General features: G+C 71.2%; 52 protein-coding genes and 1 tRNA gene (2 of these 53 cut by a window edge). 20 read left to right on the forward strand and 33 right to left on the reverse strand.

Going from position 1 to position 55,751, the window contains the following annotated elements; all coding sequences use genetic code 11:
* Positions 1 to 411, forward strand: the 3' portion of a protein-coding gene (locus K311_RS0108610; protein WP_026816974.1) for an electron transfer flavoprotein subunit beta/FixA family protein. The gene continues 336 nt to the left of window position 1, outside the view; only the last 411 of its 747 coding nucleotides appear in the window; its start codon lies beyond the left edge, outside the window; the stop codon is at positions 409 to 411.
* A gap of 13 nt (positions 412 to 424) precedes the next feature.
* Positions 425 to 1,363 carry an electron transfer flavoprotein subunit alpha/FixB family protein gene (locus tag K311_RS0108615; RefSeq protein WP_026816975.1) on the forward strand — a complete coding sequence of 313 codons (939 nt, stop codon included), beginning with the start codon at positions 425 to 427 and terminating at the stop codon, positions 1,361 to 1,363.
* Positions 1,364 to 1,526: 163 nt separating this feature from the next.
* On the opposite strand, the gene K311_RS16140 is transcribed toward K311_RS0108615, so the two are convergent.
* The 10 genes from K311_RS16140 to K311_RS16155 all read right to left on the reverse strand — a co-directional run bounded on the left by K311_RS16140 (position 1,527) and on the right by K311_RS16155 (position 12,554).
* Positions 1,527 to 2,564, reverse strand: coding sequence for a M48 family metallopeptidase (locus K311_RS16140; RefSeq protein WP_051239783.1), 1,038 nt, complete (start codon positions 2,562 to 2,564; stop codon positions 1,527 to 1,529).
* On the reverse strand, positions 2,561 to 3,730 hold the full coding sequence (locus tag K311_RS0108625; RefSeq protein WP_051239785.1) for a YjgN family protein: 1,170 nt from the start codon (positions 3,728 to 3,730) through the stop codon (positions 2,561 to 2,563). The genes K311_RS16140 and K311_RS0108625 overlap by 4 nt, the downstream gene beginning before the upstream one ends.
* Before the next feature lie 39 nt (positions 3,731 to 3,769).
* Complete coding sequence (locus K311_RS0108630; protein WP_026816977.1) at positions 3,770 to 4,399, reverse strand: CoA transferase subunit B; 630 nt, start codon at positions 4,397 to 4,399, stop codon at positions 3,770 to 3,772.
* Positions 4,399 to 5,130, reverse strand: coding sequence for a CoA transferase subunit A (locus K311_RS0108635; protein ID WP_026816978.1), 732 nt, complete (start codon positions 5,128 to 5,130; stop codon positions 4,399 to 4,401). Before K311_RS0108635 ends, K311_RS0108630 begins: the two co-directional genes overlap by 1 nt.
* Positions 5,131 to 5,206: 76 nt before the next feature.
* Positions 5,207 to 8,017 carry a class I SAM-dependent methyltransferase gene (locus K311_RS17685; RefSeq protein WP_051239787.1) on the reverse strand — a complete coding sequence of 937 codons (2,811 nt, stop codon included), beginning with the start codon at positions 8,015 to 8,017 and terminating at the stop codon, positions 5,207 to 5,209.
* 68 nt (positions 8,018 to 8,085) lie between these two features.
* Complete coding sequence (locus tag K311_RS0108645; RefSeq protein WP_026816979.1) at positions 8,086 to 9,249, reverse strand: cystathionine gamma-synthase; 1,164 nt, start codon at positions 9,247 to 9,249, stop codon at positions 8,086 to 8,088.
* Between the two features lie 19 nt (positions 9,250 to 9,268).
* The gene (locus tag K311_RS0108650) at positions 9,269 to 10,636 is read right to left on the reverse strand and encodes a pyridoxal-phosphate dependent enzyme (protein WP_026816980.1); all 1,368 of its coding nucleotides are present in this window, start codon (positions 10,634 to 10,636) and stop codon (positions 9,269 to 9,271) included.
* Between the two features lie 107 nt (positions 10,637 to 10,743).
* Positions 10,744 to 10,962 carry an HP1242/YdcH family protein gene (locus K311_RS0108655; protein WP_026816981.1) on the reverse strand — a complete coding sequence of 73 codons (219 nt, stop codon included), beginning with the start codon at positions 10,960 to 10,962 and terminating at the stop codon, positions 10,744 to 10,746.
* Positions 10,963 to 11,226: 264 nt separating this feature from the next.
* Positions 11,227 to 12,177: an OmpA family protein gene (locus K311_RS16150; RefSeq protein WP_211223641.1), complete on the reverse strand. Its 951-nt coding sequence runs from the start codon at positions 12,175 to 12,177 to the stop codon at positions 11,227 to 11,229.
* Between the two features lie 8 nt (positions 12,178 to 12,185).
* Positions 12,186 to 12,554, reverse strand: a complete 369-nt coding sequence (locus tag K311_RS16155; RefSeq protein WP_161627307.1) for a hypothetical protein — start codon at positions 12,552 to 12,554, stop codon at positions 12,186 to 12,188.
* An 85-nt stretch (positions 12,555 to 12,639) separates the two neighbouring features.
* On the opposite strand from K311_RS16155, the gene K311_RS0108675 reads away from it, so the two are divergent.
* The gene (locus K311_RS0108675; RefSeq protein WP_026816982.1) at positions 12,640 to 13,767 is read left to right on the forward strand and encodes a PilT/PilU family type 4a pilus ATPase; all 1,128 of its coding nucleotides are present in this window, start codon (positions 12,640 to 12,642) and stop codon (positions 13,765 to 13,767) included.
* Between the two features lie 132 nt (positions 13,768 to 13,899).
* Here K311_RS0108675 and maiA read toward each other — a convergent pair whose 3' ends face one another.
* From maiA to hppD, 5 genes are all read right to left on the reverse strand, one after another.
* Positions 13,900 to 14,565, reverse strand: coding sequence for a maleylacetoacetate isomerase (gene maiA / locus K311_RS0108680; RefSeq protein ID WP_043797430.1), 666 nt, complete (start codon positions 14,563 to 14,565; stop codon positions 13,900 to 13,902).
* A 91-nt stretch (positions 14,566 to 14,656) separates the two neighbouring features.
* Positions 14,657 to 15,652: a fumarylacetoacetate hydrolase family protein gene (locus tag K311_RS0108685; RefSeq protein ID WP_026816984.1), complete on the reverse strand. Its 996-nt coding sequence runs from the start codon at positions 15,650 to 15,652 to the stop codon at positions 14,657 to 14,659.
* Positions 15,653 to 15,700: 48 nt separating this feature from the next.
* Complete coding sequence (locus tag K311_RS16160) at positions 15,701 to 16,312, reverse strand: hypothetical protein (RefSeq protein ID WP_051239791.1); 612 nt, start codon at positions 16,310 to 16,312, stop codon at positions 15,701 to 15,703.
* A complete protein-coding gene (gene hmgA / locus K311_RS0108695) occupies positions 16,312 to 17,607 on the reverse strand; it encodes a homogentisate 1,2-dioxygenase (protein ID WP_026816985.1) in 1,296 nt (431 codons plus the stop codon). Before hmgA ends, K311_RS16160 begins: the two co-directional genes overlap by 1 nt.
* 115 nt (positions 17,608 to 17,722) lie before the next feature.
* A complete protein-coding gene (gene hppD, locus K311_RS0108700; RefSeq protein WP_026816986.1) occupies positions 17,723 to 18,817 on the reverse strand; it encodes a 4-hydroxyphenylpyruvate dioxygenase in 1,095 nt (364 codons plus the stop codon).
* A gap of 108 nt (positions 18,818 to 18,925) precedes the next feature.
* Here hppD and K311_RS0108705 point away from each other — a divergent pair, with 108 nt between their 5' ends.
* Positions 18,926 to 19,384: a MarR family winged helix-turn-helix transcriptional regulator gene (locus tag K311_RS0108705; RefSeq protein ID WP_026816987.1), complete on the forward strand. Its 459-nt coding sequence runs from the start codon at positions 18,926 to 18,928 to the stop codon at positions 19,382 to 19,384.
* Here K311_RS0108705 and K311_RS0108710 read toward each other — a convergent pair whose 3' ends face one another.
* From K311_RS0108710 to K311_RS0108725, 4 genes are all read right to left on the reverse strand, one after another.
* Positions 19,385 to 20,713 carry an MFS transporter gene (locus K311_RS0108710; RefSeq protein WP_026816988.1) on the reverse strand — a complete coding sequence of 443 codons (1,329 nt, stop codon included), beginning with the start codon at positions 20,711 to 20,713 and terminating at the stop codon, positions 19,385 to 19,387.
* Positions 20,714 to 20,835: 122 nt separating this feature from the next.
* Entirely contained in the window at positions 20,836 to 22,335 is a 1,500-nt protein-coding gene (locus tag K311_RS0108715; protein ID WP_026816989.1) for a peptide MFS transporter, read from the reverse strand.
* 135 nt (positions 22,336 to 22,470) lie between these two features.
* Positions 22,471 to 23,697, reverse strand: coding sequence for a DUF819 family protein (locus K311_RS0108720; protein WP_026816990.1), 1,227 nt, complete (start codon positions 23,695 to 23,697; stop codon positions 22,471 to 22,473).
* Complete coding sequence (locus K311_RS0108725; protein WP_026816991.1) at positions 23,694 to 24,536, reverse strand: tryptophan 2,3-dioxygenase; 843 nt, start codon at positions 24,534 to 24,536, stop codon at positions 23,694 to 23,696. The genes K311_RS0108720 and K311_RS0108725 overlap by 4 nt, the downstream gene beginning before the upstream one ends.
* 187 nt (positions 24,537 to 24,723) lie before the next feature.
* Here K311_RS0108725 and K311_RS0108730 point away from each other — a divergent pair, with 187 nt between their 5' ends.
* The 5 genes from K311_RS0108730 (at position 24,724) to K311_RS0108750 (ending at position 31,846) form a co-directional block, all read left to right on the forward strand.
* Positions 24,724 to 27,804 (forward strand): lamin tail domain-containing protein, encoded by a 3,081-nt coding sequence (locus K311_RS0108730; RefSeq protein WP_026816992.1) that lies wholly within the window; start codon positions 24,724 to 24,726, stop codon positions 27,802 to 27,804.
* A gap of 104 nt (positions 27,805 to 27,908) precedes the next feature.
* A complete protein-coding gene (gene pdhA, locus K311_RS0108735) occupies positions 27,909 to 28,982 on the forward strand; it encodes a pyruvate dehydrogenase (acetyl-transferring) E1 component subunit alpha (protein ID WP_026816993.1) in 1,074 nt (357 codons plus the stop codon).
* 1 nt (position 28,983) lies between these two features.
* Positions 28,984 to 29,964 carry an alpha-ketoacid dehydrogenase subunit beta gene (locus K311_RS0108740; protein ID WP_026816994.1) on the forward strand — a complete coding sequence of 327 codons (981 nt, stop codon included), beginning with the start codon at positions 28,984 to 28,986 and terminating at the stop codon, positions 29,962 to 29,964.
* Positions 29,965 to 29,985: 21 nt separating this feature from the next.
* The gene (locus K311_RS0108745) at positions 29,986 to 31,452 is read left to right on the forward strand and encodes a dihydrolipoamide acetyltransferase family protein (protein ID WP_026816995.1); all 1,467 of its coding nucleotides are present in this window, start codon (positions 29,986 to 29,988) and stop codon (positions 31,450 to 31,452) included.
* A 4-nt stretch (positions 31,453 to 31,456) separates the two neighbouring features.
* The gene (locus K311_RS0108750) at positions 31,457 to 31,846 is read left to right on the forward strand and encodes a VOC family protein (RefSeq protein ID WP_026816996.1); all 390 of its coding nucleotides are present in this window, start codon (positions 31,457 to 31,459) and stop codon (positions 31,844 to 31,846) included.
* Positions 31,847 to 32,017: 171 nt separating this feature from the next.
* Here K311_RS0108750 and K311_RS0108755 read toward each other — a convergent pair whose 3' ends face one another.
* On the reverse strand, positions 32,018 to 33,304 hold the full coding sequence (locus K311_RS0108755; protein ID WP_026816997.1) for a tryptophan--tRNA ligase: 1,287 nt from the start codon (positions 33,302 to 33,304) through the stop codon (positions 32,018 to 32,020).
* A 102-nt stretch (positions 33,305 to 33,406) separates the two neighbouring features.
* Between K311_RS0108755 and K311_RS0108760 the strand changes: the two genes are divergently transcribed.
* Positions 33,407 to 34,264: a hypothetical protein gene (locus K311_RS0108760; protein WP_051239793.1), complete on the forward strand. Its 858-nt coding sequence runs from the start codon at positions 33,407 to 33,409 to the stop codon at positions 34,262 to 34,264.
* Positions 34,265 to 34,389: 125 nt separating this feature from the next.
* The gene (locus K311_RS18140) at positions 34,390 to 34,524 is read left to right on the forward strand and encodes an entericidin A/B family lipoprotein (RefSeq protein ID WP_081683366.1); all 135 of its coding nucleotides are present in this window, start codon (positions 34,390 to 34,392) and stop codon (positions 34,522 to 34,524) included.
* A 149-nt stretch (positions 34,525 to 34,673) separates the two neighbouring features.
* Here the strand turns inward: K311_RS18140 and rocF are convergent, their stop codons facing one another.
* The 7 genes from rocF to K311_RS16165 form a co-directional block, all read right to left on the reverse strand.
* A complete protein-coding gene (gene rocF, locus K311_RS0108770; RefSeq protein ID WP_026816999.1) occupies positions 34,674 to 35,597 on the reverse strand; it encodes an arginase in 924 nt (307 codons plus the stop codon).
* A gap of 16 nt (positions 35,598 to 35,613) precedes the next feature.
* Positions 35,614 to 35,689: transfer RNA gene (locus tag K311_RS0108775), tRNA-Thr, on the reverse strand.
* A 31-nt stretch (positions 35,690 to 35,720) separates the two neighbouring features.
* Positions 35,721 to 36,377 carry an SPOR domain-containing protein gene (locus K311_RS0108780; protein ID WP_026817000.1) on the reverse strand — a complete coding sequence of 219 codons (657 nt, stop codon included), beginning with the start codon at positions 36,375 to 36,377 and terminating at the stop codon, positions 35,721 to 35,723.
* A complete protein-coding gene (locus K311_RS0108785; protein ID WP_026817001.1) occupies positions 36,374 to 37,129 on the reverse strand; it encodes a type III pantothenate kinase in 756 nt (251 codons plus the stop codon). The genes K311_RS0108780 and K311_RS0108785 overlap by 4 nt, the downstream gene beginning before the upstream one ends.
* Entirely contained in the window at positions 37,126 to 38,091 is a 966-nt protein-coding gene (birA, locus tag K311_RS0108790) for a bifunctional biotin--[acetyl-CoA-carboxylase] ligase/biotin operon repressor BirA (RefSeq protein WP_026817002.1), read from the reverse strand. Before birA ends, K311_RS0108785 begins: the two co-directional genes overlap by 4 nt.
* The gene (gene plsY / locus K311_RS0108795) at positions 38,088 to 38,705 is read right to left on the reverse strand and encodes a glycerol-3-phosphate 1-O-acyltransferase PlsY (RefSeq protein WP_026817003.1); all 618 of its coding nucleotides are present in this window, start codon (positions 38,703 to 38,705) and stop codon (positions 38,088 to 38,090) included. Before plsY ends, birA begins: the two co-directional genes overlap by 4 nt.
* A 141-nt stretch (positions 38,706 to 38,846) precedes the next feature.
* Entirely contained in the window at positions 38,847 to 40,658 is a 1,812-nt protein-coding gene (locus K311_RS16165; RefSeq protein WP_043797432.1) for a DegV family protein, read from the reverse strand.
* A gap of 137 nt (positions 40,659 to 40,795) precedes the next feature.
* Here K311_RS16165 and K311_RS18710 point away from each other — a divergent pair, with 137 nt between their 5' ends.
* Both K311_RS18710 and K311_RS0108805 read left to right on the forward strand, forming a co-directional pair.
* The gene (locus K311_RS18710; RefSeq protein WP_169515865.1) at positions 40,796 to 41,047 is read left to right on the forward strand and encodes a hypothetical protein; all 252 of its coding nucleotides are present in this window, start codon (positions 40,796 to 40,798) and stop codon (positions 41,045 to 41,047) included.
* Positions 41,014 to 41,790, forward strand: coding sequence for a M90 family metallopeptidase (locus K311_RS0108805; RefSeq protein ID WP_081683387.1), 777 nt, complete (start codon positions 41,014 to 41,016; stop codon positions 41,788 to 41,790). The genes K311_RS18710 and K311_RS0108805 overlap by 34 nt, the downstream gene beginning before the upstream one ends.
* A 108-nt stretch (positions 41,791 to 41,898) precedes the next feature.
* Here K311_RS0108805 and K311_RS0108810 read toward each other — a convergent pair whose 3' ends face one another.
* The 3 genes from K311_RS0108810 to K311_RS16170 are packed head-to-tail and all read right to left on the reverse strand — an operon-like array spanning position 41,899 to position 44,465.
* A complete protein-coding gene (locus tag K311_RS0108810; protein WP_026817005.1) occupies positions 41,899 to 43,281 on the reverse strand; it encodes an ATP-binding protein in 1,383 nt (460 codons plus the stop codon).
* A 6-nt stretch (positions 43,282 to 43,287) separates the two neighbouring features.
* Positions 43,288 to 43,968, reverse strand: coding sequence for a response regulator transcription factor (locus K311_RS0108815; protein WP_026817006.1), 681 nt, complete (start codon positions 43,966 to 43,968; stop codon positions 43,288 to 43,290).
* Between the two features lie 50 nt (positions 43,969 to 44,018).
* Positions 44,019 to 44,465 (reverse strand): PepSY domain-containing protein, encoded by a 447-nt coding sequence (locus K311_RS16170; protein WP_154659497.1) that lies wholly within the window; start codon positions 44,463 to 44,465, stop codon positions 44,019 to 44,021.
* A gap of 214 nt (positions 44,466 to 44,679) precedes the next feature.
* On the opposite strand from K311_RS16170, the gene dusA reads away from it, so the two are divergent.
* The 6 genes from dusA (at position 44,680) to K311_RS0108850 (ending at position 52,438) form a co-directional block, all read left to right on the forward strand.
* Complete coding sequence (gene dusA, locus K311_RS0108825) at positions 44,680 to 45,684, forward strand: tRNA dihydrouridine(20/20a) synthase DusA (RefSeq protein ID WP_026817007.1); 1,005 nt, start codon at positions 44,680 to 44,682, stop codon at positions 45,682 to 45,684.
* Positions 45,685 to 45,729: 45 nt separating this feature from the next.
* Positions 45,730 to 46,638: an arginine deiminase-related protein gene (locus K311_RS0108830; protein WP_026817008.1), complete on the forward strand. Its 909-nt coding sequence runs from the start codon at positions 45,730 to 45,732 to the stop codon at positions 46,636 to 46,638.
* Positions 46,639 to 46,854: 216 nt separating this feature from the next.
* Positions 46,855 to 50,292 carry a response regulator gene (locus K311_RS0108835; protein ID WP_043797434.1) on the forward strand — a complete coding sequence of 1,146 codons (3,438 nt, stop codon included), beginning with the start codon at positions 46,855 to 46,857 and terminating at the stop codon, positions 50,290 to 50,292.
* A complete protein-coding gene (locus tag K311_RS0108840) occupies positions 50,289 to 51,110 on the forward strand; it encodes a CheR family methyltransferase (RefSeq protein ID WP_026817010.1) in 822 nt (273 codons plus the stop codon). The genes K311_RS0108835 and K311_RS0108840 overlap by 4 nt, the downstream gene beginning before the upstream one ends.
* Positions 51,107 to 51,682, forward strand: a complete 576-nt coding sequence (locus K311_RS0108845) for a chemotaxis protein CheB (protein ID WP_026817011.1) — start codon at positions 51,107 to 51,109, stop codon at positions 51,680 to 51,682. Before K311_RS0108840 ends, K311_RS0108845 begins: the two co-directional genes overlap by 4 nt.
* 90 nt (positions 51,683 to 51,772) lie before the next feature.
* A complete protein-coding gene (locus tag K311_RS0108850) occupies positions 51,773 to 52,438 on the forward strand; it encodes an energy transducer TonB (RefSeq protein ID WP_026817012.1) in 666 nt (221 codons plus the stop codon).
* A 50-nt stretch (positions 52,439 to 52,488) separates the two neighbouring features.
* On the opposite strand, the gene K311_RS17690 is transcribed toward K311_RS0108850, so the two are convergent.
* Genes K311_RS17690 through K311_RS0108865 form a run of 3 tightly spaced genes read right to left on the reverse strand, consistent with a single transcriptional unit; the run spans position 52,489 to position 55,402 of the window.
* The gene (locus K311_RS17690; protein ID WP_051239797.1) at positions 52,489 to 53,874 is read right to left on the reverse strand and encodes a GGDEF domain-containing protein; all 1,386 of its coding nucleotides are present in this window, start codon (positions 53,872 to 53,874) and stop codon (positions 52,489 to 52,491) included.
* Positions 53,871 to 54,593, reverse strand: a complete 723-nt coding sequence (locus tag K311_RS0108860; RefSeq protein ID WP_026817013.1) for an HAD family hydrolase — start codon at positions 54,591 to 54,593, stop codon at positions 53,871 to 53,873. The genes K311_RS17690 and K311_RS0108860 overlap by 4 nt, the downstream gene beginning before the upstream one ends.
* Positions 54,590 to 55,402 (reverse strand): energy transducer TonB, encoded by an 813-nt coding sequence (locus tag K311_RS0108865; RefSeq protein ID WP_026817014.1) that lies wholly within the window; start codon positions 55,400 to 55,402, stop codon positions 54,590 to 54,592. Before K311_RS0108865 ends, K311_RS0108860 begins: the two co-directional genes overlap by 4 nt.
* An 88-nt stretch (positions 55,403 to 55,490) precedes the next feature.
* On the opposite strand from K311_RS0108865, the gene K311_RS0108870 reads away from it, so the two are divergent.
* Positions 55,491 to 55,751: the 5' end (the start) of a YceH family protein gene (locus K311_RS0108870; protein WP_043797436.1), read on the forward strand. It continues 414 nt past the right edge of the window; the window shows 261 of its 675 coding nt (coding positions 1-261); the start codon lies at positions 55,491 to 55,493; the stop codon falls past the right edge of the window.

The raw sequence follows: 55,751 nt of genomic DNA on the forward strand, positions 1-55,751 counted from the left end.
GTCCTGCTCGGCAAGCAGGCGATCGACGACGACGCCAACCAGACCGGGCAGATGCTGGCCACCCTGTGGGGCCGCCCGCAGGCGACCTTCGCCAGCAAGCTCGAGGTCGCCGGCGACAAGGCCACCGTGACCCGCGAGGTCGACGCCGGTCTGGAGACCCTCGAGGTCGATCTGCCGGCCGTGGTCACCACCGACCTGCGCCTCAACGAACCGCGCTTCATCAAGCTGCCGGACATCATGAAGGCCAAGAGCAAGCCGCTGGAGACGATCCCGTTCGCCGACCTCGCGGTCGAGAGCGGCGACCACCTCACGACCGGCAGGCACGCGCCGCCGCCGAAGCGCAGCAAGGGCGTGATGGTGAAGGACGTCGCCGAGCTGGTCTCGGCGCTGCGCGCCAAGGGCCTGGTGTAAGGAGCCGATGACAATGACCAAGATCCTGATCGTCGCCGAACACCTCGACGGCAAGCTCAATTCCGCCACCGCCCGCTGCGTGGCCTGCGCGCAGGCGATCGCCGGCGCCGAGATCCACGTCGCCGTGCTGGCCGACGCCCCCGATGCGGTCGCCGCCCAGGCCGCCCAGCTCGCCGGCGTCGCGAAAGTGCTGAGCGTCGCCAACCCGGCCAATGCGCATCCGATCGCGCAGGTGCTGGCGCCGCAGGTCGCGAAGCTGGCGGCCGGCTATACGCACGTGTTCGGCCCCTCGACCACCTTCGGCAAGGACCTGATGCCCTGCGTCGCCGCCCTGCTCGGCGTCGCCCAGGTCTCGGACGTGATGGCGGTCGACGGCGCCTACGCCTTCAAGCGGCCGATCTATGCCGGCAACGCGATCGTCGACGTCACCGCGCCGGAAGGCCAGACCGTGGTCGCCACCGTGCGCACCGCGTCCTGGCCGGCGGTCGGCACCGGTGGCAGCGCCGCGGTCGAGGCCGCGTCGGTCGACGCCGCGCTGCCGACCCACACCCGCTTCGTCGGCCTGCAGCAGGGCAAGAGCGACCGCCCGGACCTGCAGAGCGCGCCGAAGGTCGTTTCCGGCGGCCGCGCCGTCGGTTCGGCCGAGGGCTTCAAGGTGATCTATTCGCTCGCCGACAAGCTCGGCGCCGCCGTCGGTGCCTCGCGCGCCGCGGTCGACGCCGGCTACGTGCCGAACGAGCTGCAGGTCGGCCAGACCGGCAAGATCATCGCCCCGGAGCTGTACATCGCGGTCGGCATCAGCGGTGCGATCCAGCACCTCACCGGCATCAAGGACGCGGGCACGATCGTCGCCATCAACAAGGATCCGGAGGCGCCGATCTTCGAGATCGCCGACTTCGGTCTCGTCGGCGACCTCTTCACCCTCCTCCCGGATCTCGAAGCCGCGCTCTGATCCTTCCGGCTTCTTGCGCGAAACAACGGCCGCCACGCGCGGCCGTTGTCTTTTCCAGCCGCCGGGCGCTTGCGTACTCGGACGCCGGTGCGCGTGTTTCCTTTCCGGAAAACGAACGCGCAGCCGCCGGCAAGCCCGCGAAAGCACCCACGCGTTCGAAGCCTCAGTCGGAGGACGAAGCGGCAGCGCGGGCCGCGGCGATTCGGGCAGGGGTCGGGGGATGGGTGGAGAGATAGCCCATGGGGCCTTCGCCGTCCCCCTTCCGCCCCGGCGCATGGTGATCGGCCATGCGCTCCATGATCGTCGCGAAATGCTCCGGCGAGATGCCGACGTCGCGCAGGCGGACGAAGGCGAAGGTGTCGGCTTCGGTTTCGTGGTCGCGCGAGAATCCGGTCTGCAGCAGCAGGGTCGGCACCGAGACCGACAGCGAGCCGGCGCCGCTGACGTCGCCGAACATGAAGCCGATCACCACCAGCACCGCCGAGTCCTCGAGGGCGCCGCGCAGGCCGTGGCGGTGTTCGTGGTGGCCGGCTTCGTGCGCGAGCACCGCCAGCAGTTCCTCGTCGCGTTCGGCCAGTTCGACCAGCTGGTCGGTCATCAGGATCTGCCCGCCGGGCAGCGCGAAGGCGTTCGGGCCGATCGCCGCGGCGTAGCGGAAGTCGAGCCGGTAGTCGGCCTCGCGCGGCAGGCCGGCGACCAGTTCGGCGAAGCGGTCCTGCAGCGCCGCCCGCCGCTCGGCCGGCAGCCGGCTCGGGCGCAGCTGCAGGTCGACGATCGCCAGCGCGTGGTCGCCGATCTGCCGTTCGACCGCAGGCGGAATCAGCGGCGCCACCCGCACCGCCATCCACGGCAGGCCGATGGTGAAGAACAGCACCGCGCCGACCGCGGTCAGCAGGCCCGAGGCGAGCGCGACGAGGCGGCGGCCTTCGAGCCAGTGCGCCCAGCGTTCGACGCGGTCGCGGCGCGGCAGCCAGTCATCGAGCAGCGGCGAGTCGTCGAGGTGCACCTGGCCCTGACCCGGCACGGTCAGGATGCGTTCCATCCGCCCGAGCCGCGGGCTGAGCTCGAGCTGGCGGACGTCGAACTCGTGCGTCTGCGCATGCGCGGCGAGGCGCAGCCGCCCGGGCGCCGGCTGGCTCAGCCGGACCGGCTGCGGACGGCTGCTGCGGCCGTCGAACCAGGTGCCGGGGAGTTCGCTCACAGGCCGATGTCCATGCCCATGTCGAGGGCGTCGACGAGCTCCGCCCCGGCCGCGCCCTCGCGCTGCGTGCGTTCGGCGCCGAAGGAATCCAGGCCGCCGTAGACCCACACGGCCATGTGCGCGGCGCGGTACTTCGCCAGCCGCACCATCGCCCACGGCACCGCCAATCCGAGGCTCAGCACGATCAGCACGCCGTTGCTGGCGAGGATCCAGATCATGTCGCGGGCGCGCAGCGAGGACTCGAAGCGGTGCGGGCCGAGGCTCGTCGCGTTCCACATCAGGTTCGTGTACTTCGTGCGCAGGTAGACCGGGATCGCCAGGAACGCGAGGTAGACCAGCGCGATCGGCGCGACCATCAGCGCGATCGCCAGGTCGGACGGTCCCTTGCCGGCGCCGTCGCCGCCGATCGCGACGCCGAGCAGTGCGCCGGCGAACACCGCCAGCAGCATCACCAGATAGGCCGTGAAGGCCAGGCCGATCGAGATCAGGAACGGGATGTAATAGGCGCCGAGATCGCCGTGGAAGGCGAAGCGCAGGCCGCCGAAACGGTGACCGCGCACCATGTAGTCGTGCTGGCCCATCCGCACCCAGGGCATCAGCAGGCCGAATGTGAACAGCTGCGCGAGCGGCCTGAACAGGAAGGCGACGTAGGACTCGTACACGCCGTCGACGAAGCGGAAACGCAGCCCGCGCCAGGCCGAATAGCGGGCGCGGAAGCGCAGCGCCCGCTGCACGACCCACGGCAGCAGCAGCATCACCAGCGCCGCGAGCGGCAGCCACAGCACAAACAGCTGGAAGTGCCAGCTCAGGCCGAGGGCGATCACGACCGCATAGGCGATCAGCCGGCCGTAGAGGATCGGCAGCGGTTTGGCGAGGTATTCGAAGGGCGTGCCGGCGACGCGGGTGTTGCCGTAGAAGTAGCGCTCGGTGCGCACCTTCGCCCAGGCCGAATAGATGCCCAGCGTCAGCACGGTCAGCACCAGGTTGACGAACCAGATGCCGAAGAACTCGCTGGCGCGGCCGGTGAACACCAGCCCGTGCCGGACCGGCGGCAGCGGCGGCAACGGCGGCGGTGGCAGCGGTGGCGGCCCGACCGGCGGCACCTGCGGCGGCACCGGCGCCCAGACGTCGGCACCGCCCGCGGCGCCAATGGTTTCGATCTGCATGTTTTCCCCTGCCCCGGCAGCCTGCCGGGTCGGGGAAGTCTAGCCGGCGACCGGGCAGCCGGTCTTCGCGCGCAGCTCGTCCGGGCTCACGCCCGGCGCGGTCTCGACCAGCACCAGGCCGTCCGCGCTCACGTCGAGCACGCCGAGCTCGGTGATGATCCGGTTCACCACGCCGACGCCAGTCAGCGGCAGCGTGCACTTCGGCAGGATCTTCGGCTCGCCGGTCTTGGTCGTGTGCTCCATCAGCACGACGACGCGCTTGACGCCGGCGACCAGGTCCATCGCGCCGCCCATGCCCTTGACCATCTTGCCGGGCACCATCCAGTTCGCGAGGTCGCCCTGGTCGGTGACTTCCATCGCGCCGAGGATCGCCAGGTCGATGTGGCCGCCGCGGATCATCGCGAAGCTGTCGTGGCTGCCGAAGTAGCTGGCGCCGGCGCGGGCCGTCACCGTCTGCTTGCCGGCATTGATCAGGTCGGCGTCGACCTCGTCTTCGGTCGGGAACGGGCCGATGCCGAGCAGGCCGTTCTCGCTCTGCAGCCAGACGTCGATGCCCTCGGGAATATGGTTCGCGACCAGGGTCGGCAGGCCGATGCCGAGGTTCACGTAGGCGCCGTCGGTGAGTTCACGGGCGGCGCGGGCGGCCATTTCATCGCGGGACCAGGCCATTACTTCGCTCCTCGCACGGTGCGCTGCTCGATGCGCTTTTCGGGGTTCGGGTTGACGACGATGCGGTCGACGTAGATGCCGGGCAGGTGCACCTGGTCGGGATCGATCCCGCCGACCTCGACGAGCTGCTCGACCTCGGCGACGCAGACGGCGCCGGCCATCGCGCAGGCCGGATTGAAGTTGCGCGCGGTCTTGCGGAACACCAGGTTGCCGGCCCTGTCGGCCTTCCATGCCTTCACCAGCGAGACGTCGGCCTTCAGCGCCGTCTCCAGCACGTACCAGTGGCCGTCGAACTGGCGCGTCTCCTTGCCCTCGGCGACGACGGTGCCGTAGCCGGTGCGGGTGAAGAAGGCCGGGATGCCGGCGCCGCCGGCGCGCAGGCGTTCGGCCAGCGTGCCCTGCGGGTTGAACTCCAGCTCGAGCTCGCCGCCGAGGAACTGGCGTTCGAATTCCTTGTTCTCGCCGACGTAGGACGAAATCATCTTGCGGATCTGCCGGGTCGTCAGCAGCTGGCCGAGGCCGAAGCCGTCGATGCCGGCGTTGTTCGAGATCGCGGTCAGGTTCTTCACCCCGGAATCGCGCAGCGCCGCGATCAGCGCCTCCGGGATGCCGCATAGGCCGAAGCCGCCGACCGCCAGCGTCTGGCCGTCGCGGACGAGGTCGCGCAGGGCCGCGTCGGCGTCCGGAAAGAGTTTGTTTTTCCCGCGTGCGGGGGCTGCGTTCGTCGCCATGTTTCGCTCCTCTCGGGGAGGCCGGAGTTTAGCGAATCGGCCGCGGCGACCACGTCGTACCTTCGGCCGATGCCGCTCAGCGCGGTGCGCGGCCCTCGTGCCGGCCGATGCGCGCCCAGTGCAGCAGCGGATTCATGCCGGAGCGCGCCGCTTCCGGATTGGCCTGCAGATAGGCCGAGGTCGCGAAGCCCGGACCGGGATCGCGACCCGCGGCGGCGCCCTGGCGCAGGTAGTGCTCGGCCGGATCGACGCCGGCGGCGGCGACGTCGGGATAGGCGGTGAGGTACCAGTCGGGATCGAAGAGTTCGCAGGCGCGCAGTTCGGCGAGGTCGTCGGCGAGTGCCGGCGCCGGGCCCACCTCGGCCGACGCAGCGACCGGCGCCTGCGTTGCCGGCGAGGCCGCCTCGACGAACCCGGACGCCAGTGGCGTTTCGCCGGGGCGGAACGGCCGCACCATCGCCCGCAGCGGCGCGGTCAGCCAGCCGCCGCCGGAAGATGGCCCGGGGGCGCCGCCGGAACGCAGGGCGAGCAGCTCGCCGCGCAGGCGCGCGAGTTCGTCTTCCAGCGCCGCGACGTGGGCCTCGCGCTGCTGCAGCTGTTCCCGCTGCGCGGCCGCCTCGGCCTCGGCGTGGCGGCGGGCGGCGTCGGCCGCCTGGCTGCCGGCCTGGGCCTGGCGGGCGCGGTGTTCGGTGTCCATCAGCATCCGCGTCAGCGTCGCCGTCTCGGCGGCGCGGCGGTCCTGTTCGGCCGTCTGCGCCGCCAGCTGCGCCTGCAGCTCGGCGATCGTGCGGTCGCGGGCGGCGAGATCGCCGGCGTGCGCCGCCTGTTCCTCGCGCAGCGCCTTCACCGAGCCGGCGAGGCGCTGGATCATCGTCTGGCCGTCGCTGCGCAGGCGCGCGATCTCGGCGGCATGCGCCTCGCGGGTCGCTTCCAGTTCGGCGGCGAAGGCGTCGGCGCGCTGCTGCCACTCGCCGAGTTCGCGCTGGCGGTTCTCGGCGATCGCGACATGGGTCGACAGTTCGGCGCGGACCGCCGCCAGTTCGCCGTCGCGGTCGGCGTCGCCGTCGCGCAGGCGCGCCAGCTCGGCGTCGAGGCGGGCGCGCTCGCCGCGCAGACGCTCGAGTTCGTCCGCGAATCCGGCGCGTTCGCTGCGCAGGCGCGCGAGTTCGGTCTCGGAAGCGGCCTGTTCGCCGCGCAGATGGTCGAGTTCGGACGCGGCCGCGGCGAGCGCCTCGCGGACGCGGGCCAGCTCCGCGTCGACGTCGACCCGTTCGTTGCGCAGCTGCGCGAGTTCCTGCGCGAGGTCGTCGTACTGCGCCTGCAAGGTGTCGGTGGCGGCGCGCAGGGTCGCCAGCTGGGCGGCGCGGTCGCCTTCCTGCCGCTGCCGCTGCGCGGCTTCGCCGCGAAGGCCGACGAGTTCGGCATCCCGCTCGCCGATCAGTTCGGCGAGGCGGGCGGTCTGGTTGCGGCTGTCGGCCAGCGCCGCATCGCGGGCGGCGAGGCTCGCCTGCGCCTCGGCGAGGGCGCGCTCGCGCGCCGCGAGGTCGTCGCCGGCGGTCGCGAGGGCGTCGCGGGCACGGTCGCGTTCGGCCTGGGCGGCGGCGAGCGCGGCCTGCATGTCGTCGCGGTCGGCCGACAGCGCGTCGCTCTCGGCGCGGGCGGCGTCGCGCTCGGCGCGCAGCGCGGTCAGCGCTTCGCGCAGGCTGTCGCGCTCGGCGGCGACGGCGGGGTCCGCGACGGTTTCCCGGGCGCGCGCCTGCAGGGTCTCGCGCTCGGCCTCCAGTTCGGCGATACGCGCAATGGCGGCATCGAGGCGAGCGCGCAGGTCGGCGGTTTCGGCGGCGGCGTCGCGCAGGGCTTCGGCGCGCTCGCCGGTGAGGCCATCGACCCGGGCCTGCGCCTGCTGCAGCTGCTGGCGCAGCTCGTCACGGGCTTCCTGCAGCAGTTGCAGGCGGGCCTCCTGGCCGGCGCGTTCGATCGCCTGGCGCTCGCCCTGCAGCTGCAGGCCCATGCGTGCCTGCGCCAGTTCGTCCTCGCGCGCGCGCAGTTCGGCGAGATGACGTTCGAGCGCGGTCGAGGCCTCGTCGAGGCGGCGCTGGCGGTCCTCGAGATCGCGCATCAGCGTGCGCGCGCGCTGCTGGCTGCTGCGCGCATGGAAGCCGTCGACGCAGGCGCGGCCGAGGCGCGAGAACACCTCGTGCACCGAGCGCCGGGCGATGTCGTCGTCGGCGGCCGCGAACAGCCGCTCGAGCATCGGTCCGTGGTCGGCACCGAGGCCGACGACCGCCAGGCCTTCGCCGGCGCTGAACTCGAACACCGGGTGCTCGCCGCCCAGGTCGGCGAGCAGGCGATGGGCGCCGCTGCGGCGGCCGCGGTCGTGGGTACGGTGCAGCACCAGCACCGCCGCCGACGACAGCTTCGGCCGCCACGCCGCCATCAGTTCGACCAGGGCGCCGTAGCCGGCGCGCAGGTCCAGGTGCAGCAGGTCGACGGTGCCGTCGCCGAAACGCGCCAGCGCCTCGTCGAAGTCGCCGTCGAGCAGGCGCGAGAAGCCGGCGTAGCGCGCGTCGTTGTGGTCGTGGAAGGCGTCGATCGCGGCCGGATCCGCAGCCGGCGCGCCCTCGCCCGCCGCCGGCGGCAGCACCGTGAAGCAGCGGGTGTCGAGCGCCAGCCGCTCGACCGCCTGGCAGAACGCGAAGTACGAGGGGCTGCCCGGCACCGCGACCTCGACGAGCACCCGCGGCTGCAGGGCCTCGACCAGCCAGAAGGCCACCGGCAGGTGCTCGAGCCAGTCGGAGGCGACCAGGTAGTCCGGCCGCCAGAACATCGACCGCAGCGCGATCGGCTGCAGGGACGGAGTGGCGGAACTGGGCTGGAGTTCGCGCATCGAGGCTCGCGCCGTCTTGGAATGTCCCCGAGTCTAGCGCGGCGGCAGCGCCGGCCGCGCCGGTGGGCTCAGTCGGCCAGCGCCCGCTCGAGTTCGGCACGCAGGTCGGCGAGGTCCTCGACGCCGACGCTCAGGCGCACCAGCGCGTCGCTGATGCCCAGCGCGGCGCGCCGCTCCGGCGGCACCGAGGCGTGGGTCATGATCGCCGGGTGGTTGACCAGGCTCTCGACGCCGCCGAGGGACTCGGCGCAGGCGAACAGCTCGGTGCGCTCCATGAAGCGGCGGGCCGCGTCCAGGCCGCCCTTCAGCACGATGCTGATCATGCCGCCGAAGCCGTGCATCTGCTTCTTCGCGAGTTCGTGCTGCGGATGCGATTCCAGACCCGGGTAGATCACCCGCTCGATCGCCGGGTGCGCTTCCAGCCAGCCCGCCAGCTGCATCGCGTTGTCGCAGTGGGCCTTCATGCGCAGGTGCAGGGTCTTCAGGCCGCGCAGCGCGAGGAAGCTGTCGAACGGGCCCTGCACGCCGCCGACGGCGTTCTGCAGGAAGGTCAGCTTCTCCTCGAGCTCGGCGTCGTCGCCGACGACCAGCATGCCGCCGACGATGTCGCTGTGGCCGTTGAGGTACTTGGTCGCCGAATGCATGACCAGGTGCGCGCCGAGTTCCAGCGGCCGCTGCAGCATCGGCGAGCTGAAGGTGTTGTCGACCACCAGGCGGATGCCGCGCGCGCGCGCGAAGTCGGCGACGCGGGCGATGTCGACCAGCTTCAGCATCGGATTGGTCGGGGTCTCGCACCAGATCAGCTTCGTTTCCGGCTTCACCGCGGCTTCCAGCGCCGCCATGTCGTCGAGATCGACGAAGCTGAAGTCGAGGCCGGCGCTGCGCCGGCGCACGCGCTCGAACAGGCGGTAGGTGCCGCCGTAGACGTCGTCCATGCAGACGACGTGGCCGCCGGTATCGAGCACGTCGAGCACGGTCGCGGTCGCCGCCAGCCCGGACGCGAAGGCGTAACCGCGGCGGCCGCCCTCGAGCGCGGCGACGCAGGCCTCGTAGGCGAAACGGGTCGGGTTGTGGCTGCGCGAGTACTCGAAGCCCTGGTGCACGCCCGGGCTGGACTGGGCATAGGTCGAGGTCGCGTAGATCGGCGTCATCACCGCGCCGGTGCTCGGGTCGGGCTGCTGGCCGGCGTGGATCGCGCGGGTACCGAGGCCGTGCTTGCTGTGGTCTTTCATCGGGATTCCGTCCGGGGGGTCACTGCGCGCGGCGGCGCAGGTAGTTGAGCAGGTCGATGCGGGTGATCAGGCCGAGGAACCTGCCGCCGTCCATGACGATCGCGACGTGGCCGCGGTCGAACACCGGGATCAGCGCCGCCATCGGCGCGGTCACCTCGAGCTTGTCGAGCTTGCGCACCATCGCGGTGGCGACGCTGTCGCGGAACTTGTTCTCGTCGCCGAACACGTGCATCAGCACGTCGGACTCGTCGACGATGCCGACGATCTCCTCGCCCTCCATCACCGGCAGCTGCGAGACGTCGTACATCTTCATGCGCTGGTAGGCGACGTGCAGAGTGTCGTTCGGGGCGACGACGACGGTGTCGCGCTGCGCGTAGGGACGCAGGATCAGGTCGCGCAGGTCCCCGTGGTGCGGACGCTCCAGGAAACCCTGGTCGAGCATCCAGTAGTCGTTGTACATCTTCGACAGGTACTTGTTGCCGGTGTCCGGCACGAACACCACGACCTTCTTCGGCGTGGTCTGCTCGCGGCAGTACTTCAGCGCCGCCGCCAGCAGCGTGCCGGTCGAGCTGCCCCCGAGCACGCCTTCCTTCATCAGCAGCTCGCGGCCGGCGTGGAAGCTCTCGCGGTCGGAGATCGCATAGGCCTTCTTCACCCGGCTGAAGTCGGAGATGCCCGGCAGGAAGTCCTCGCCGATGCCCTCGACCAGCCAGCTGCCGGACTTGGTGCTGAGCACGCCCTCGTTGATGTACTGCGCCAGGATCGAGCCGACCGGGTCGGCCAGCACCAGCTCGACGTGCGGCGCGGTCTTCGCGAAGAAGCGCGAGATGCCGGTCATCGTGCCGCTGCTGCCGCAGCCGAACACGATGGCGTCCATGTCGCCGCCCATCTGTTCCCAGACCTCCGGACCGGTGCCCTGCTCGTGCGCGGCCGGGTTGTCCGGGTTGCCGAACTGGTTGATGAAGTAGGCGCCCGGCGTCTCGGCGGCGATGCGCTCGGCCATGTCCTGGTAGTACTGCGGGTGGCCTTTCGCGACGTCGGAGCGGGTCAGCACGACCTCGGCGCCCATCGCCCGCAGGTTGAAGATCTTCTCCCGGCTCATCTTGTCCGGGACCACCAGCAGCAGCCTGTAGCCCTTCTGCTGCGCGACCAGGGCCAGGCCGATGCCGGTGTTGCCGGCGGTGCCCTCGACCAGGGTGGCGCCGGGCCGGATGTCGCCGCGGGCCTCGGCGGCCTCGATCATCTTCAGGCCGATGCGGTCCTTGATGGAACCGCCGGGATTCATGCACTCGAGCTTCAGGTAGAGCTCGCAGACACCGGTGTCGAGGTGTTGCGCCTTGACGATCGGCGTGTTGCCGATCAGCTGCAGGACGTTCTGATGGACCATGGGTTCTTGCCGGAGGCCGGAAACGGCCGATTCTACCCTCGCACCACCGGTCCCGAAGCGCAGGCGGCGGCGACCCGACGAGGTGGGCCGCCGCCGCCGCGGAAAAATCAGTGCTTGCGGCGGTCGAACATGCGGGTCAGGCGATCCTTGGCGTTGAGCTTCTCCCGCTTCATCTTCGCCAGCGTCGTGTCGTCCAGCGGCAGCACGCCGAGTTCCGCATCCAGCACCTGCTTGTCGAGCTCGCGATGGCGGTGGTAGAGCTGGCGGAACTCCGGGTCGTTCTTCATCAGTGCGTCGACTTCGTGCTGCGGTTGCCCTTCAAACATGGGAATGACCTCCTCCAGAAACGCGAACGCCCCGGCCGATGGGGGCCGGGGCGCAGCGGATTGAGACAAAGGTCAGGTCGCTTTCGCGGGCGGCGTCCCTCGTCGACGCGCCCGCTTCCTTTCGGGTATCGGCGCAGTCGGCGGGGACGAGGTCTGCTTTCATCGGCCTGGCTCGGTAACCGGCTCATGATGCCGGCAACCCGAACCTACTCCCCTGCCCCCGGGGTGGCAACCCCGTAAGCAAGTCACTGATTCGCAAGCAAATCAGTCGAGGATGATCTCGACCCGGCGGTTGCGGGCACGGCCGGCGGCGCTGCCGTTGTCGGCGACCGGACGGGCCTCGCCGTGGCCGCTTGCGCTGAGCCGGGAGGCGTCGACGCCGGCGTCCTCGAGCACCCGCCGCACCGCTTCCGCGCGCAGCTTCGACAGCCGCAGGTTGGCGTCGTCGGCGCCCTGGCTGTCGGTGTGGCCCTCGATGCTGATCCGGCCACTCCCGCCTGCAAGCTGCGCCGCCAGCGCGCGCAGGCTGGCCTGGCCGACCGCGGTCAGCTGCGAACTGCCGCTCGGGAAGGCGTCGCCGGCGAGCGTGTAGATCTCGCGGCCGCCCTCGCGACGCACCGGCGGCGGGCTGGCATTACCGGCATCGGCGGCCAGCGCCGCGGCCAGTTCGGCCTCGCGGCGGGCGAGCGCGGCTTCGGCGGCCCGGGCCTCGGCGAGGCGGCGGGCCTGTTCGGCCTCGGCGGCGGCGCTCTGCAGGGCCAGAGTCTGCGCTTCCTCGCGCTGGCGCATCTCGCGCTCGGCGGCCTCCTCGCGGGCCAGCGCGCGAAGGCGCAGGCGCTCGGCCTCGCGGCGGGCACGTTCGGCTTCGAGGCGACTGGCCTCGACCATGATCTGGTCGCGCTCGTCGTCGAGCTGGCGCGCCTGTTCGGCGAGCAGGTCCGCCTCGGCGGCGGCGCGCGCGGTGGCGACGCGCAGGCCGGCGAGGTAGAGCGCGTGCGCGCGGTCGCGCCGGCGCGCGGCGGCGGCATCGGCGATCGCCTGCCGGGCCTTCAGGCGCGCGACCGCACCGAGCTCGGCGAGCGCGGGATCGGCGTCGAGCGCGGCGATCTCGCCGCTCAGGCGGGCGACCTCTTCCGCGTGCGGATCGGGACGCGCCGCCGGTGCAGCGGCGGCGGCGACCGCGAGCAGGACGGCGAACGAAAGCTCCAGCGACATGCGCATGCTCAGTTCCCCTGCACCAGCAGGCGCCGCCGCAGGTCGGCATTGCGGGCGGTGCGGCTGTCGACGGTCTCGCGGGCGTTGTCGAGCCGCGCCTGCGCGGCGGCGAGCTCGGCGGTGGCCGCGGCCGACTGCGCGACCGGCAGCGCATCGCGATGCTTGCGGCGCTCGACGAGGGCATTGGCCTCGGCGAGCTGGCGACGGGCGTCGTCGAGGTAGCGGCCGGCCTGGCCGCGCGGCTGTTCGCGCTCGGCGGCGGCGATCGCGCGCTCGGCCTCGGCGATTTCCGCACGCGGCGGATCGGCCGCCCAGGCCGGCGCGCAGGCCAGCATCAGTACGAGCGCTAGATGGATTTTCAGCCGGGAAAATGTCATAAGGCGGACTCGCAGGACGGTGTCGGGAAGCGGCCCATTGTAGCCCTCCGGCCGCGTCCGTCGGGCCGCCACAGGGGACACCAGCATGGACATCGGCTATTTCCTGAAGCTGATGACGGAAAAGAACGCGTCGGACATGTTCCTGACCACCGGCGCACCCGTCTACATCAAGGTCGAAGGCAAGCTCTACCCGCTCGGCAACACCGGCCTGCCGGCCGGCATGGTCAAGAAGATCGCCTACTCGCTGATGGACGAGGGCCAGGTCCCCGCGTTCGAGCGCGACCTCGAATACAACATGGCGATCGCGGTCAAGGACACCGGCCGCTTCCGCGTCAACGTGTTCAAGCAGCGCGGCGAAGTCGGCATGGTGATCCGCGCGATCAAGTCGGAGATCCCGAGCATCGACCAGCTGCGGCTGCCGCCGGTGCTCAAGGACATCGTGATGGAGCAGCGCGGGCTCGTGCTCGTCGTCGGCTCCACCGGCTCGGGCAAGTCGACCACGCTCGCCGCGATGATCGACCACCGCAACGCCAACAACACCGGCCACATCCTCACGATCGAGGATCCGATCGAGTTCCTGCACAAGCACAAGAAATCGATCGTCAACCAGCGCGAGGTCGGCCTCGACACCCACGCCTTCCACAACGCGCTGAAGAACGCGATGCGCGAGGCGCCGGACGTCATCCTGATCGGCGAGATCCTCGACGCGACGACGATGGAATCGGCGATCGCGTTCGCCGAGACCGGTCACCTGTGCATGGCGACGCTGCACTCGAACAACGCCGACCAGACGCTCGACCGCATCCTGAACTTCTTCCCGGAATCGGCCCACAAGAACGTGCTGATGAACCTGTCGCTGAACCTGAAGGCGATCATTTCCCAGCGCCTGGTGATCGGCAAGGACGGCAAGCGCCTGCCGGCGACCGAGATCCTGATCAACACCCCGATGATCCGCGACCTGATCCGCCGCGGCGAGGTGCACGAGATCAAGGAAGCGATGGACAAGTCGCTGCAGGAAGGCATGCAGACCTTCGACCAGGCCCTGTACCGCATGTACAAGGAAGGCAAGATCGAGCTCGAGGAAGCCCTGCGCAAGGCCGACTCCCGCGACGGCCTGGCCCTGAAGATCCGCCTGTCCGAAGGTTCGACCGGCGAGCACGACCCCTATGCCGACATGTACGGCGGGGCGTCGGCCGACTCCGCTTCCTTCTGAACCACTCGCTCCTTCTCATGCCCTCCGGCTTCGGCCCGGGAGTAACGAGTGGAGAGTAACGAGTAACGAGCAATGCAAAGCCCGCACATGGTGCGGGCTTTGCATTGCTCGTTACTCGTTACTCTCCACTCGTTACTGCGCTTGCGCATCCGGCTGCCGCTCCGGCCGCGCCGCGATGAACTCGGGCAGCACGTTGCAGGCCTGCACGATGCGGCGGATCGTCGCGTAGGGGGCCATGTCGACGCCGAAGCGTTCGGCGTTGAAGACCTGCGGCACCAGGCAGCAGTCGGCCATCGTCGGCTGCTCGCCGTCGCAGAAGGTGCCGGTGGAGGGGTTGTCGGCCAGCGTCTCCTCGATCGCGTCGAGGCCGCTGCGGATCCAGTGCCGGATCCATTCCTCGCGGCCGGCCTGGTCGACGCCGAGGTTGCGCTCCAGGTACTGCAGCACGCGCAGGTTGGCGACCGGGTGGATGTCGCAGGCGATCATCTGCGCGACCAGGCGCACGCGCTGGCGGTCGCGCGCGGTCGCCGGCATCAGCGGCGGCGCCGGGAAGGTCTCGTCGAGGTATTCGATGATCGCCATCGACTGCCTCAGCACGCGGTTGCCGTGCAGCAGCACCGGCACCAGCTGCTGCGGATTGAGGTCGACGAAGGCCTGCTTGTGCTGCTCGCCGCCGTCGCGCAGCAGGTGCACCGGGGTGATCTCGTAGGCCAGGCCCTTCAGGTTCAGGGCGATGCGCACCCGGTAGGCGGCGCTGGACCGCCAGTACGAGTACAGCCGGATCGTGCCGTGGTTCATCGGAACGCCCTCCAATGCCCTGCCCCGCCTGCGCGCCAGCATACGCCCGCGGCCGCGACCGGTGCAGACCCGGTCGCCGCCGCGGCGCGGATCAGGCGCGGGCGATCTTCTGCTCGATGGCGCCGAAGATGCTGGCGCCCTCGCGGTCGAACATCTCGATGCGCACCACGTCGCCGAAGTGCATGAACGGGGTCGACGGCTTGCCGTCGCGCAGCGTCTCGACGGTGCGCCGCTCGGCGAAGCAGGAGGCGCCGAGCGCCGTGTCCTCGTTCGCCACCGTGCCGGAGCCGACGATGGTGCCGGCCGACAGCGGCCGCGTCTTCGCCGCATGCGCGACCAGCTGGGCGAAGTCGAACTGCATGTCGATGCCGGCCTCCGGGGCGCCGAACCACTCGCCGTTGATGTGGGTCACCAGCGGCAGGTGGACCTTGCTGTCGCGCCAGGCCTCGCCGAGCTCGTCCGGGGTCACGAACACCGGGCTGAGCGCCGAGCGCGGCTTGGACTGCAGGAAACCGAAGCCTTTCGCGAGCTCGGCCGGGATCAGGTTGCGCAGCGAGACGTCGTTGACCAGGCCGACCAGCTGGATGTGGGCCGCGGCGTCGGCCGCCGACACGCCCTGCGGCACGTCGTCGGTGACGATCACGACCTCGGCCTCGAGGTCGATGCCGTAGGCCTCGTCGGCCACCGGCACGGGATCGCGCGGGCCGTGGAAACCGGCGCTGACCGCCTGGTACATCAGCGGGTCGGTGTAGAAGCTCTCCGGCACCTCGGCGCCGCGCGCCTTGCGCACCCGGGCGACGTGCGGCAGGTAGGCGCTGCCGTCGACGAACTCGTAGGCGCGCGGCAGCGGCGCCGCCAGCGCTGCCGGCTCGAGCGCGAACACCGGCTCGCCGTTGATCGTCTCGGCCGGGCTGGCATTCAGGCCCTCGTAGACGGCGGCCAGGCGCGGCGCGGTATTGCTCCAGTCCTCGAGCGCCCGCTGCAGCGTCGGCGCGATGCCGGTCGCGCGCACGCCGCGGCTCAGGTCCCTGGAGACGACGATCAGCGTGCCGTCGCGGCCGCCTTCCTTCAACGATCCGAGCTTCATCGGGTCAGCATTCCTGTTCGTGCGCCGCGCGCGGTGCGCGGCAGGGGTTCAACTGCAGCCTTCGACATAGTGCACGGCGGGCGGCAGGCCGATGCGCCAGCCGGAGATGATGCCGTCGCTGCCGACCTCGAACACCAGCCGCGCGCGGCTGCCGTCCTCCGGCGTGACGACCAGATAGCGGCCGCCCTCCTCGTACTTGTGCGGCTGCTGCTCGACGCGGCCCGGGAAACGGGCGAGCACGTCGTCGGCGTGGTCACCGACGACCAGGTCGCCGGGGGCGGCGAGGCTGGTGTCCCAGACGTCGTAACGGGCGAATCCGCCTTCGAGCATCATGAAACCCGGCTGGCCGCCGCCGTCGGGCTGCAGGTAGTAGCAGTCTTCGGAATCGTATTCGCCGCGCCCGGCCATCGGGGCACCGAAAGCGCTGCGCACCTCGGCCTCGCCGGCGCCGAAGGCGGCGCTGCCGAAGCCCTGGAAATGCACGACATCGGGATCGTTGGCGAGCCTGGCCTCGGTGGCCGGCGCCGGCGCCGATGCCCCGGTCGTCGCCGGATCCGCATCCGCGGCAGGCGCCGGCGCGGTTTCCGGCGCGTCCGTGCCGCCGCTGCAGGCAGCGGCGAGCAGCAGCACCGCCGCGGCGGCCCAGGTGCGCGGGCCCATCAGCGTTTCTCCGGGCTGAAGTGACGGGCGAGGCCCTGCCAGCAGTCGCGGTAGCCGGTCTGCCGGTGCGCGGCGTCGATGGCCTGGCGCACGGGGCGCAGCACGTGCCGCGTCTCGAACATGAAGGCCATGGTCTCGCGGATCACCGTCGGCCGCGACAGGTCGGCGTTCGAGGCCTTCTCGAAGGTGCCGGCGTCCGGCCCGTGCCCGGTGAAGCTGTTGTGCAGCGAGGCCCCGCCGGGCACGAAGCCCTCGGCCTTCGCATCGTATTCGCCGTGCACCAGGCCCATGAACTCGCTGGCGATGTTGCGGTGGAACCACGGCGGCCGGAAGGTGTCCTGCATCGCCAGGATGCGCGGCGGAAAGATCACGAAATCCATGTTGCTGGTCCCGGGCGTGTCGCTCGGCGAATGCAGCACCAGGAAGATCGACGGGTCCGGGTGGTCGTAGCTGATCGAGCCGATCGTGTTGAAGCGGCGCAGGTCGTACTTGTACGGCGTGTAGTTGCCGTGCCAGCCGACGACGTCGAGCGGCGAATGGCCGATCGGCGCCGACCACAGGTGGCCCTGGAACTTCGACACCAGCTGGAAATCGCCCTCGCGGTCCTCGTACGCCGCCAGCGGCGCCAGGAAATCACGCGGATTGGCGAGGCCGTTGCTGCCGATCGGGCCGAGGTCCGGCAGCTTCAGCAGCGCACCGAAGTTCTCGCAGACGTAACCGCGCGCGGCGCCGTCGGGCAGCGCGACGCTGAAGCGGATGCCGCGCGGAATCACCGCGATCTCCTGCGGCTCGAGCTCGAGCACGCCCATTTCGGTGGCGATGCGCAGGCGGCCCTGCTGCGGCACGATCAGCAGCTCGCCGTCGGCGTCGTAGAAGTAGCGGCCGGCCATGTCGCGGTTGGCGGCATACAGATGGATGCCGACGCCGCTGCCCTGCTCCGGGCCGCCGTTGCCGGCCATCGTGAAGAGGCCTTCGAGCCAGTCGGTCGGCGCCTCCGGCAGCGGCAGCGGATCCCAGCGCAGCTGCTCGGGGGTCACCGGGCCGGCGCCGAAGTCGTTGTGGAAACGCGGCAGCGCCAGCGGCGCGAACCCGCCGTGCAGCGCCGCCGGGCGGATCCGGTACAGCCAGCTGCGCCGGTTCGCGCCGCGCGGCGCGGTGAACGCGGTGCCGCTGATCTGCTCGGCATAGAGCCCGTAGGGCGCCTTCTGCGGCGAGTTCCGCCCGACCGGCAACGCGCCTGCCAGCGCCTCGCTCGCGAACTCGTTCCCGAACCCCGACTGATACGTCAGCGACATCGTGCCCCCGAATCGAAAAATCAGAAACGAAAGTCCAGAAATGAAGGGGTGTGGCCTGCGCCGAATCCGGCCGACGACCTCTTCATTTCTTCTTTCTCAACCAACATTTCTGCGTTCAAAGAACGCCGCGGCGCATCTGGTCGCGTTCGATGGATTCGAAGAGCGCCTGGAAGTTGCCCTCGCCGAAGCCCTCGTTGCCCTTGCGCTGGATGATCTCGAAGAAGATCGGGCCGATGCAGTTCTGGGTGAAGATCTGCAGCAGCAGGCGGGTCTTCGTGTCGGGGTCGGCGTCGATCAGGATCTTGTTCTTCGCCAGCCGCGGCACGTCCTCGCCGTGGTTCGGGATGCGCTGGTCGACGACCTCGAAATAGGTGTCCGGGGTGTCGAGGAACTCGACGCCCTGCGCGCGCATCGCCTCCACCGTCGCGTAGATGTCGTCGGTGAAGCAGGCGATGTGCTGGATGCCCTCGCCCTTGTAGGCGTCGAGGTATTCGTTGATCTGCGACTTCGGATCGTTCGACTCGTTCAGCGGGATGCGCACGATGCCGTCCGGCGCGGTCATCGCCTTCGACACCAGGCCGGTCTTGGCGCCCTTGATGTCGAAGTAGCGGATCTCGCGGAAGTTGAACAGGCGCTCGTAGTAGTCGCTCCACTTCTGCATGTTGCCGAAGTAGAGGTTGTGCGTGAGGTGGTCGATGAAGGTCAGGCCGAACCCGGCCGGGTTCTGCGCCGCGCCCTCGATCGCCACGTACTCGGTGGCATAGGCGTTCTGGCCGGACGGCACCAGGTAGAGCATGCAGTCGCCGATGCCCTTCACCACCGGCACCTGGATCGCGGCGGTGTCGGCCTTGTGGCTGACCGCCTCGCCGCCGTTGCCCTTCACCGCCTCGAACACCTTGCCGACCGGCTCGGTGAAGCGGATCGCGAAGCCGCAGGCGCAGGGACCGTGCCTGGCGGCGAAGTCGGCGGCGAAGCAATCCGGCTCTTCGTTGACGAGGAAGTTGACCCCGCCCTGGCGGTAGACGGTGATCGCGCGGCTGCGGTGCTTCAGCACCGCGGTGAAGCCGAGGCGGCGGAACAGGTCGTGCAGGTCGACCGTACCGGCCGGGGCGGCGAACTCGACGAACTCGAAACCGTCGATACCCATCGGGTTCTCGAAGGTGGTCGGCTTCATGCCGAGATTGGGGGAAGTCTGGGGCTGGGCGCTCATGCGTCCTCCTGGTCCGGGGTGATGGCTTGCGCCGGGCGGCCGCGCGCTTGTCACACGCTCGCCGCCGTTATAGTTTCACTTGAAACCATTTGCAAGGCACGCCGCCGCATGGCCGATTCCGAGCCGCTGGAACTGGAACATTTCCTGCCCTACCGGCTGTCGGTGCTGTCCAACCGCATCAGCCAGGACATCGCCCGCCTGTATGCGCAGCGCTGGAACCTCGGCATCACCGAGTGGCGGGTGATCGCGGTGCTGGCGCGGCATCCGCACATCTCGGCGCGCGAGGTCGCCGAACGCACGGCGATGGACAAGGTCGCGGTCAGCCGGGCGATCGCCTCGCTGCAGGCGGCCGGCCGTCTGCAGCGCGACACCCACGGCGACGACCGCCGCCGCTCCTGCCTGCGCCTGAGCGACGCCGGCGTGGCGATCCACGCCGAGGTCGCGCCGCTGGCCCTCGCCTACCAGCAGCGCCTGCTCGAGGGCCTGGCCGACGACGAGCGCGCGGCGCTGGACCGCCTGCTCACCCGCCTGGAAACCCTGGAACTCGAGACCCGCCCCGACGACTGATCAGGCCGGCGGCCGCGCCCCGCCCGGATATTCCAGGCCATGCCCACCGGGCCCGCGTTCGGCCTGCCAGAGCTTCCACGCGAACACCAGGCCCAGTGCCGACAGCGCGGTGTAGAACCACATGCCCGGCGCATAGCCGGCCGGGTTCTCCGGCCCGGCGAGGAAGTGCTCGTTCAGCGTGCCCACCGCCAGCGGCACGATCGCCCAGCCGATCTGCTGGCAGAAGGTCATCAGCGCATAGGCCGAGCCGAGCCGGCGCTCCTCGACGATGTAGGCGACCGCCGGCCACATCACCGCCGGGATCAGCGAGAACACGCCACCGAACACCAGGACCGCCAGGAACAGGGTCAGCGGCAGTTCGACCTCACTGAAGGGCAGCGGCACCGCCGGCCCCGGCGGCAGGTAGGTCACGACCAGGAACAGCGGCAGCATCGCCAGCGAACCGATCGCCATGAACAGCGAGCGCCGGCCGACCCGGTCGACCCACAGCCCGAACAGCGGCGTCGCGACGATCGCTGCCACCGGCAGCAGGCTGCTGAGCATGCCGGCGGCCTCGCGCGACAGGCCGTGCGCCTGCTGGAAGTAGTCGATCGCGAACGAACGGAACGGGAACACCGTCGAATAGAACACCACGCACAGCGCGACGATGTACCAGTACGAGGGGCTGAAGCGATACAGCCCACGCAGGTCGAGGCGGTCGGTCTCGCCGGCGGCGCCGAGGTCGAAACGCCCCTCGGCGCGGCGCTCGAGCGCGAAGTACAGCACCGCGGCGCCGAGGCCGGCCGACATCACGCCGGTGGCCAGCCACAGCGGGTCGTGCCAGTTCGAATACAGCGGCGCCGCGAACGAAGGCGACCAGTCGGTCGCCGCCGAACCCAGGCGCGAGATCGACAGGTTCAGGCCGAAGGCGAAGCTCAGCTCCTTGCCCTTGAACCAGCGCGCGAGCACGACGGTGACCGCGACGATCAGCGGCTCGGCGCCGAGACCGAGCAGGAAGCGCCCGGACAGCAACGTAGGGAAATTCGGCGCCGCCGCGGTGACCGCCGCCGCCAGCACGCAGACCGCGGCGAAGGCCACGATCGCGCGGCGGGCGCCGAAGCGGTCGATGACCCAGCCGCCGGTGAGCAGCACCAGCAGCGCGGCGATGTTGTAGGCGGTCGACAGCATGCCGACCTCGCGGTAGTCCAGGCCCTGTTGCTCGCGCAGCAGGTCGACCACCGGGTTCAGCGCGTCGTAGGCGTAGTAGTTGCCGAACATCGCCAGGCTGGCGAGGACCAGCGCGGCCCAGCGCCAGGCGGGGGTCGGTCGCGGGAGGGTGGCGGTGTGCATGGCGGGGCTCCGGATACGACGCGGCCCGGGGGACCCGGGCCGCGGTGGAAGCAATCGCGCCTGAAGGCGCTCCTGCAGTGATCGCGCCTGAAGGCGCTCCTACAGGGGTGGCGGGGGCGTGGTTACTTCACGCCGTGCATCAGCTTCTGGATCAGCGGTGCGACCAGGAACAGCAGCACGCCGGAGCCGACCAGGGCCCAGAAGCCGAACTCGTAGCCGGACTGCGCCGAGGCGACGGTCATGCCGGTCTCGCCGCTGACCTTGCCGGCGAAGATGCCGGCCAGGTTGTTGCCGATCGCGATCGACAGGAACCAGCAGCCCATCGCCAGGCCGGTCAGGCGACCCGGCGCAAGCTTGGTGGTCATCGACAGGCCGATCGGCGACAGGCAGAGCTCGCCGACCGACTGGATCACGTAGACCATGAACAGGGTCCAGAACGGGATCTTGCCGGCGTCGTCGACCAGCTTCGACAGCGCGAACACCAGCAGCAGGAAGGCCAGGCCGTTGAACACCAGGCCGAGGCCGAACTTGCGCGGGATCGACGGGTTGTTGCGGCCCATGCGCACCCACAGCCAGGCCAGCACCGGCGCCAGCGTGATGATCGCCACCGAATTCACCGACTGGAACCAGCCGACCGGGAAGGTCCAGTCGCCGAACTGACGGTCGACGATGTTCTGCGCCAGGAAGTTGAAGCTGGCGCCGGCCTGCTCGAAGAACATCCAGAACAGCACGTTGAACACGAAGATGATCAGCATCGCGATCACCATGTCGCGGGCCACGCTGCCCTCGCGCACGCCTTCGACCAGCAGCAGCAGCGCCGGCACGATGAACAGCGCCATCAGGATGTACTGCAGCATCTCCGCGTCGATGGTCAGCAGGAAGTAGAACACCGGCACCGCGACGACGGCACCGACGGCGACCGCGAACAGCCGGCCCATGCCCTCGTAGCCGGCCGGCGGCAGGCCGATGCCGCGCAGCTGGTGACGGCCGAACCAGAACCACACCAGGCTGATCACCATGCCGATCGCCGAGGCGATGAACACGATCTTGTAGGCCGGCATGTCCGGCGAGCCGCCGAACATGCGCTCGGCCAGCCAGCCGGTCAGGATCGGCGCGATCATCGCGCCGAGGTTGATGCCCATGTAGAAGATCGTGAAGCCGGAATCGCGGCGCTCGTCGCCCTGCGCGTACACCTTGCCGACGAGGGTCGAGATGATCGGCTTGAACAGGCCGTTGCCGACGATGATCGTCGCCAGGCCCAGCTTCAGCATGTCGAAGGCCGGCACCGCGACCAGGAACAGGCCGGCGGCCATGATCACCGCGCCGAGCAGGATCGCGCGCTGGTAGCCGATCAGCTTGTCGGCGACGTAGCCACCGAAGATCGCCGCCGCGTAGACCAGCGCCAGGTAGGCGCCGTAGAGCTCGCTCGCCGGCTTCTCGCCGGCGGAGTCGCCGCCGTGGAACTGGGCGACGATGTACAGGGTCAGGGCCCAGCGCATGCCGTAGAAGGCGAAGCGCTCCCAGAACTCCGTCATGAACAGCATCCACAGCGGCTTCGGATGTCCGAGCAGCTGCTTGAATTCAGGGATCGGACCCTGATTGGTGGCGGTGGCGCCGCTCATGCGGTCTCTCCCCTGGTTTCGGTCTAGGAATGGTGGAACCCCGGTCGCGGGCCGGCAGAAGCGGCGCCGCAGGGCGGGCAAGGTGTAACCGTCCGGCCCGATCGAGTCAAACCGGGACGGCCTTCACATCGGTATTCAGGCGCCCGCGAGCGCCTTCAGCATCAGACCGACGACGTAGGCCAGGTAGGTGCCGGTGGCGTAGCCGACGGTGCCCAGCAGCACGCCGACCGGCGCCAGGGTCGGGTGGAAGGCGGCGGCGACCACCGGCGCCGAGGCGGCGGCGCCGATGTTGCCCTGCGAGCCGATCGCGAAATAGAACAGCGGCACCCGCAGCAGCTTCGCGGCGAGCCACAGCACCAGCACGTGGGTGGCCATCCAGATCAGGCCGAGCAGGAACAGCCAGGGCTTGTCGGCCAGCGCCAGCAGGTCCATCTGCATGCCGATGCAGGCGATCAGGAAATACAGCATCACCGAGCCCAGCTTCGAGGCACCGGCCGATTCCAGCCGGCGTGCGCGGGTGAAGCTCAGCAGCAGGCCGATCGTCGTCGACAGCACGACCACCCAGACGAAGGGCGAGTCGAGGCTGAAGCGTTTGGCCCATTCGAAGGTGCTGCCGAACCAGCCGGCCAGCGGCACCGCGACCGCATGCGCGATGCCGACGCCGCCGAAGGCGACGCCGACGATCACCATCAGGTCGGTGAGGCCCGGAATGCGCGCATTGGCCTGCTCGAACGCGGCCATGCGCGCCTTCATCTCGTCGAGGGCGCGGGTGTCGACGCCGCGGCGGGCGTCGATCTCGGCCGAACGCCCAGCCAGGAACAGCAGCACCGCCATCCACAGGCTGGCGACCGCGACGTCGACCACGGCGAACTGACCGAAGGTGGTGGCGTCGACCTGCCAGACCTCGCGCATCGCCACCATGTTGGCGCCGCCGCCGATCCAGCTGCCTGCCAGCGCCGACATCCCGGCCCAGGTGTCGCCGGACACGGTTTCCGGATGGATGAGCTTCAGCGCAAGGAAGGCCACCGGCGCACCGAGCATCACCCCGAGCGTGCCCGCCGCGAACACCAGCAGCAGCTTCGGCCCGAGCTTCATGATGCCCTTCAGGTCGATCGACAGCGTCAGCAGCACCAGCGCCGCCGGCAGCAGCACGTCGCGCGCGACCGGGTTGTAGAGCTTCGTCGCGTGACCGTCGATCAGCCCGGCGGTGTTGTAGATCGCCGGGATGAAGTAGCACAGCAGCAGCGCCGGCACCCACGTGAAGAAGCGCTTCAGGAACGGGGTCGGACCGCTGGCGGCCCAGAAGATCGCGGCGAGCGTCGCGGCGAGGAGTCCCAGCAGGACGATGTCGTTCGTGATCACGTGCCCAGTACCGTCCTGACTTCGAAGAGTTCGGGGAAGAAGGTCAGGTCGAGTGCCTGCTTCAGGAATCCGACGCCGCTGCTGCCTCCGGTGCCGCGACGGTAACCGATGATGCGTTCGACCGTCTTCATGTGGCGGAAACGCCACAGCTGGAATCCGACCTCGAGGTCGACCAGCTGCTCGCAGGCGGCATAGGCGTCCCAGTGCGTCGCGGTGTCCTCGTAGATCGCCTTGAACACCGGCACCAGCGCCGGATCGCGCGCATGCGGCTGCGCCCAGTCGCGCGCGAGGCTCGCCGCCGGGATCGGATGGCCGCGCCGGTGCAGCCAGCGCAGGAATTCGTCGTACAGGCTCGGTGCCTCGAGCACCGCGCGCAGCTCGGCGCTGGCGACCGGGTCGTGCGCGAACACCGCGCCCATGTCGGCGTTCTTGTTGCCGAGCAGGAACTCGATCAGCCGGTACTGCAGCGACTGGAAGCCCGAGGCCGGGCCGAGCAGGTGACGGAAACGCAGGTAGTCGGCCGGGGTCAGGGTCTCGAGCACCGACCACATGCCGGTGAGTTGCGCCTGCACCTGCTTCACCCGCGCAAGCACCTTCTGCATGCCGTCGGGGTCGTCGTTCTGCAGGCAGGCGATGGCGGCGCGCAGCTCGTGGATCACCAGCTTCATCCAGAGCTCCGAGACCTGGTGCTGGACGATGAACAGCATCTCGTCGTGCACCGGCGGTTCGGACACCGGCGTCTGCGCCGACAGCAGGGTGTCGAGCTGCAGGTAGCCGCCGTAGGTCAGGCGGTCGCGCAGGTCGGTGGTGATGCCCTGTTCGAGGGCGCGTTGGTTCATCGGGGGCGGGTTCCGGTCGGGATGCTGGCTCATGGCGGATTCCGGGCGGCGGCGCAATAGGAAAACCGCGTAACACCGCCGACGCGATTTCGGATTAGATTCCGATTCTGTCACAGCGCCGGCCGGGGGATTCATCGGCGTGCCCGCGCCGTGACGGTCCCGCAACGAACCCAACCAGGTGGCCCCGATGCGCAAATGTCCGCGCCGTACCCGCTTTTTCGCCGCGATCCTCGCGTTGCCCCTTGCAGGCAACGCCGCGGCCGCGACCGACCTGCTGATCTCCGAGTACATCGAAGGCAGCAGCAACAACAAGGCCGTCGAGATCTACAACGGCACCGACGCCGAGGTGAACCTCGGCACCGGCCAGTACGTGCTGCAGGTCTACGCCAACGGCGGCACCTCGCCGTCCAGCACGATCACGCTGACCGGCAGCATCGCCGCCGGCGACGTGTACGTGATCGCGAACAGCAGCGCGGTCGCGGCGGTGACCGGCGTCGCCGACCTGACCACCGGCTCGCTGTCGCACAACGGCGACGACGCGCTGGTGCTGCGCCGCGGCGGCAGCGCCGGCACCGTGGTCGACTCCTTCGGCCGCGTCGGCGAGGACCCGGGGACGGAATGGGGCACCGGCGCACACGGCACCGCCGACGCGACCCTGCGCCGCAAGGCGACGGTCTGCGCCGGCGACACGGTGATCGACGATGCGTTCGACCCGAGCACGCAGTGGGACGCCTACGCCAACGACACCTTCGCCGGGCTCGGCAGCCACACCGCCAGCTGCGTGCCGAGCACCGACCCGACCGACCCGTCCGGCGTCGGCGCCGCCAGTCCGTCCTCGCTCCTCGCCGGGGATTCGACCCTGCTGACCGTGGCCGTGACCGGCGGCACCAATCCCGACAGCAGCGCCATCACCGTCGTCGCCGACCTCTCGGCGATCGGCGGCGACGCCGCGCAGGCCTTCTTCGACGACGGCAGCCACGGTGACGCGGTCGCCGCCGACGGCACCTGGTCCTACCTCGCGACGGTCGGCGGCGCGCCCGGCCAGAAGACGCTGCCGGTCGCGATCACCGACGGTGAAAGCCGCGAAGGCACCGCCGAAATCGCGCTGTCGGTCATCGGCGAGGTCACGATCGCGCAGATCCAGGGCCTCGGCGTCGGCTCGCCGCTGCCGGTCGGCACCGAGATCGTCACCGAGGGCATCGTCACCGCCCGGCGATCGAACGGCTACTTCATCCAGTCGGCGCGTGGCGAGGAGGACTCCGATCCGATGACCGCCGAGGGCGTCTTCGTGTTCACCAGCACGACGCCGCCGGCCGATGCCGCGATCGGCAACCGCGTCCGCGTCGCGGCGCGGGTCGCCGAGTACCGGCGCACCCCGCACGGCTTCCCGCTGACCCAGCTCGGCAACAGCAGCCTGACGGTGATCGCGACCGGCCAGAAGCTGCCGGCGACGGTCACGATCGACACCGCGCTGATGCAGCCCGGTGCCGATCCGGCCGCGCTCGGCCGCTACCAGGGCATGCGCGTGAAGCTGCCGCAGATGCGGGTGGTCGGGCCGACGAACTCCTTCGGCGACTTCCACGTCGTTCCGAACGCGGTCACGAGCCCGTTCCGCGAGCCCGGCATCGCCGTACTCGACGACATCGCGCTGCCGCCGGGCAACGAGATCCCGCTGTTCGACAAGAACGCCGAACGCCTGCGCATCGAGAGCACCGGCCTGGTCGACGGCAGCCACCTGGACGTCGACAACCGCACGAGGCTCAAGGGCCTGCGCGGCGTGATGTATTACGACCGCGGCGACTTCACCCTGCTGATGGGCGACCACGCGGGCGTCGAGGTGATCGGCGGCGCGCTGCCGGCCGCGGTGCCGGCGCCGGGCCCGGGCCAGGTGCGCATCGGCAGCTACAACATCGAGAACCTGTCCGGTGGCGCCGCGGTGCCGCTCGACCGGCTCGCGAAGCTCAACGAGGTCTTCTGCCGGTACATGTACACGCCGGACGTCGTCGGTCTCGTCGAGATCGCCGACCTGGCGACCGCGCAGCGGCTCGCCGAGTCGATCAACGACGACGAGTTCGGCTTCTGCCCGGACAGCCCCGACTACGAGGCGCACGTGCTCGCGGGCAGCGGCGCGCAGCGGCTCGGCTTCCTGGTGCGTCGCGCGGCCTCGCCCGGCGGCGCCGAGCACCGCGTCGAGGTGCTCTCGATCCAGCAGGAGTTCGTGACGGAACGCCTGGTCGCCCCGGACAACTCGACCAGCGACATCCTGTTCGACCGTCCGCCGCTGCACCTGGTCGCCCGCATCCACGGCGACAACGGCAACACCTGGGACGCGCATGTCATCGTCAACCACAACCTGTCGCTGCTGGACGTCAACGACAACGCGTCGCGCGCCGTATGGGGCACGACCGGCGCCCGTTCGCGCGGCAAGCGCGCCCAGCAGGCGGTGAAGGTCTCGGAGCTGGTGGAATCGATCCACCAGGCCGAGCCGGACATGCCGGTGATCCTGATCGGCGACTTCAACGCCTTCGAGTTCAGCGACGGCTACGTCGACGTCATGGGCATCATCTCGGGCACGCCGGCGGCGGAGAACACCGTGCTCGTGCACGCCGACAGCGCGGTCACCGTGCCGCTGACCAACCTGCTGGGCACCAAGCCGGAGGCGCAGCGCTACTCCTTCGTGTTCGAGGGCAACCTGCAGGCGCTCGACCATGCGGTCGTGAACCAGGCGTTGCTCGAGTCGACCGAAGCGCGCCTGCACCACGCCCGCGTCAACGCCGACTTCGCCGAGGACAACGCCGCCGACACCACGGTGCCGCTGCGCAGCTCGGACCACGACCCGCTGGTCGCCGAACTGCTGGTGCCGGCCTTCCTCGACACCGACCTCACCGTCGTCGTCGAGGCGAAGTCGCCGTCGGCGCGCCTGCCGAACACCGCGACCCTGCGGGCCTTCGTCGCCAATGCCGGCGCCATGCCGGCGGCCGGCACCACCGCGACGCTGGCGCTCGACGTGGAACCGGAGCAGATCCTGCGCATCGGCGCGCCCGGCTGGACCTGCGACGCGCCGATCGCGGACCCCGTCGGCACGGTGATCGCCTGCCGCCGCGGCGGGGCGATGGACGCCGGCGTGATCGATCGTCTGACGATCGACGTGCAGCCGCTGGATCCGGGGACGATCACGCTGTCGGCCGACGTGCAGACGCGCAGCAACGACACCGATCCGGGCAACAACCAGGACGCGGCGGGCATCAATATCGTTCCCGCACGCTGAGCTTCCGTACCCCGCAGCATGGAAACGGGCGCCTCCGGGCGCCCGTTTCTTCTTCACGGTCCGGGGCGGCTATGATCGGGCCCCTGTTTCCACGGGATGTCGCGATGTCTCTGGCCGCAACCTTCGAAATCGAATACCTGCAGTACCTCGGCCCCGACGGCCGCCTGGTGCGCGACGACCTGCCGGAAGCCGTGCGTGACCGCGGCACGCTGGTCGAGCTGTTCAGGCAGATGCTGTACGTGCGCACCTTCGACACCAAGGCGGTGGCGCTGCAGCGCACCGGCAAGCTCGGCACCTACGCCAGCTGCCTCGGCCACGAGGCCGCCCACATCGGCATCGGCAGCGCGATGCAGTACGACGACGTGTTCGCGCCCTCGTACCGTGAGTACGGCGCCCAGTTCATGCGCGGCGTGCGCGCCCGCGACGTGCTGATGTACTGGGGCGGCGACGAGCGCGGCAACGACTTCGCCGGCCCGCCGCACGACTATCCGTGGTGCGTGCCGATCGCCACCCAGTGCCTGCACGCCGCCGGTGCCGCGCTGGCCTTCAAGCTGCGCGGCGAGCCGCGCGTCGCGGTCACCTGCGTCGGCGACGGCGGCAGTTCGAAGACCGACACCTACGCGGCGATCAATTCCGCCGGCGCCTACACCCTGCCGTTCGTGCTCTGCATCATCAACAACGGCTGGGCGATCTCGGTGCCGCGCAAGGCGCAGACCGGCGCGAAGACGCTGGCGCAGAAGGGCCTGGCCGGCGGCCTCGACTGCGTGCAGGTCGACGGCAACGACATCATCGCGGTGCGCGCGGCGATGGACCACGCGCTCAAGCGCGCACGCAACGGCCACGGTGGCAGCGTGCTCGAGCTGATCACCTACCGTTTGTCCGACCACACCACCGCCGACGACGCCCGCCGCTACCGCGACGACGCCGAGGTGAAGGCGGCCTGGGAACGCGAGCCGATGACCCGCCTGCGCACCTTCCTGATCAGCGAAGGCGTGTGGAGCGAAGCCGAAGAAGCGGCGTGGAAGGAGGAATGCGGCAAGCGCGTGGACGAGGAGGTCAACGCGTATCTGGAAACCAGGGTGCAGCCGGTGGAAGCGATGTTCGATCACCTGTATGCCGAATTGCCGGCGGAAGTCCTCGCGCAGCGCGCCGATGCGCTGAAGTGGGAGGGCCGCTGACATGGCCGCCATCACCCTGATCGAGGCGATCACCCAGGCGCTGGCGTACGAGATGGCCAACGACGACACCGTGCTGGTGCTCGGCGAGGACGTCGGCGTCAACGGCGGCGTGTTTCGCGCCACTGCCGGCCTGCAGCAGCGCTTCGGCGACCAGCGCGTGCTCGACACGCCGCTCGACGAGACGACGATCGCCGGCCTCACCGTCGGCCTCGCCTCGCAGGGCATGAAGCCGGTCGCCGAAGCGCAGTTCGACGGCTTCGTGTACCCGATGGTCGACCACATCGTCTGCCACGCCGCGCGCTTCCGTTACCGCACCCGCGGCCGCCTGAGCTGCCCGATGGTGCTGCGCGTGCCCTGGGGCGGCGGCATCCGTGCCCCCGAGCATCATTCGGAAGCGAACGAGGCGATCTTCACCAACGTGCCCGGGCTGCGCGTCGTGCTGCCCTCGTCGCCGCAGCGTGCCTACGGCCTGCTGCTCGCCGCGATCCGCGACCCGGATCCGGTGATCTTCATGGAGCCCAAGCGCATCTACCGCCAGTACAAGGAAGAGGTGCCGGACGACGGCGAGGCGCTGCCGCTAGACGTCTGCTTCGTGCTGCGCGACGGCGCCGACATCACCCTCGTCAGCTGGGGCTCGCAGGTGAAGGAGACGCTGGAGGCGGCCGAAGCGCTGGCGAAGGAAGGCATCGATGCCGAAGTCATCGACGTCGCGACGCTGAAGCCGCTCGACTTCGACACGATCCGCGAGTCGGTGCAGAAGACCGGCCGCTGCGTGATCGTGCACGAGGCCGCCAAGACCGCCGGCTTCGGCGCCGAGATCGCCGCGCGCCTGGCCGAGGAATCGATGTACGACCTCGTCGCCCCGGTCGAGCGCGTCACCGGCTACGACACTCACATCCCGCTGTTCCGCCTCGAGATGAAGTACCTGCCGAGCGTGGAAAAGATCGTCGCCGCGGCGAAGCGCGCGATGGCGCACGGTTGAGCTGAAGGAATTCGACAGACCATGAGCGAGAAGAAACTGTTCCTGCTGCCCGACCTGGGTGAAGGCCTGCCCGATGCCGAGATCGTCGAGTGGCATGTCGCCGTCGGCGACATCGTGAAGCTCGACGAACCGCTGGTGTCGATGGAGACCGCGAAGGCGGTCGTCGACGTGCCCTCGCCGTTCTCCGGCAAGGTGACGCGCCTGGCCGGCAAGTCCGGCGACGTGATCACCACCGGCGCCTGGCTGGCCGAGGTCGAGCTCGATCCCAACCTGCCGCAGCGCGCCGACGCGCAGGACACCGGTCACTCGCATGGCCACGGCGGCGGCGGGCATGGCGCCGACAAGGGCGCCGGCCAGCCGGTGCCGGACGAGCCTTCGCGCGATGACGGCGACGCCACCACGGTGCACGCCTCCGACGAAGGCGGCGAGCTGAAGGCCGATGAAGGCGCGGCGCCGAAACAGGACGGCGACGCCGGCACCGTGGTCGGCGCGATGCAGAGCTCGAACGCCGTGCGCAGCGAGCAGGCGGTGGCGATCGGCGGCGTCAAGGCGATGCCGGCCGTGCGTGCGCTGGCGAAGAAGCTGAAGATCGACCTGGCGCGCGTGCGCGCCACCGGCCCCGACGGCACGGTAACGATGGCCGACGTCAAGCAGGCCGCCGCCGCGGGAACGGCGCCTGTGGGACCGGCTGTAGGAGCGGCTGTAGGAGCGGCTTCAGCCGCGATGCCCTCCCCGATCCCTTCCGCCACCACCGCCGCCGCGATCGCTGCGGCCACTCCGTCGCCGGCGCGGGCCATCGCGCCTGAAGGCGCTCCTACAGGAAAACCCAGGGGCGATACGGCGGTCGCGATGGACGTCGACGACCCGATCCGCGGCGTCCGCCGCAACATGGTCCGCTCGATGTCGCAGGCGCATGCCGAAGTCGTGCCGACCACGCTGATGGACGACGCCGACCTGCACGCCTGGGCGCCGGGCGAGGACATCATGGTCCGTCTGATCCGCGGCCTCGCGGTCGCGGCGCAGCAGGTGCCGGCGATGAACTCCTGGCTCAACGCCAAGGAAGGCACCCTGCGCCGGCATACGCGCGTCGACGTCGGCATCGCGATCGATTCGCCCGACGGCCTGTTCGTCGGCAACCTGCGCGGCGCCGAGCGGCTCTACCCGCAGCAGGTGCGTGCCGAGCTCAACCGCATCCGCGACGGCGTCAAGAACCGCTCGCTGCCGCCGGAAGACCTGCGCGGCTACACGATCATGCTCAGCAACTTCGGCGTGTTCGCCGGCAAGTACGCGACGCCGGTCGTCGTGCCGCCGTGCGTGGCGATCATCGGCGCCGGCCGCCTGCACCACGCGGTGGTGCCGGTGCTGGGTGGCATCGAGGCTCACCGCATCATGCCGCTGTCGCTGACCTTCGATCACCGCGCCGCCACCGGTGGCGAGGCGGCGCGCTTCCTGAAGGCGCTGATCGACGACCTGCAGCGCGCGAAGTAAGGCCATGGCGCACCACAGCCGCCTCGCCGGTTTCATCATCGACTGCGAAGGCGGCGCGCTGGACGCGCACGCGGAGTTCTGGAGCCGTGCGCTGGGGCTGGGCATCGTCGACCCGAACGAAGGCGACGACGGCCGCTACGCGGTGCTGGACGGTTCGCCGCTCGGACTGCACATCGAGGTGCAGCGCGTCGAACACCCGCCGCGCGTGCACCTGGACATCGAGAGCGACGACATCGAGGCCGAGGCGGGGCGCCTGATCGCCCTCGGCGCCAGGGAGATCGCGCGGCCCCACGACAGCCGCTGGATCGTGCTCGAAGCCCCGACGGGCCACCGCTTCTGCGTCGTCCGCAGCAAGCGCCGCCTGACCCGCAGCAACGCCAACGTCCACGACTGAGCGTTCCGGATTTCGCAGAAGCACGCAGATTCCGCAGATTTCAGGGATGAATGCGGATCAAGCCTGTGCGGATGGGAGCAATGGACCGTCTACCCATCGTTGTTCGATCCGCCCTGATCCGAGAAATCTGCGGAATCTGTGTTCCTTCCCGCCCGGCTTCGTCGGAGCCGTTCAGTCCGCGAAAGTCGCGAGGGCCGCATCGACGTCGTCAGCCGTGACGCCCTCGGAGAGTCGGCCGATGGTCGTGGCCTTGCCGGTCAGTTCGCCGGACTTCAGGCGGGCGATGAGTTCGCCGGCGTCCTTCGGCGAGGCGAAGCCCTCGCTGACCAGGAGTTCGCGGCCGTCGGCGGCGATGAGCTTGAAGTGGAAGCGGCCGTCCTTCTCGCGGTACTGCTTGAAGGTCGGCAGCGTCGCCTTCTTCGCCTTTTCCGGCTTCGCCGCACCGGCGGCGGCACCGAGGTCGCGCAAGCCGACCGCGTGCCGCAGCTCACGCATGAACGGCGTCGCGATCGTGCGCGCTTTCGCGGCGCCCTCGCGCAGCCGCGCCTCGATCGCGGCCGGGTCGGCGATCAGGGCCTGGTAGCGCTCGCGCAGCGGCGCGACCTCGCCGTCGATCACCTCGAGAAGCGCCTGCTTGGCGTCGCCCCAGCCGATGCCGTCGGCGAACGCCTGCGCGAAGGCCGCGGTCTGCTCCGGCGTCGCGAAGGCCTGGTAGAGCTGGAACAGCGCCGAGCCCTCGGTGTCCTTCGACTCGCCGGGCGCGCGCGAGTCGGTGACGATCGAGAAGATCAGCTTCTTCAACTCGGCCTTCGGCGCGAACAGCGGGATGGTGTTGTCGTAGCTCTTGCTCATCTTGCGGCCGTCGAGACCGGGCAGGGTCGCCACGTTCTCGTCGATCGCCGCTTCCGGCAGCACGAAGTGCTCGCCGTAGAGGTGGTTGAAGCGGGCGGCGAAATCGCGCGCCATCTCGATGTGCTGCACCTGGTCGCGGCCGACCGGCACCAGGTTGGCACGGAACATCAGGATGTCCGCCGCCATCAGCACCGGATACATGAACAGGCCGGCGGTGACGCCCGCGTCCGGGTCGGCGTGCTCGGCGACGTTGCGGTCCACCGCCGCCTTGTAGGCGTGCGCGCGGTTGAGGATGCCCTTGCCGGCGACACAGGTCAGCAGCCAGGTCAGCTCGGGAATCTCGGGGATGTCGGACTGGCGGTAGAACCACACCCTGTCCGGATCCAGCCCGCAGGCCAGCCACGCCGCCGCGATCTCCAGCGTCGAGCGCTGCACCCGCGCCGGGTCCTGGGCCTTGATCAGCGCGTGGTAGTCGGCGAGGAAGTAGAAGCTCTCGACGCCCGGGCGGCGGGAGGCGGCGACCGCCGGGCGGATCGCGCCGGCGTAGTTGCCCAGGTGCGGGGTACCGGAAGTGGTGATGCCGGTGAGGACGCGGGTGTTCGACATGGATTTCGGCGGCTGACGCGGGGCCCGCCAGTCTAACCGCGGCGGCAACCCCGTTCCCCGCCGCCGGGCGTTGGAAGCCGTGCCCGACCCCGGAGAATGCCCATGAAACGCCTGTTCCTGCTGCTTTCCGCCCTGCTGGCGCTGGCCCTGTGCGGCTGCGCCCGCGCCGACACCCTGGTCGGCCTGAGCGTGCGCGACCTCGACAGCGGCCACGACCTGCCCGCGTGGCCGCACGACGGCCGCCACTGGATCGAGGGCCGTCCCGGCCACCGCTACGCGATCGTGCTGCAGAACCTGACCGGCGAGCGCGTACTCGCGGTGGTCTCCGTCGACGGCGTCAACGTGATCAGCGGCGAAACCGCCGGCAGCGCCCAGAGCGGCTACGTGCTCGAACCGTGGCAGCGGCTGGAGGTGCGCGGCTGGCGCAAGAACCTCGGCGAGGTCGCCGAGTTCCACTTCACCGCCCTGCCCGACAGCTACGCCGCCCGCACCGGCCGCCCCGGCAACGTCGGCGTGATCGGCGTCGCCGCCTTCCGCGAGAAGCGCCCGGCGCCGCCGGTGCACATCGGCCAGCCGACCTATCCGCCGCCGGCGCCCTGGTACGAGCGCGACGATGTCGCCGCCGCCCGCGCCGAAGCGCCCCGGCCCGCCGCGCCCGCGCAGTCCGCACCTTCGCCCGCCGACGCCGGCAGCCGCGCCCGCGAAGCCGAAAGCCGCGCCTACGCCCCCTACGCCGACGAGCCGCGGCAGCAGCTCGGCACCGGCCATGGTGACCGTCGCCGCGACGCCGCTTCGGTGACGCAGTTCGAACGCGCGTCGCGCCACCCGGCCCAACTCGCGAGCCTGTATTACGACAGCGCCGAGGTGCTGGTCGCCCGCCGCATCCTGCCGCCGCGCTGGCCGCAGCCGCCGGGCCGTCCGGAGCCCTTCCCGCTCGGCTTCGCGCCCGATCCCCGGTGAATGCATTCCCCCCCTGTAGGAGCGGCTTCAGCCGCGATGCCTTTGCACAGGAGACAGGCAGTAACCCGGTACGCGGCGACCGCAGCCCGACGTAGACTTCGTCCAGTCCCTGACCGGAGTCGCCCATGTTCCGCCGCCTCGCCACCCCCGCCCTGCTCGTCCTCGCCGCGCTGTTCCTGCTCTCGGCCTGCAACACCGTCGAAGGCTTCGGCCGCGACCTCAGCAAGGCCGGCGAGAAGATCGAGGACGCCGCCAACTGACCTGCAGCTCGTCCCTGTAGGAGCGGCTTCAGCCGCGATGCCCTGTAGGAGCGGCTTCAGCCGCGATGCCCTGTAGGAGCGGCTTCAGCCGCGATGCTCTTGCCTAGAGCATCGCGGCTGAAGCCGCTCCTACAGAGGCGGGCGGGGGGTCAGTCGCGCATCAGGGTGGATTTGCCGAAGAGCGACTCGACCAGGTCGACGGCCAGCAAGCCCGTGCGGTTGTGGTCGTCGAAGGCCGGGTTGAGTTCGACGATGTCGAGCGAACCCATGCGGCCGGTGTCGGCGATCATCTCCATCACCAGCTGCGCCTCGCGGTAGGTCGGACCGCCGGGAATCGTGGTGCCGACGCCGGGGGCGATCACCGGGTCGAGGAAGTCGACGTCGAAACTGACGTGGATGTGGGTCTCGTCGTCGACGCCGGCCAGCGCCTCCTCCATCGCCCGCTTCATGCCGACCTCGTCGATGTGGCGCATGTCGTAGACGTCGAGGCCGTATTCCTTCACCAGCTTCTTCTCGCCCGGGTCGACCGAACGGATGCCGATCTGGCGGATCTCCCCGGGCTGCAGCGCCGGCGCGTCGCCACCCAGATGGGTCAGCGGGCGCGGACCGAGGCCGCAGAGGCAGGCGACCGGCATGCCGTGGCAGTTGCCGGACGGCGTGACCTCGCAGGTGTTGAAGTCGGCGTGGGCGTCGAGCCACAGCACGCGCAGCTTGCGGCCTGTGGCGCGGCAGTGCGCGGCGACCGCGGTGATGCTGCCGACCGCCAGGCAGTGGTCGCCGCCGAGCATGACCGGCAGACGCCCGAAGCGCAGCTGCGAGGCCACCGCCTCCATCACCCGGCGGTTCCATTCGACGACCTGGTCGAGATGGCGATAGCCCGCGGTCGGCGGCTGCCAGGGATTCGCCGGGCCGAGCAGGTTGCCGGTGTCGAGCACGTCCAGCCCACGCGCGCGCAGGGCCTCGCCGAGGCCGGCGACACGCAGCGCCTCCGGCCCCATCGAGGCCCCGCGGTGGCCGGCACCGACGTCGGTCGGGGCGCCGATCAGGGCGATCTGCGGAAAGGTTCGGCTCATTGCTTCGGCTCCTCGCTGGTGCCGGCTCCCGGACTCGAACCGGGGACCTACCGCTTACAAGGCGGTTGCTCTACCAACTGAGCTAAGCCGGCGATGCCGCGATTCTACCCGCTGCGCCGCGGTTCACCGGCATTCCAGCGCCTGCGCCGACACGCCCTCGCGCCGCGGCAGCAGGGCCGCCCAGTCCAGCCCGGGTTCGGAGGCGAGATCGATCCACCACACCGGCGCCGCCGCGGGGCGCGCCTCGAGCACGGGTTCGAAGCCGAGCGCGGCGATCTGGTCGCGGCGGCGTTCGGCATTCGCGAGGTCGCGGAAGGCGCCGAGCGAGACCGTGTTGACGTCGGCGCCGCCGGTGACGACGTAGTAGTCGTTGACGCCCTTGGCGGCGAGCGCGCGACCGGCCGCCAGCGCCTGCTCGCGGTCCCCGGCCGCGGGCAGGAACACCCGCCAGCCGCGCGATTCGCCGGCGGCGACCTCGCGGAATTCGATGCGGGCGACGTGCGGCGCCAGCGCACCCATCGCCGCGCGCATTTCGGCCGGGGTCGCGAACGGGCCGAGCGTCAGGCATTCGACATCGGCGGGTACCGGCACCGGGATGCCCGCGGTGTCGGCCTGCTCCGGCGTCGGCGGCGGTCCCGCCTCGCCGAGCAGCACGAGGCTGCCGACGCCGGTGTCGACCGGCGGCGGCAGCAGCACCGGCTTCTCGCGCTGCAGGGCCCACCACAGGCCGACGCCGAGGTTCAGGCAACACAGGAACACCACCAGTCCGCGCAGGATCATCCGTTCTCGCCCGCGGTCTCCGCCGCATAGACCGCCAGGCCTTCCAGCACCAGTGCCGGTGCGGCCTCGACGGTATCGATTTCCAGGGATTGCAGCAGGCGGTCGCCGCCACCGCCACTGACCAGCACCCGCGGCGGCCGACCGAGCAGCCGCGTCGCCTGCCGGTGCGCGCGTTCGACCAGGCCGAGGGCGGCGCCGAGGCTGCCGCCGGCGAGTGCGTCGGCGGTGTCGGCGGCGAAATCCATCGCCTCGCCGCCGGCATAGGCCAGCGCCGGGAAACGCTGCGCCAGCGCCGCGCGCATGTGTTCCGGACTCGGCGCGATGACGCCGCCGCGATGCTGGCCGCTGCCGTCGATCAGGTCGACGGTGAGCGCGCTGCCGGCCGACACCAGCAGCCAGGGCTCGGCACCCCGGCGATGCGCCGCCAGCAGCGCGAGGAAGCGGTCGACGCCGAGCCGCGCCGGTTCCGCGTAGGCGATGCGCACGCCGGCGCATTCGCTGCGCGTGCGTGCGCGCGTCGCCGGATTGCCGTGGCTGGCCAGCGCTTCGGCGACGGTCGCCGTGAGTTCCGAGGAGGCGACGGAGGCCAGCCAGCAGCGGTCGCCGCGGCGCACGCCGGCGAGCCAGCGCTGCAGCGACGGCAGGAAGTCGGCGCTGCCGTGCGCGAAGGCCTGGGCCGCGGCCGGCGCCCGGCCCGGCCGCCAGGCGGCGACCTTCAGCCGCGAATTGCCGAGATCGAGCAGCCAGTTCATGCGGCGCGCAGGCTGGCTTCGCCGGCGTGGAAGCGCCGGACGGTCCCGTCGGCGCCGCGCAGGCACAGCGCGCCGTCGGCGGCGATGCCCTCGGCGATGCCCTCGTGCACGCGCTCGCCCTCGATCAGGCGCACCGGCCGCTGCGCCAGCAGGTCGTGCCGCTGCCAGGCCGGCAGGAACGGCGCCAGGCCCTCGGCCTCGAAACGCGGCAGCAGCACCAGCAGCGCATCGAGCAGCGCGGCGGCGACTTGCGGCCGCGTCGGCGCGCTGTCGCCGGCGAGGGTGGCGACGTCGATCCACGGCTGGTCGATCGCCGCATCGGCCGGCATCGCCACGTTCAGGCCGAGGCCGATCACCACCCGCATCGGCCCGCCGGCGTCGCCACCGACCTCGACCAGGATGCCGCCGAGCTTGCGCCCACGCGCGAGCAGGTCGTTGGGCCATTTGAGTCCGGCCTCGCCGATGCCGAGCGCGTGCAGTGCCTCGCAGGTGGCGACGCCGACCGCCAGGCTCAGGCCCTGCAGCGCGGCGATGCCGCCCTCGAAGCGGCGCGACAGGCTCAGGTAGAGGTTGGCGGCGAGCGGTGACTGCCATTCGCGGCCACGGCGGCCACGGCCGGCCGTCTGCCGCTCGGCGAACCAGGCGCGCGTGCCCTGCGCCGGCGCCGGTTCGCGCAGCGCGAGCGCATTGGTCGAATCGGTCTCGAACAGCACCTCGAGCCCGGCGAGTTCCGTGCGCGCCGCCGGTGACAGCGCCGCGGCGAGCGCGTCGGCATCGAGCAGCTGCAGCGGCCGCGCCAGCCGGTACCCGCTGCCCGCCGCCGCGGCGATGTCGACGCCGGCGGCGCGCAGGCTTTCGATGCGCTTCCACACCGCGGCGCGGCTGATGCCGAGTTCGCGGGCCAGCGCCGCGCCCGAGGCCGGGCCGGCGCACAGGCGGGCGAGCAGGGCGCGGTCGCTCACGCGGCGCCCCGCCGGCGCGCGAACAGGCGCACGCGCTCGAAGCGGCTCTCGGTACCGGCGCGCAGCCGCGCGACATTGCTGCGATGGGTGTACAGAATGAACAGCGCCGCGAAGGCCGCGAACACCAGGCGTTCCGCCGGGGCGCCCTCGATCAGCGCGAACGGCAGCAGCGCGAAGGCCGCGAGGATCGTCGCCAGCCCGACGTAGCCACCGATCACCAGGACGACGAGCCAGGTGCCGAGCATCACCGCGACCGCCCACGGCCAGGCCAGCAGCAGCGCGCCGAGCAGGGTCGCCGCGCCCTTGCCGCCGCGGAAGCCGTGGAAGACCGGCCACACGTGCCCGAGCACCGCGGCCGCCGCCGCCGCATAGGGCAACCAGCTCACACCAGCGCCGAAGCGGAGCGCCAGCCACACCGCCAGCACGCCCTTGCCGACATCGACGACGACGGTGCCGAGCGCGAACTTCCAGCCCTGCGTGCGCAGCGCATTGGTGCCGCCGGCATTGCCGCTGCCCTGCCGACGGATGTCGATCCCGCGCAGCCGCCCGAGCAGCAGGCTGCCGGAGAGCGAGCCGAGGGCGTAGGCGGTGGCGAGGAGGGCGAGGACGAGCATCCCGTGATTCTAGGCCATGCCCCCTGTAGGAGCGGCTTCAGCCGCGATGCCCTGCAGGAGCGCCTCCAGCCGCGATCGAACGGCATTGACGGCAAGAGCATCGCGGCTGAAGCCGCTCCTACAAAGCCCGGTGGCGGTGAGTCAGCCCGCCGGCTGCACGGCAACCACCACCGCCCCCGGCCCCGCATGCGCGCCGACCGCCGAGCCGGTCTCGACCAGCCACGCGTCGCGCACGTCGAGGCGTTCGCGCAGCGCGGCGAGCGTGGCGGCGCCGGCTTCCGGCGCATCGCAGTGGCCGACCGCGACATGCCAGGCCTGCCGGCGATCGACCCGGCGCGCGACCCAGCCGGCGAAACGCTCCGGTAGCCGCCGGCGCCCGAACAGGCCGCTGGCCAGCTTCAGGCGGCCGTCGTCGGTGAGCCGGGCGATGCCGGCCAGGCCCAGCGCCTGCGCGATCGGCAGCGCCCAGGCCGGCACGCGGCCACCGCGCACCGCGTGGGCGATGTCGGGTGCCATCGCGAAGGTCTTCGTCAGAGGACGCAGGCGCGCGAGTTCGGCGAGGATCGCATCGGCGTCCGCGCCGGCCAGTGCCATCTCGCCGGCGCGCGCGACCATCAGCCCTTCGCCGACCGAGGCATTGCCGGTGTCGAACACATGCGCGCGGCCATCCTGGCGCTGCGCCGCAGTCTCGCCGGCCTGCAGCGTGCCCGACAGCGTCCGCGACAGGCCGACATAGACCAGCGCCCGGTGATGCGACAGCAGGAATTCGAACTGGCGGCGGAAGTCGCCCGCCGGCGGCTGGCTGGTGCGCGGCAGCACCGCTTCGCTGCGCAGCTTGCGGTAGAAGTCCTTCGTCGACAGCCCGACCTTGTCGAGGTAATCGCGTTCGCCGAAGTTCACGCGTGCCGCGACCATGTGCACGTTGAGCTGCGTCATCAGCGTTTCCGGGAGATCGGCGGCGCTGTCGGTGATCACCGCGATGCCGACCTTGCCGGCGGCGGTGCGTGCCTGCGCATGCATGTCGTCGGCCTTCGCCGATTCCACGCGGCCGAAGCGGCCGGCGATCTCGAACAAGGCACCCGGATCGCGCACGTGCGCATGCAGGCGCAGGCGCTGCGCACTGCCGGCGAGCACCACGCAGGAGGCGCCGAGGGCGTCGACGGCGGCGCGCAGCGCGGCGCGGTCGAGCACCTCGGCCACCAGCAGGCATTCGCTGCACCAGCGGTGTTCCGGATCGGCGTCGGCGAGTTCGCCGTGCGCCTCCGCGGCCTCGAGCTCGGCCGGGGTCTCGTCGGCGACGCCGGCGGCGTCGACCGCGCCGGAGGCGATGAATTCGTCGATGCCCTCGAGCAGGTCGACGAAGCCGCGCGCACCGGCGTCGACGACCCCGGCCTTCGCCAGCACCGGCAGCTGCTTCGGCGTGTCCGCGAGGGCGCGCCGGCTGTGTTCGAGCGCGCGCCTGAACCAGGCGCCGAGGTCCTCGCCGCCACGCGGATCCAGGGCCTCGGCGAACGCGGCGATGACGCTGAGGATCGTGCCCTCTTTCGGCTCGCTGAGCGCCTGGCGCGCGGAAGCGGCGCCGGCGCGCACGGCGCGGGCGAGTGCCGCCGGGTCGAGGGCACGCACCGGCCCGACCGCTTCGGCGACGCCGGTCAGGAACTGCGCGAGGATCGCCCCGGAATTGCCGCGGGCGCCGTCGACGGCGTCCTCGCCGACGCGCCGCAGCAGGTCGCCGGCGCCCTGGCTGCGGCGGCTGAGCGCGCCGGCCAGCACACCACCGAGGGTGAAGGCGAGATTGCTGCCGGTGTCGCCGTCGGGCACCGGAAACACATTGATGCGATTCAGGGCGTCGCGCTGGGCGATCACCCGCCGCGCCCCGGCGATCAGCGCACGGCGCAGGGCGGGACCGCGGATCAGCGCCGGTGCGGACAGGGCGAAGGAGGCGGCGTTCATGCCCGCCGGAGTCTAGCCGGGACGTACACCGTTGATCACCCGGGAACCCGGGAGGGAGATCACGGATTTGGTATAACGTCGGCTGCAACCTTTCGCCGCCGTCGGGCATCCCTTCGGCATTCCCTGCGAGGTGACCCATGAACCGGATCCTGATCGCGCTGCTGCTCGCTTTCGTCGCGTCCGGCGTCCACGCCGCCGATGGCGAACAGGACGCGGCCCCGGCCACCGGCTGCCCGAAAGCGCAGGAAACGCCGACCAAGGCCACGCCGGCGGACGCCAATGGCAGCACCGGCGGTCCCGGCACCACCGCGCCGGTGCGTCCACGCAGCGAATCCCGTACCCGCGGCGGCCCGCGCTGGCACAGCCTGCTGCCGGGAATGATCCGCTGAGATCGCTGTTCCGCCGGCTGCGCGCGCCGCGCACGCTTTCCCCCGACGATATCGCCCTGCTCGCCGAGGCCGCGCCGTGGGTCGCGCGCCTCGCGCCCGCACGCCGCGAACGCCTGCACGGCCTAATCACCCGCTTCCGCGCCGGCAAGTCGATCACCCCGCTGCATGGTCTCGAACTCGACGACCACCAGCGCATGCTGCTGGCGGCGCTGTGCTGCCTGCCGCTGCTCGAGTTCGGCGCCGAGGGTCTGCGCGGCTGGTCGCAGGTGCTCGTCTACCCCGGCGCCTTCCGCGCCCAGCGCCACGAGCACGACGAGGACACCGGCGTGCTGCACGAATACGACGAGGACCTGATCGGCGAATCCTGGGAATTCGGCCCGCTGGTGCTGTCCTGGGACGACGTCGCCGCCGAGGCCGGGTCGCCGCACGAGGGCTTCAACGTCGTCGTGCACGAGATGGCGCACAAGCTCGACGCCCTCGACCAGGCGATGGACGGCACCCCACCCCTGCCCGCCGCCTGGCAGCGCGCCTGGGCCCGCGACTTCCAGGCGGCCTACGAGGCCTTGTGCGCCCGCGTCGACGCCGGCGAGGAAACCGTCATCGACCCCTACGCGGCCGAAGCCCCCGAGGAATTCTTCGCGGTCACCAGCGAATACCACTTCTCGGCGCCCGCGGTACTGGCGGCGGCGATGCCGGAGGTCGCGTCGCACCTGCGGCGGTTCTATGGCGAGTCGCCGCTTTGAAGCGAGGAACGAGGAACGAGGAACGAGTGACAGCCCGCGCCCCTGGCGCGGCCGCGCGAAGCGCGAGTGTTCACTCGTTCCTCGTTCCTCGTTCCTCGTTCCTCGCTTTCAGATCGCCGGCGGGAAGCGCACGACGAACCGCGCGCCGCCCAGCTCCTCCGAGCGCCCGACACTGAACTCGCCGCGGTAGGCGGCGACGATGTCCTGCACGATCGACAGGCCGATGCCGTGGCCCTGCACGCGTTCGTCGCCGCGCACGCCGCGCTGCAACACGCGTTCGACCTTGTCCGGCGGGATGCCCGGGCCATCGTCCTCGACCTCGAAGGTGACACCGGGGCGGCGGTTCGGCGCCGGCTCGCCCTGGACCCGCAGCAGCACCCGCGATCCCGCCCACTTGAAGGCGTTCTCGAGCAGGTTGCCGAGCAGCTCCTGCAGGTCGCCGAGTTCGCCGTGGAAGCGCGCGGCGCCGTCGATCTCGAACTCGCAGAGCACGCCTTTGGCGGCGTAGACCTTCTCCAGGCCGGCGACGATCTCCTCGGCGCGCGGCTCGATCTCGATCGGCGCCGCGAACAGCGCGTGGCCGCTGCGGGCGGCGCGCGAGAGCTGGTAGGAGACGATCTCGTTCATGCGCTGCACCTGGGTCTCGACCTCGGCGCGCAGTTCCTCGTTTCCGGCGTCGGCCTCGAGGCGCGCACGCAGCACCGCCAGCGGCGTCTTCAGGCTGTGCGCGAGGTCGGACAGGGTATTGCGGCTGCGCTCCAGGTGGCTGCGCTCGCTCTCGATCAGGCCGTTGACGCTCTCGGTGATCGCCTCGAGCTCGCGCGGATGCCATCCGGAGAGGCGCTGGCTCTGGCCGGCCCGCACGCGCGCGACCTCGCGCTCGACGTTGCGCAGCGGCAGCAGGCTCCAGCGCAGCACGCCCAGCTGCAGCAGCAACAGCGCGATCGTGGCGACGCCGAGGTAGCTCCACAGCGCGCGCCGGAAAACGATCACCTGCGCCTGGATCTGCGCGGCATCCTCGTAGACGCTGAAGGTGACCTCGAAGTCGTCGACCGACTCCCAGACCACGCCCATCGAGTACGAATAGACGGCGTTCTCCATGCCGTGCGCGTCGATGATGCGCAGCGGCCCCTCGAAGCGCGTCTCACCGGGGCCGAGCAGTTCGACCGGCGGCAGCGAACGCCCGCGCACCGACTCCGATTCCCAGCGCAGGCCGGCGCCGCGCACGCTCGCGTACAGGCCCTGGCCGATCAGCGTGAAGCGGATGTCCGGCGGGATCTCCGGCGGGATGAAATTGCGGCCGCGGTCGAACTCGCTGCCCTGCACGTAGGCGATCGCCAGCGTCTCCAGGCGGACGCGCAGCGCATTCTGGGCGGTGTCGACGAAGGCGCGGTCGAGGGCGTAGCCGGTGAAGCCGAGGAACGCGACCAGCGCGAGGCTGGCCGCGAGCAGCTGCCGCGCCTGCAGCGACAGCGTGCGCCAACGCCGCATGGGCGCTTACTCGTCGCGCGGGATCGCGAAGCGATAGCCGCGGCCGCGCACGGTCTCGATGGGCTTGATCTGGCCATCCGGGTCGAGCTTCTTGCGCAGGCGGCCGATGAAGACCTCGAGGACGTTGGAATCGCGGTCGAAATCCTGCTGGTAGATGTGCTCGGTGAGGTCGGCCTTCGAGACCAGCTCGCCGGCGTGCAGCATCAGGTACTCGAGCACCTTGTATTCGTAGCTGGTCAGGTCGACGAGCGTGCCGTTGACGGCCACCGTCTGCGCCGACAGGTCGAGACGGATCGGACCGCAGTCGAGCGTCGGCTTGCTCCAGCCGGCGGCGCGGCGCAGCAGCGCGTTCATGCGCGCCAGCAGTTCCTCGACGTGGAAGGGCTTGACCAGGTAATCGTCGGCGCCGGACTTCAGGCCCTCGACCTTGTCCTGCCAGCTCGAGCGCGCGGTCAGGATCAGGATCGGGAACTTCTGGCCCTCGGCGCGCAGCGCCTTGACCAGGTCCATGCCGGACATCTTCGGCAGGCCGAGATCGATCACGGCGATGTCGAACGGCACTTCGCGGCCGTTGTACAGACCTTCCTCGCCGTCGGCGGCGGTGTCGACCGCGAACCCTTCGCGCTTCAGGCGCGCGGCGAGGGTCTCGCGCAGCGGGGCTTCATCCTCGACCAGCAGAACGCGCATGTCGTCTCCTTCGACTGGGCCGACCGGACGGAAGGTCCGGGCGGCGGGGTTCAATCGCCGCGACGGCCGCGGCCGCCGCCGCGGTCGAACCGGTCCTCGCGCCGGTCGTCGCGCTCGCGCGACTGCTCGCGCTGGCGTTCGCGACGCTCGGCTTCGACGCGCTGCTGCCGTTCGCGGGCAGCCTCGGCGCCCTGATCGTTGCGGAACTCGCGTCGCCGGTCCGTCAACTCCGGGCGCTCGCGGCGACCCGGACCGCGGTCCTCGTCGATCACGCGCACGCGACCGTCGGGAGTCAGGACCTTGATGCGATAGACCTCGCGGCCGCCGCGCTGCATCGGCTCGGCCTGCAGCACCCGGCCACCGGCGCGTTCTACTTGGCGGACCCGGTCGGCGGCCTCGTCGCGGCTACCGCGGTCACCCCGCTGCTGCGCCGCCACGGTGAGTGGGGCGAGCGCGAGCGCGCAGAACATCAGCAGTGTCGTGGGGGCGTGACGCATCGCTTGGATACTAGCTCCGGGCATTCGTGGCCGGCTAGCCACGGGAATGGGCGGCAGTCTGTTGAGCGGCCAGTGAACTCCTTCTGAACCTTTTGTGCATCAATCACTTGCGCCGCTTTCCGTGCAGCGGGCGGTCAGCCACGACGGGCCGCCGCCAGGGCGCGTGGCCGAAGCCCCCGTGTATCCTGTCGCGCTCGCATCCCCGGTACAGGAAATGCCCGCAGCTTCAGCCGGATCTCCCCGCGAGCCCGCGTCCTGGCGCCTTTGCGTCGCGCCGATGATGGACTGGACCGATACCCACTGCCGGGTCTTCCACCGCCTGCTCGCCCCGGACGCGCGCCTGTACACCGAGATGGTGCATGCGCAGGCGGTGATCCACGGCGATCGCCGGCGCCTGCTCGGCTTCGACCCGGTCGAGCACCCGGTGGCACTGCAGCTAGGCGGCAGCGACCCCGGCCACCTCGCGACCGCGACCCGGATCGGCGTCGAGTGGGGCTACGACGAGATCAATCTCAACGTCGGCTGCCCCAGCGACCGCGTGCAGGCCGGCCGCTTCGGTGCCTGCCTGATGAAGGAACCGGCGCTGGTCGCCGAGTGCATGGCGGCGATGCGCGCAGCCGCCGGCACGGTGCCGGTCACGGTGAAATGCCGGCTGGGCGTCGACGAGATGGAGGACTACGGCGTCTTCCTCGGATTCATCGACACCGTCGCGGCGGCCGGCATCGACACCTTCGTCGTGCACGCGCGCAAGGCCTGGCTGCAGGGCCTGAGCCCGAAGGAGAACCGTGAGATCCCGCCGCTGCGTTACGACTGGGTCGACCGCCTGAAGACCGAGCGGCCGGCGCTGCGCATCGTCCTCAACGGCGGCCTGGGCGAGGTCGAGGCGGCCGTGGCCGCGGCGCAACGCCTCGACGGGGCGATGATCGGCCGCGCCGCCTACCACGAGCCCTACCGCCTGCACCTGATGCAGGTCGCGCTGTTCGGCGGCGAAGCCCGGCCGCGCGCCGAACTGCTGCGGGCGCTGCGCCCCTACGTCGAGGCCCAGCTCGCGCGCGGCGTCGCGCTGAAGCACATCAGCCGACACCTGCTCGGCCTCTTCCACGGCCAGCCCGGCGGCCGCCTGTTCCGCCAGGTGCTCAGCGAACGCGCGACCAAGCCCGGTGCCGGCTGGGACGTGATCGAAGCCGCCCTCGCCGCCACCGACCCCGCCTGCGCGTAAGCGCAGTCACTACCTCGTACCTCGTACGAACTACCACCAAGCCGCATGCTCACGCGCGACCCGACCGAATTCCTCGCCCACGCCCGCGCGCTCGCCGCCGACGCCGGCCCCGCCTGCGCCAAGGCCGCTTTCCTCGTCGCCCCGGACGGTTTCGCGCTCGCCGCGCAGTCGGCCAGCGACAACGCCTACATGGACCTGGCCGCGGCGGTGGACCCCGGGAAGGCGCTGGCCCAGCACCGGGCGCTGCAGGCGGCGCTGGCGACGAGCCTGCCGGTGATCGCCTTCCCCGGCGACCCGGGCTGCCCCGACGGCGTGTTCCCGAACAACGTGTTCGCCACCGCGCCGGGCCGGTTGCTGGTCGGCCGCATGCGCCACCCGGTGCGCCAGCGCGAGGCCGAACGCGCCGACATCCGCGGCTTCTTCGCGGCGATGGGCTATGCCGAGGTCGACCTGCGCCAGGAGCCCGGCGTCTGCGAACTCACCGGTTCCTTCGTGATCGACCGCGCCCGCGGCCTCGGCTTCGCCGGCCTCGGCGAGCGCTGCGATCCGGCGGGCGCCGCCGCGGTCCACGCCGCGCTCGGTCTGCGCGCGACCCTGCTGTTCGACCTGGCCGACGGCGAGTACCACACGAACGTCGTCATGAGCGTGCTCGCCGGACGCGCGCTGGTGATCTGCGCCGACGGTTTCGCCGACCCGGCGGTGCCGGCAGCGATCGCGGCGCTGTACGCCCCGCGGGTGGTCGCGCTCGACGCCGCGCAGAAAGCCGCCTTCGCCGGCAACTGCATCGCCCTCGACGAGGGCCGGGTCTGGTTCAGCCGGCGGGCGGCGCAGGCCCTCCGTGCCGGCCAGCGCGAGGTCCTGGCGAGCGCCGGGTTCGCGATCGGCGAGGTCGAACTCGGCGAACTGGAGAAGGCCGGCGGCTCGCTGCGCTGCTGCGTCGCCGAGATCTTCTGACGGCCGCCTTCACACGGCATGGAGCCCGCCTCGGCCATCGTTCGCGCCGCGTGAAGAGGGCACCGGTTTGACGGCCGCCGTCGGCGGCGGCCAGCATCGGGGCGGCACACCACAGCTTTCACGCACGGCCCCCGGGGATACCGCGCGCCGTCGCGCCGCCCGCATGCAGGAGTTTTCGTGGATCGAAGCCAGGTTTCCGCCGTTCCGAGCGCGCCGGTGAGCGTGCTGCCGTTCCGCGTGTTCGCCGGCTTCGTGCTGGCGGCGATCGCGGTGATCCTGATCGGCGCGCTGTCGTGGCAGGCGCTGGAGGAACGCGGACGCGCCGTCGACCGCATCGAGCGCGGCAATGCCCTGATCGCCGCCACCGAAGGTACCCTGCTGGCGCTGCGCGACATGGAGACGAGCCAGCGCGGCTACCTGCTGACCGGCAGCGAGCGCTACCTGCTGCCGCTGACCGAAGCCGAGGGCCGCCTGCCGGCGCTGTTCGGGGAAATGCGCGAACTCGGCGATGCCGACGCCGACCAGGCCCGCGACGTCTCGGTGCTGATCCACCTGGCCGAGGAGAAGAGCGCCGAGCTGCACCGGACGATCGACCTGTATCGGGAGGGCGATCGCGAGGAAGCGCTGCGCCTGGTGCGGACCGACCAGGGCCGCGAACTGATGCAGCAGGCGCGCGCGCTGGTGGCGCGCATGGTCGCCGACCAGCGCGAGCGGCTCGCGCAGGAACAGGCCGGCTGGCAGGCCGCCGCCGACAGTTCGTATGCGGTCACGCTCGGTGGCCTGTCGCTGCTGCTGGTGCTGATCGGCATCGCCGCGTGGATGGCCGCCCGCGACCACCGCGCCAGCGTCACCCAGGCCTGGCTGCGCAGCGGCCAGATGGGCCTGTCGGAGCGCCTGCAGGGCGACCGGTCGCTGGAAGCCCTGGCGACCGAGGCGATGGACTTCCTCGCGGCCTTCCTCGAAGCGCCGCTGGCGGCGGTGCATGCCGGCGACGGCGACGGCCTGGCCCACGTGACCAGCCGCGGCCGCGCCGACGCGGACGGCGTCGCCGCCGCGGCCAGCGGCCTGGTCCGGCAGGCGATCGACGCGAAGGCGCCGCTGCGGGTACGCGACCTGCCGGCCGACTACTTCCGGGTCGAGTCCAGCCTCGGCGGCGCCCGCGTGCGCGAACTGCTGCTGGTGCCGGCGCGCGTCGACGGCCGCACCGTCGCGGTCGTCGAGCTCGGCTTCTTCCGTGCGGTGCGGGCGGAGGACGTCGAATTCGCGGCGCGCGTTTCCGAGATGCTCGGCATCGCCGTGCGCGCGGCACAGAGCCGGCGCCGGCTGGAGGAGTTGCTGGAGGAAACCCAGCGCCAGGCCGAGGAACTGCAGACCCAGCAGGAGGAACTGCGGGTCAGCAACGAGGAGCTCGAGGAACAGAGCCGGCTGGCGCGGCAGGCGCAGACCCTGCTCGAGCACCAGCAGCGCGAGCTCGAGCAGACCAATACCGTGCTCGAGGAGCAGGCCACCCAGCTGGAGTCGCAGCGCGACGCCCTCGCCGAGGCGCAGGCGAACCTCGAGCAGCGCGCCGCCGAGCTCGAGCGGGTGAACCGCTACAAGTCCGAGTTCCTCGCCAACATGTCGCACGAGCTGCGCACGCCGCTCAATTCGACCCTGATCCTGTCGCGCCTGCTCGCCGACAACCGCGGCGGCCGCCTGTCGGACGAGGAAGTCGGCTTCGCCCGCATCATCCATTCCGCCGGCAACGACCTGCTGGCGTTGATCAACGACATCCTCGACCTGTCGAAGATCGAGGCCGGCAAGCTCGACGTCGTGATCGAGCCGATCGCGCCGGCGGCGCTGGTGCGCGAACTCGCCGAGAGCTTCGCGCCGACGATCCACGAGAAGGGCCTGTCCTTCCAGGTCGACGTCGCCGCCGCCGCCGAGGCCGCCGAGCTGCAGACCGACCGCCAGCGGCTCGCGCAGATCCTGCGCAACCTGCTGTCGAACGCGCTGAAGTTCACCGAGGCCGGCAGCGTCGTGCTGCGGCTGGAGACCGCGCCCGGCGATCGCCTGGCGTTCTCGGTGGTCGACACCGGCATCGGCATGCCCGAGGACCAGCACGAGGTCATCTTCGAGGCCTTCCGCCAGGCCGACGGCAGCACCCATCGCCGCTACGGCGGCACCGGCCTGGGCCTGTCGATCTCGCGTGACCTGGCGCGCCGGCTCGGCGGCGACCTCACCGTCACCAGTGCCGTCGGCCGCGGCAGCACCTTCACCCTGGTCCTGCCGCGGCAGGCCGTGGTCGACGCCGAGGCCGAGCCGATGCCGCTGCCGGCCACGCCGGCGAAGACCGCCATGCCCGCGACGCCGGCCCCGGCTCCGGCACCGGTGGGCCGCGCCGCCCCGGCGCGACACGGCGCGCATGCGCCGATCACCGGCAGCGCCCTCGCCGACGACCGTGACACCATCGCCAGCGGCGACCGCGTGATCCTGGCGGTCGAGGACGACCCGGGCTTCGCGGCGATCCTGCGCGACCTCGTGCAGGAGGCCGGCTTCCGCTGCCTGCTCGCGCACACCGGCGCCGACGGCCTCGCCGCGGCGCAGCAGTACACCCCGCACGCGATCCTGCTCGACGTCGTGCTGCCGGACCTGTCCGGCATGGGCGTGCTCGAGCAGCTCAAGCGCGATCCGCGCACCCGCCACATCCCGGTGCACATGCTGTCGGTCGCCGACTTCAGCCGCGAGGCGCGCGAGCTCGGCGCCGTCGGCTACGCCCTCAAGCCGGTCGAGCGCAGCCAGCTGCAGGAGGCGCTGAAGACGCTGGAACGGAAGTTCTCGCAGCAGGACCGGCGCGTGTTGGTGGTCGAGGACGACGAGCACCAGCGCATCAGCCTGACCGCGCTGCTGCAGACCGACGACATCCGCATCGTCACCGCCGAGAACGCCGCCGCCGCGCTCGACCTGCTCGGGCAGATGAGCTTCGACTGCATGGTGCTCGACCTGCACCTGCCGGACATGACCGGCTACCAGCTGCTCGAGCACATGGCCAGCCGCGACGACCTCGCGTTCCCGCCGGTGATCGTGCACACCGGCCGCAACCTGAGCCGCGAGGAGGAGCAGCGCCTGCTCGCCTACTCCGAGAGCATCATCCTCAAGGGCGCGCGCTCGCCGGAGCGCCTGCTCGACGAGGTCACGCTGTTCCTGCACCAGGTCGAGGCGCGGCTGCCGCCGGCGACCCAGCAGATGCTGCAGGAAGTGCGCGGCCGCGACGAAGTGCTCGACGGCCGCCGCGTGCTCGTGGTCGAGGACGACGTGCGCAACGTGCACGCGCTGACCGCGGTGCTGCGTCCGCGCGGCGTCCGCGTCGACGTCGCGCGCAACGGCCGCGAGGCGCTCGAGATGCTGGATGCGCAGGACGCGCACGACCCGTTCGAGCTCGTGCTGATGGACATCATGATGCCGGAGATGGACGGCCTGACCGCGACCCGGAAGATCCGCGAGCGCAAGGAATGGAACCGCATCCCGGTGATCGCGCTCACCGCCAAGGCGATGCGCGACGACCGCGAGCAGTGCATGGCCGCCGGCGCCAACGACTACATCGCCAAGCCGCTCGACGTCGACCGCCTGCTCTCGCTCGTGCGTGTGTGGATGCCCAAACGCGCGCGCCCGTGAACGACCCCCACGATCTCGAACTGCGGCTGCTGGTGGACGCGATCTACCAGCGCTACCACTACGACTTCCGCCACTACGCGATGGTTTCGCTGCGGCGGCGGATGGCGGCGGCGACCGCGCGCTTCGGCGCGAAGACGCTGTCGGAACTGCAGGGGCGGATCCTGCGCGAGCCGGCGCTGTTCGCCCAGCTGCTCGACTACCTGACGGTGCAGGTGTCGGAGATGTTCCGCGACCCGGCCTATTTCCTCGCGCTGCGCCGCGAGGTGCTGCCGCGGCTGCAGACCTTCCCCTCGTTCAAGATCTGGGTCGCCGGCTGCAGCAACGGCGAGGAAGCCTATTCGCTGGCGATCCTGCTGCAGGAGGCGGGGCTGCTGCCGCGGGCGATGATCTACGCCACCGACATCAACGCCACGTCGCTCGAACGGGCGCGCGCCGGGGTGTTCCCGCTGGCGCGGATGGCCGACTTCAGCGCCGCCTACCAGCGCGCCGGCGGCCAGGCGCCGTTCTCCGACTACTACACGGCCAACTACGGCAATGCGCTGATGGACAAGGCGCTGCGCAAGGCGATCGTGTTCGCCGACCACAGCCTGGCCACCGACAGCGTGTTCGCGGAGGTGCAGTTCGTCTCCTGCCGCAACGTGCTGATCTATTTCGACCGCGCGCTGCAGGACCGCGCGCTCGGACTGTTCCGCGATGCATTGCCGGTCGGCGGCTTCCTCGGCATCGGCAGCCGCGAGTCGGTGCGCTTCTCGGCGCATGCGGCGGCGTTCCGCGAGGTCGCCGGTCCGGAACGCATCTACCAGCGGGTACGCGATTGAACGCGCCGGCGAGCCGTGCGGTGGTGATCGGCGCCTCCGCCGGCGGGGTCTCGGCGCTCGGCGCCCTGCTGCCGCACCTGCCGGCGGATTTTCCGGCGGTCGTGCTGGTGGTGCTGCACGTGCCGCCGGAACGGCCGAGCCTGCTGGCGCGGATCCTCGCCCCGCGCTGCGCGATGCCGGTACTCGAGGCCGAGGACAAGATGCCGCTGGTCGCCGGCACGATCGTCGTCGCCCCGCCCGACTACCACCTGCAGGTCGATACCGGACCCGCGGTGGCGCTGTCGGTCGACCCGCCGGTGAGCTGGTCGCGGCCCTCGGTCGACGTGCTGTTCGAGACCGCCGCCGCGGTCTTCGGCCCCGACCTGACCGGGATCGTGCTGACCGGTGCCAGCGACGACGGCGCCGCCGGACTCGCCGCGGTCGTCGCCGCAGGTGGCCAGGCCCTGGTCCAGGATCCGGCCGAGGCGGAAGCGGCGACGATGCCGGCCGCCGCGCTCGCCCGCGCCGCCGGCGCCCGGGTGCTGCCGTTGTCCGGCCTGCTGGCGGCCCTGCTCGACACGCGCGCCCGCTGACGCCGCGGCGTTCGCCGCGCGCACGGATCCTTCAACCCCGATTCGCCCGCCCGCGCGTTGCCACTCCTTGCCCAGCCAAGGAGGTGTCCCATGGTCCATACCGCTCCCGCCCCCGCGCCGTTCGCCGAACTCGACGGCAAGCGCATCGCCGGCAATGTCGGCGTGATCAGCCTGCACGGGCTGGTGTTCGCGGTGCTGATGATGCCGTCGAGCTGGCAGGCGCCCGCGGCGATCGACGCCGAGCCGCCGCCGGTGGTGATCGAGGAGATCGTCAAGCCGGAACCGATCCGGGAGACCGAACCGCCGCCGCCGCGGATCGAGCAGATCCGCGAGCGCCCGCGCCCGGAGGTGCCACCGCGGGTCGTCGAACCGGAAGCGCCGCCGGTCAGCGACGCGCCGGTCTTCCCCGACGGCGAGATCTACGCCCCGCCGGAAGGCGAGGTGGGTCCGCTGGTCGACACCTTCGAGCCCGCTGCGCCGGCGCTGGTCGAGCTGGCGCTCGACGTGCACCCGTCGCCGCGCTATCCGCGCAATGCCCTGCGCCGTGGCGAGGAAGGCCTGGTGGTGCTGCGCGTGCGCGTCGACGAGGGCGGCCACCCGGTCGAGGTCACGATCGAGCAGAGTAGCGGCCACCGCGAACTCGACCGTGCCGCGCGCGATACCGTCGCCGACCGCTGGCGCTTCCGCCCGGCGATGCGCGACGGCCGCGCGGTCGGGGCCTGGGGGCTGGTGCCGGTGCGCTTCGTGCTGCCCTGAGGCCCGCCAGCGCGCTGCCGCTCGTTCCCGTTCCCCGTTCCGCGAACGCGCTACTCGCCCTTCGCGGCGAGTACCGCCCGATTCCGTCCGGCGCCCTTCGCCGCATACAGCGCCGCATCGGCGCGGGCGATCAGGGCGGCGGCATCGTCACCGGGGCGGGCTTCGGCGACGCCGACGCTCGCGGTCACCGGCCGCCGGGTCCACAGGGCGCTGCGCATCTCCTGGACGATGCGCTCGGCGACGCGCACGGCGTTGTGGCCTTCGGCGCCGGGCAGCAGCACCGCGAACTCCTCGCCGCCGTAGCGGCAGGCGATGTCGCCCGGGCGCAGCGCCAGTCGCAGCAGCATGCCCGCCTGGTGCAGGGCTTCGTCGCCGGCGGGGTGGCCGAAGGCGTCGTTGTAGGACTTGAAGTGGTCGAGGTCGAGCAGCAGCAGGGAAAACGTGCGCGGTCCGGACACCCCGCGCTTGGCCAGCAGCTCGGCGAGCGACGCGTCGAAGGCGCGGCGGTTGCCCAGGCCGGTCAAGGCATCGGTGTTCGCGCGCAGCTGCAGCGCGGTGGCCGCGCGCTGCTGCCGCTCCAGGCGGTCGAGCAGCGTGCTCGCCCACCACATCATCGTGACCACCGCGGCCCCGGACGCGAGTGCCAGCCAGGTGATCGTCGCGCCTTCCGACAGCAGGTCGTTGCGCCGTGCGACCTGGGCGGCGTAGCTCAGCAGGACCGGCGTCAGCAGCGCCGGGCCGAGGGTGCGGCGGGCGAGCTCGCCGCCGAAGTTCTCGGCGCCGAGGATGCGCAGCAGGCCGACGTCGGGCTGGGTCGCCAGCCAGCCGATGCCGAGCAGCAGCAGGGCCAGCGCGGTGTGCAGCGACACCGGATTGAAGGGCGCGCCGTCGCCGCGCGTGCCCATCGCGTAGCCGTAGCCGCTGAGCGCGAACAGGGCGATGCCGACGATCGCCAGCGCCAGCCCCTGCGCGACCAGCACCGACGACTCCCGCTGGAACTGCAGTCCGCGCCAGCCGAGCAGCAGGCAGGCCGACGCGCTGATCTGCGACATCTTCACGAACTCGTCGGCGCCCGCGCGGTCGAGCAGCAGCATCTGCGGGATCAGGCGGTAGCCGGTCGCGTATTCGGCGAGCGTCGTCAGCCCCAGCAGCAGCACGGCCACCGACGCGGCGAAGGTGCCGCTGCGCACCCAGCGGCGCTCGGCATCGCAGGCGCCGAGCACCAGCGCCGCCAGCAGCAGCGCCACGGCGGTATTGACCTTCATCGTCGCGTGCCCCGGCAGCAGCGACTTCAGCACGGCGACGTCCAGGGCCCAGCCGAGCAGGGTCATCGCCGCGATCACGCCGGTCAGCGCCGCCGCGGTCTGCCGCAGCAGGCGCAACTGCCGCCGGCGGCGCGGCGACACGCTGGGCGCGGCGGCGGTTTCGGCGCTCATCCGGCGGCCGCGATCCGGGCCAGGTCGGCCACCGCCGCCGGGATGCCGGCGGGTGCATCGGCCGTGCGCATGCGTGCGTCGTGCGCCGGTTCGAGGCTGTGCTCGAGTTCGTGCGCCCAGGTCACGTGATAGGGCAGGTGCACGCCCCAGCCACCGAGGCGCAGCACTGGTTCGATGTCCGAACGCAGGGAATTGCCGACCATCAGGAACTCGTGCGGCTGCACCCGGAACTCGCCGAGCACGCGCGCGTAGGCGCGGGCGTCCTTCTCGCTGACGATCTCGATGCGCCGGAACAGGTCGGCCAGCCCCGATGCGGCGACCTTCTGCTCCTGGTGGAACAGGTCGCCCTTGGTGATCAGCACGACCTCGTAGTCACCGGCCACGGCCTCGACCGCCGCGCGGATGCCCGGCAGCAATTCGACCGGATGCCGCAGCACGTCCTTGCCGATCCCGAGGATCGCGTGCATGTCGGCGCTGTCGATGCGGCCGCCGGTCACCGCGTAGCCGGCCTCCAGCAGCGACAGGGTCATGCCCTTGGCGCCGTAGCCGAACAGCGACAGGTTGCCGCGCTCGACCGCCAGCAGGCGCGCGTGCAGGTCGGCGTCGCCGAGGTCGACGTAGCGGCCGATGATCGCCTCGAAGCGCGCCTGCGCCTCGCGGTAATAGCCCTCGCTGTGCCAGAGGGTGTCGTCGCCGTCGAAACCGACCAGCCGGATCACGGCGACCCACCCCGGCCGACGCGAGTCGACTGCACCTCGACGCCTTCGCCGGCGGCCGGCCCGGCGGCGAATTCACCCAGCAGGCGCGGCGGCACCCGCCCCGGCTCGACGATCGCCGGCGGCGGGTCCTCGCCGAGGCGTTCGGCCAGTGCGCCCGCCAGACGGCGCACGTCCGGCGGCAGGAAGGAGACCGTGGTCGCGAGGCGGAAACTCAGTGCCTGGTCGCCGATGCGCACCGGCCGATGGGTCCAATGCGGCACGACCGCGAGCGCGGCGTCGACCAGGGCGGTGCGCTTGCCCTCGTCACGACCGCCGCGGTCGCCGAAGAACCCGCGATCGAGCACGGAGACGCTGCCGGGCAGCAGCGCGCCCCCGGCATCGACGGTGTAGCCGACGCGCACATAGCCGCCGACGCCGGCCGTCGCGGCATTGCCCGGGTAGCGCGGCGGTGTCCGCTGGCTGCGCACGACCGGCAGGCGCGCCATCACCAGATCCGGGCGGTAACCGCCCGCGACCGGCACGAACTCGACCGTCAGTTCCAGCGGCGCCCCGCTGGCGACGGCGACGCCGTCCACGCTGGCCGGTGCGAACTGCAGCCGGCGCGCGTGCTGCTCGAGCACGCCGGCGATCAGCGGGACCTCGCCTGGGTCCTGCACGACATCGGTGACCTGGCCGGCGGCGTCGAGCTCGACCCACACCCAGCCCACCTTGCGCGCGGGTCCGGCGGCGGGTTCGCCGTCCGCGGCCAGCGCGCCACCGCTGAACAGCGCGGCCAGCAGCGCCGCGACCAAGGCGAAACGGTGTTTCATGCAGCGCTCCCCTGTCTCTCGACGATTCTAGCCAGTACGGCGCGGGCTTCGTGTCGACGCGTATCATGACGGCCCCGCGGAGGACCCCATGAGCGAGATCACCGGCACGGCCGAGGTGCCACAGCTGAGCCCGACCGAGGCGCGCATCCTCGGCAGCCTGGTCGAGAAGGAAGCCACGACGCCCGAGGCCTACCCGCTGACCGCCAATGCGGTGACCCTGGCCTGCAACCAGAAGAACAACCGCGAACCGGTGCTTGAGCTGGAGCCGGGCGAGGTCGGGCATGCCCTGCGCGAGCTGGAATCGCGCCGGCTCGTGCGTTCGCTCCACGGCGCCCGCGCGCAGCGCTAC

Source organism: Arenimonas composti TR7-09 = DSM 18010 (genome assembly GCF_000426365.1).
Taxonomy (GTDB): Bacteria; Pseudomonadota; Gammaproteobacteria; order Xanthomonadales; family Xanthomonadaceae; genus Arenimonas; species Arenimonas composti.

Excerpts from the sequence above, each read along its gene's own strand:
- K311_RS0108810 (WP_026817005.1), bottom strand. The coding sequence starts at position 43,281 with ATGCGGCGTTGGCGCACGCTGTCGCTGCAGGCGCGGCAGCTGCTCGCG.
- K311_RS0108615 (WP_026816975.1), top strand. The coding sequence starts at position 425 with ATGACCAAGATCCTGATCGTCGCCGAACACCTCGACGGCAAGCTCAAT.
- K311_RS0108830 (WP_026817008.1), top strand. The coding sequence starts at position 45,730 with ATGCTCACGCGCGACCCGACCGAATTCCTCGCCCACGCCCGCGCGCTC.
- K311_RS17690 (WP_051239797.1), bottom strand. The coding sequence starts at position 53,874 with ATGAGCGCCGAAACCGCCGCCGCGCCCAGCGTGTCGCCGCGCCGCCGG.
- K311_RS0108785 (WP_026817001.1), bottom strand. The coding sequence starts at position 37,129 with ATGAACTGGCTGCTCGATCTCGGCAATTCGCGGCTGAAGGTCGCCGCC.
- K311_RS0108760 (WP_051239793.1), top strand. The coding sequence starts at position 33,407 with ATGAAACGCCTGTTCCTGCTGCTTTCCGCCCTGCTGGCGCTGGCCCTG.
- K311_RS0108725 (WP_026816991.1), bottom strand. The coding sequence starts at position 24,536 with ATGAACCAACGCGCCCTCGAACAGGGCATCACCACCGACCTGCGCGAC.
- maiA (WP_043797430.1), bottom strand. The coding sequence starts at position 14,565 with ATGAACCACGGCACGATCCGGCTGTACTCGTACTGGCGGTCCAGCGCC.
- K311_RS0108815 (WP_026817006.1), bottom strand. The coding sequence starts at position 43,968 with ATGCGCGTTCTGCTGGTCGAGGATGAAGCCCCGCTGCGCGAGACCCTC.
- pdhA (WP_026816993.1), top strand. The coding sequence starts at position 27,909 with ATGTCTCTGGCCGCAACCTTCGAAATCGAATACCTGCAGTACCTCGGC.
- K311_RS0108865 (WP_026817014.1), bottom strand. The coding sequence starts at position 55,402 with ATGAAACACCGTTTCGCCTTGGTCGCGGCGCTGCTGGCCGCGCTGTTC.
- plsY (WP_026817003.1), bottom strand. The coding sequence starts at position 38,705 with ATGCTCGTCCTCGCCCTCCTCGCCACCGCCTACGCCCTCGGCTCGCTC.
- K311_RS0108710 (WP_026816988.1), bottom strand. The coding sequence starts at position 20,713 with ATGCACACCGCCACCCTCCCGCGACCGACCCCCGCCTGGCGCTGGGCC.
- K311_RS16170 (WP_154659497.1), bottom strand. The coding sequence starts at position 44,465 with ATGCGTCACGCCCCCACGACACTGCTGATGTTCTGCGCGCTCGCGCTC.
- K311_RS16160 (WP_051239791.1), bottom strand. The coding sequence starts at position 16,312 with ATGGGCCCGCGCACCTGGGCCGCCGCGGCGGTGCTGCTGCTCGCCGCT.
- K311_RS0108780 (WP_026817000.1), bottom strand. The coding sequence starts at position 36,377 with ATGATCCTGCGCGGACTGGTGGTGTTCCTGTGTTGCCTGAACCTCGGC.
- K311_RS0108715 (WP_026816989.1), bottom strand. The coding sequence starts at position 22,335 with ATGAGCGGCGCCACCGCCACCAATCAGGGTCCGATCCCTGAATTCAAG.
- K311_RS16155 (WP_161627307.1), bottom strand. The coding sequence starts at position 12,554 with ATGACATTTTCCCGGCTGAAAATCCATCTAGCGCTCGTACTGATGCTG.
- dusA (WP_026817007.1), top strand. The coding sequence starts at position 44,680 with ATGCCCGCAGCTTCAGCCGGATCTCCCCGCGAGCCCGCGTCCTGGCGC.
- rocF (WP_026816999.1), bottom strand. The coding sequence starts at position 35,597 with ATGAGCCGAACCTTTCCGCAGATCGCCCTGATCGGCGCCCCGACCGAC.
- K311_RS16165 (WP_043797432.1), bottom strand. The coding sequence starts at position 40,658 with ATGAACGCCGCCTCCTTCGCCCTGTCCGCACCGGCGCTGATCCGCGGT.
- K311_RS0108745 (WP_026816995.1), top strand. The coding sequence starts at position 29,986 with ATGAGCGAGAAGAAACTGTTCCTGCTGCCCGACCTGGGTGAAGGCCTG.
- K311_RS18710 (WP_169515865.1), top strand. The coding sequence starts at position 40,796 with ATGAACCGGATCCTGATCGCGCTGCTGCTCGCTTTCGTCGCGTCCGGC.
- K311_RS0108740 (WP_026816994.1), top strand. The coding sequence starts at position 28,984 with ATGGCCGCCATCACCCTGATCGAGGCGATCACCCAGGCGCTGGCGTAC.
- K311_RS0108750 (WP_026816996.1), top strand. The coding sequence starts at position 31,457 with ATGGCGCACCACAGCCGCCTCGCCGGTTTCATCATCGACTGCGAAGGC.
- K311_RS0108730 (WP_026816992.1), top strand. The coding sequence starts at position 24,724 with ATGCGCAAATGTCCGCGCCGTACCCGCTTTTTCGCCGCGATCCTCGCG.
- K311_RS0108625 (WP_051239785.1), bottom strand. The coding sequence starts at position 3,730 with ATGCAGATCGAAACCATTGGCGCCGCGGGCGGTGCCGACGTCTGGGCG.
- K311_RS0108650 (WP_026816980.1), bottom strand. The coding sequence starts at position 10,636 with ATGGTCCATCAGAACGTCCTGCAGCTGATCGGCAACACGCCGATCGTC.
- K311_RS0108630 (WP_026816977.1), bottom strand. The coding sequence starts at position 4,399 with ATGGCCTGGTCCCGCGATGAAATGGCCGCCCGCGCCGCCCGTGAACTC.
- K311_RS0108850 (WP_026817012.1), top strand. The coding sequence starts at position 51,773 with ATGGTCCATACCGCTCCCGCCCCCGCGCCGTTCGCCGAACTCGACGGC.
- K311_RS18140 (WP_081683366.1), top strand. The coding sequence starts at position 34,390 with ATGTTCCGCCGCCTCGCCACCCCCGCCCTGCTCGTCCTCGCCGCGCTG.
- K311_RS0108655 (WP_026816981.1), bottom strand. The coding sequence starts at position 10,962 with ATGTTTGAAGGGCAACCGCAGCACGAAGTCGACGCACTGATGAAGAAC.
- K311_RS17685 (WP_051239787.1), bottom strand. The coding sequence starts at position 8,017 with ATGCGCGAACTCCAGCCCAGTTCCGCCACTCCGTCCCTGCAGCCGATC.
- hppD (WP_026816986.1), bottom strand. The coding sequence starts at position 18,817 with ATGAGCGCCCAGCCCCAGACTTCCCCCAATCTCGGCATGAAGCCGACC.
- K311_RS0108685 (WP_026816984.1), bottom strand. The coding sequence starts at position 15,652 with ATGAAGCTCGGATCGTTGAAGGAAGGCGGCCGCGACGGCACGCTGATC.
- K311_RS0108645 (WP_026816979.1), bottom strand. The coding sequence starts at position 9,249 with ATGAAAGACCACAGCAAGCACGGCCTCGGTACCCGCGCGATCCACGCC.
- K311_RS0108705 (WP_026816987.1), top strand. The coding sequence starts at position 18,926 with ATGGCCGATTCCGAGCCGCTGGAACTGGAACATTTCCTGCCCTACCGG.
- K311_RS16150 (WP_211223641.1), bottom strand. The coding sequence starts at position 12,177 with ATGTCGCTGGAGCTTTCGTTCGCCGTCCTGCTCGCGGTCGCCGCCGCC.
- K311_RS0108675 (WP_026816982.1), top strand. The coding sequence starts at position 12,640 with ATGGACATCGGCTATTTCCTGAAGCTGATGACGGAAAAGAACGCGTCG.
- K311_RS0108635 (WP_026816978.1), bottom strand. The coding sequence starts at position 5,130 with ATGGCGACGAACGCAGCCCCCGCACGCGGGAAAAACAAACTCTTTCCG.
- hmgA (WP_026816985.1), bottom strand. The coding sequence starts at position 17,607 with ATGTCGCTGACGTATCAGTCGGGGTTCGGGAACGAGTTCGCGAGCGAG.
- K311_RS0108755 (WP_026816997.1), bottom strand. The coding sequence starts at position 33,304 with ATGTCGAACACCCGCGTCCTCACCGGCATCACCACTTCCGGTACCCCG.